The sequence below is a fragment of the Bradyrhizobium sp. CCGUVB23 genome, assembly GCF_024199885.1.
Classification (GTDB): Bacteria; Pseudomonadota; Alphaproteobacteria; order Rhizobiales; family Xanthobacteraceae; genus Bradyrhizobium.
In genome coordinates, this window is sequence record NZ_JANADQ010000001.1 from 9917172 (window position 1) to 9973664 (window position 56493).

Sequence of the window (56493 nt, forward strand, 5' to 3'; positions counted from 1 at the left end):
ATCGCCAACCCGATCCTGCGGGCGCCTTCGGCCGCGGGCGTGACCGTCCACGAACTGACCGACGGCGAATTCGTCACCGTCGTGCTCGAAGGCGTCGAGCCCGTCGAGGTGCTGGCGATCCCCCGCTCCGCCGTGCTCTCGGACCAGCAGGGTGATTATGTCCTCACCGTCGGTGGCGACAACAAGGCCGAGCAGCACCGCGTCAAGCTCGGACAATCGACGCCGACCATCGCCGCCGTGATCAGCGGGCTCACCGCCGGCGACAAGGTCATTGTCGAGGGCTTGCAGCGGGCCCGCCCCGGCCAGGTCGTCGTGCCCGGTCCGGCAAGCCCGCTGATCCTGTCGAGCATGAACGCTGCCACAAGCGACACTGGCACTTCTGGCGAAGCTGTGGGCACCAAGCGATGATGTCAGCGGTTTTCATCGATCGCCCGCGACTGGCGATGGTGATCGCATTCATCATCACCATCGCCGGTGCACTCGCGGTGATGCAGATCCCGGTGGCGCAGTTTCCGGACATCGTGCCGCCGCAGGTCTCGGTCTCCGCCACCTTCCCCGGCGCATCCGCGGAGGTGGTCGAAGGCAGCGTCGCCCAGCCACTGGAGGCGCAGGTCATCGGCGTGGACCGCGCCCTCTATATGAAATCGACCAGTGCCAATGACGGCACCTATACGCTTACCGTTTCTTTCGCTCTCGGCACCAACCCCGACATCAATACGGTCAACGTCAACAATCGCGTCCAGAGCGCACTGTCGCAACTGCCGACGGAGGTCCAGCAACAGGGCGTCACGGTGCGCAAGCGGTCCTCGGCGATCCTGCAATTCCTGGTGCTCTACAGCGCCGACGGGCAGCAGGATCCGCTTTTCATCACCAACTACGCCATCATCAACGTGCTCGATGCCCTCGCCAGCACGCCGGGGGTCGGCCAGACCAATCTGTTCGCCAAAATGAACTACTCGATGCGGATCTGGTTCGATACGCAGCGGCTGACCAGCCTCAATCTGACTCCGTCGGACGTCATTGCCGCGATCCGTGCGCAAAGCGTCCAGGCACCGGTCGGCCGCATCGGCGCGCGGCCGATCAGCGATGACCAGCAATTCCAGTTCAATGTTCAGACCCTCGGCCGGCTCGCCACCACCGATCAATTCGCCAACATCGTGCTGCGCGCCAATCCGGACGGCTCCTCGCTCCTGGTGAAAGACGTCGCCCGGGTCGAGATGGGCGCGCAAAATCTCGACAGCGAAGCGCGGATCGATGGACGCTCTGCCGTGCCGATCGCGATCTATCTCGCACCGGGCGCCAATGCCGTGACGACAGCGAAGGCGGTCGCAGCCACGATGCAACGTCTGTCCAAGCGCTTCCCGACCGGGCTCAGCTACCTCGTACAATACGACTCCACGAGCTTCGTGTGGGATACGATCACCGAAGTCCTGCGGACGCTTGCCGAGGCCTTCGTTCTGGTCGTGATCGTGGTCTACCTCTTCCTTGGCAATCTCCGCGCTACCGTGATCCCGGCCGTGGCCGTTCCCGTAAGCCTGATCGGTACTTTCGCAGTGCTGCTGGTGGCCGGCTATTCGGCCAACACCGTGTCATTGCTCGCGATGGTGCTCGCCATCGGCATCGTCGTCGACGACGCGATCGTGGTGGTCGAGAACGTGGAACGCGTGATGGAGGAAGAGCCGGCGCTGTCCGCCGTCGAGGCCAGCAAGAAAGCCATGACGCAGATCACGGCGCCGATCATCGCGATCACGCTGGTGCTGCTCTCCGTCTTCGTGCCGATTGCGTTCATTCCGGGCATTTCCGGCACGCTGTTTCGCCAGTTCGCGGTCACGATCAGCGCCGCGATGATCATTTCAGCATTGAACGCGCTGACATTGTCGCCGGCGCTCTGCGCGCTTTTCCTGCGTCACACCGGGCCCAGGCGCGGCATCATCGGGCGCGTGCTTGGCGGGATCGACTGGCTGCGTGACCGCTACAGCAGCGGCGTGCGCCGACTGTTGCGTGTGGCTGTACTCTCCCTCCTATTCGCTGCCGTCTTCGCCGCCGGGATCTTCGGCATGTCGCTGATCACGCCGACGGGATTCCTCCCCGAGGAAGACCAGGGCGCCTTCTTCACGTCGGTGCAACTCCCCGACGGCGCATCGGTCGCACGCACCAGCGAGGTCACACAAAAGATCGAGGACATCCTGAAGAACATGCCGGCGGTTGATCACGTCCTCGCCGTCATCGGCTTCTCACTGCTCGACGGCGCGTCCGAGCCGAACAGCGCGCTGGTCGTGACCCGACTCAAGCCTTTTGCCGATCGCAAGGCGGCGGCCGATTCTGCACAGGCATTGATCGCGCAAACCTTCGCAGCCGGAGCACAGATCCCGCAGGCAAACGTGCTGCCCTTCAACATGCCGCCGATCATCGGCCTCTCGACCTCCGGCGGGTTCGAATACCAGCTCCAGGCGCTGGAAGGACAGAGCCCCGCGGCGATTTCCAGCGTCACCGGCGCACTGATCAGCGCCGCCAACGCCGATCCGCGGCTGGCGCGCGTCTTCTCGACCTTCACCGCGACCAATCCTTCGATCTTTCTCGACATCGACCGTCGCAAGGCGCAGGCGCTCGGCGTCAACGTCAGCGACATATTTACCGCCTTGCAGGCGACGCTCGGCGGCATCTACGTCAACAACTTCAACCTGTACGGCCGCACCTGGCAGGTCAACGTGCAGGGCGAGGCGTTCGATCGCGCCGATATCTCCGACATCTGGCGGATCTACTTGCGCAACGACACCGGCCAGATGGTGCCGATACGGTCGCTGGCCGGCATCAAGATCGTGACCGGACCGCAGGTGATCACCCGCTACAACAACTATCGCTCGGTGACTGTGAACGGCAGCCCGGCGCCAGGCATCTCGTCCGGCACGGCGATAGCCGCCATGGCGGAGATCTCTAACACCGTGCTGCCGGCAGGCTACGGTTTCGAATGGACCGGCACGGCCTATCAGGAGCAGCAAGCCGCCGGCCAGACCGGCATCGTGCTGATGCTCGCCGTATTGTTTGCCTATCTGTTCCTGGTCGCTCTCTACGAAAGCACGGTGATCCCGATCCCGGTGCTGCTGTCGGTCGTCGTCGGCGTACTCGGCTCATATGTCGGTATCAAGATCGCCGGCCTCAATCTCGATCTCTATGGCCAGATCGGCCTCGTGGTCCTGATCGCGCTCGCCGCCAAGAACGGCATCCTGATCGTCGAATTTGCAAAGGAGCAGCGGGAGGCGGGCGTGGCGCTCGCCGATGCCGCGGTTCAGGGGGCGCACATGCGGTTTCGCGCGGTCATGATGACATCGGTTGCGTTCATCCTCGGTCTCCTGCCGCTCGTCATCGCAACCGGTGCCGCCGAGCTCAGCCGCCGCGCGGTCGGCACCGCCGTGTTCGCCGGCATGCTCGCCGCCAGTTCGATCGGGATCTTCATGGTGCCGATGCTCTACGTGACGTTCCAGCGCCTGCGCGAGCGGGCGAAGGCGAAATCTGGATCAAACACCCACCTGACGCCGCCTGTCGATGAAACGGCCTAGACTATGACGCGCAATCGAAAACGCTGGCTGATCGCCCTCCTTGTCGTGGCCCTCGGCGTGGGGGGCTACCTTGCCTGGCAGAAGCTGGGGGGCGACAGCCTTCCGCCCGGCTTTGCCAGCGGCAACGGCCGCATCGAGGCTGTCGAGATCGATATCGCAACCAAGACGCCGGGACGCATCAGGGACATCCTCGTGAGAGAGGGTGATCTGGTCTCGGCCGGACAGCCGCTGGCACAAATGGATACTGCCCAACTTGAGGCGCAGTACCGCCAGGCCCAGGCGCAACTGCGGCGCGCCACGATCGGGATCGACACGGCCAAGAGTCTCGTGACCCAGCGCGAGGCCGAGAAGAAGACGGCGACCGCCGTGATTAGCCAGCGCAGCGCGGAGTTCGATGCTGCCGATCGAAGGCTACAGCGTTCCGAAACATTGATTAGGACCAACGCAGTGTCCCAGCAGGTGCTCGACGACGACCGGGCGGCCGCCAACGGCGCGCGCGCAGCTGTGGCCGCGTCGGAGGCCCAACTCGCCGGCTCAGAAGCCGCGATCAGCGCTGCCGAAGCCCAAGTCGTCGATGCTGAGGCTGCCGTCGAGGCGGCGAAGGCAGCCATCGAGAGTATAAAGGCCGACCTCAACGACTCGACGCTGCGCGCCCCGCGCGACGGGCGCGTGCAGTTCCGCGTCGCCCAGCCCGGCGAAGTGCTTTCCGCCGGCGGACGCGTGCTCAATCTCGTCGACCTCGGCGACGTCTACATGACCTTCTTCCTGCCGACGGCGCAGGCCGGCCGCGTCGCGATCGGCTCGGAGGTCCGCCTCGTGCTCGACGCCGCGCCGCAATGGGTCATTCCGGCCAAGGCGACGTTCGTCGCCAGCGTTGCTCAGTTCACGCCGAAGACCGTCGAGACCGAGGAGGAGCGCCAGAAGCTGATGTTCCGCGTCCGTGCGCATATCTCGCCGGACCTGCTGCGAAGAAACATCGAGCAGGTCAAGACAGGCCTGCCCGGCCGCGCCTTCGTCCGGCTCGACCAGAACGCCGAGTGGCCGGCCCAACTGACGGAACATCTGGTCAAATGAACGTCGCGTCGAACGGCGATCAGTCAGCTTCTTCGGCGCCGGTCATACGCCTGGAAGCGGTCGGGCTGTCCTATGACAGGACTCGCGCACTGGACGGCATCACGCTCGACATTCCCGCAGGCCGCATGGTTGGATTGATCGGACCTGACGGTGTCGGCAAATCCAGCCTGCTTTCGCTCATCGCCGGGGCTCGCGCGATCCAGGAAGGCCGCGTCCACGTGCTCGGCGGCGACATCGCGGACGCTGCGCACCGGCGGCGGACCTGCCCGCAGATCGCCTACATGCCGCAGGGCCTGGGCAAGAACCTCTACCCGACCCTCTCCGTGTTCGAGAATGTCGATTTCTTCGGCCGTCTGTTCGGACACGACCGGCATGAGCGCGAGGAACGCATACAGCAACTCCTCAAGGACACTGGCCTCGCCCCGTTCATAGACCGGCCCGCAGGTAAGCTGTCGGGCGGCATGAAGCAGAAGCTCGGCCTCTGCTGCGCGCTGATTCACGATCCCGATCTCCTGATCCTCGACGAGCCGACCACCGGCGTCGATCCGCTCTCGCGCCGGCAGTTCTGGGAGCCGATCGAGACGATCCGAAAGGATCGTCCCGGCATGAGCGTCATCGTCGCGACCGCCTATATGGAGGAAGCCGCGCGCTTCGACTGGCTCGTTGCGATGAATGACGGGCGGGTGCTGGCGACCGGCACGCCGGCGGAGCTGCTGCGACAGACCGGCGCCGACAATCTCGATGCCGCCTTCATCGCCCTGCTGCCTCAGGAGCAGCGACGGGGTTACAAGGAGGTGGTGATCCCGCCACGCGCGAGCGGGCATGACGACGACATCGCGATCGAGGCCGAGCAACTGACAGTCCGGTTCGGCGACTTCACGGCGGTCGACCATGTGAGCTTCCGCATCGCTCGCGGCGAGATCTTTGGCTTCCTCGGCTCGAACGGCTGCAGCAAGACCACGACGATGAAGGTGCTGACCGGGCTGCTGCCCGCCAGCGAAGGCGAAGCCAGGCTGTTCGGGCACGAAGTCGATCCCAACGACATGGATGTTCGGCGGCGCGTCGGCTACATGTCGCAGGCCTTTTCGCTCTACTCCGAGCTGACGATCCGCCAGAACCTGCAGCTGCACGCGCGCCTGTTCCGCCTCGCGCCTGACACGATCGACGGACGGGTCCGCCAGATGGTCGAAGACTTCGACCTCACCGATGTCATCGACGCACTGCCCGACGCGCTGCCGCTCGGTGTGCGCCAGCGCCTGTCGCTTGCGGTCGCCATGATCCACGCGCCCGACATCCTGATCCTGGACGAGCCGACCTCCGGCGTCGATCCGGTCGCTCGCGATGGCTTCTGGCAGATCCTGTCCGACCTGTCACGGCGCGACAATGTCACGATATTCGTGTCCACCCATTTCATGAACGAGGCGGAGCGCTGCGACCGCATCTCGCTGATGCATGCCGGCAAGGTGATGATCAGCGACACGCCGGCGGGGATCGCGGAGCGTCGCGGCGGCGGCAACCTGGAGGAAGCCTTCGTCGCCTATCTGACGGACGCGATCGCCGCAACAGACGCGCGTGAGGCGCGCGCCACGCCGCATGTCACGCCCGAGCCTGCCGCCGCCAAGGCGCACGGCGCCATGCACAACGCCCTAAGCTTCTTCGATCCCCGACGCATGTTTGCCTACACGCAGCGGGAGGCGCTCGAGCTCAGGCGCGATCCGATCCGCGCCACGCTGGCGATCCTCGGCAGCCTGATCCTGATGTTCGTGATGGGCTACGGCATCAATATGGACGTCGAGAATCTCTCCTTCGCCGTCATGGACCGCGACGACACCACCATCAGCCGCGACTACGTCCTTCAGATCGCGGGGTCCCGCTAGTTCACCGAGCTCGCGCCGATCACCGACTATGACGACCTCGACCGCCGCATGCGCAGCGGCGAGTTGAGCCTGGCCATCGAAATCCCACCCGGCTTCGGTCGCGACGTTGCGCGCGGCAGCGAGGTCCAGATCGGCGCCTGGGTCGACGGCGCGATGCCATCGCGCGCAGAGACCGTACGCAGCTACGTGCAGGCAATGCACGCGACATGGCTGACGCAGCGGGCCCGGCAGCTCCTGGGCAATGCCGCGACCACCGGCGACTACCAGCTCGAGGTTCGATTCCTCTACAACCCCGATATCAGAAGCATCGTCGCGATGGCGCCCGCCGTGATCCCGATCCTGCTGCTGATCATCCCGGCGATCCTGGCGACGCTGAGCGTCGTGCGCGAGAAGGAGCTCGGCTCGATCATCAACTTCTACGTCACGCCGGTCACCCGGATCGAGTTCCTGCTCGGCAAGCAGCTGCCCTATGTCGCGCTCGCCATGCTGAACTTCTTCCTGCTGACGGCTTTCGCCGTGTTTGCATTCGGCGTTCCCTTCAGGGGCAGCTTCGTGGCCTTCATGGCGGCCGCCCTCCTCTACGTCGTCATCACGACGGCGATGGGGCTCGTGATCTCCTCCTTCATGACGAGCCAGATTGCGGCGATCTTCGCGACCGCGCTGCTCACCATGATTCCGGCCACGCAATATTCGGGCCTGGTCGATCCGGTTTCCTCGCTCCAGGGCGCGGGCGCGATCATCGGGCGGATCTATCCGACGGCCCATTTCGTCACCATCACGCGCGGCACCTTCTCGAAGGGGCTGGATTTCGGCGACCTGACCGGACCGTTCGTCGCGCTGCTGATCACCATCCCCGTGCTGCTCGGGCTCGGCGTGCTGTTCCTGAAGAAACAGGCGAACTAGTCATGCGCGCAGGCAACATCATCCAGCTTGGCGTCAAGGAATTGCGCGGCCTGTTGCGCGATCCGATGATGCTGGGGCTGATCGTTTATGCCTTCACGGTCTCGATCTATACGTCTTCCAGGGCGCAGCCCGAGACGCTGAACCAGGCGGCGCTGGCCATCGTCGACGAGGACAGGTCGCCGGCCGCCACGCGCATCATCACTGCGTTCAGCCCGCCCTATTTCACGGTCCCGCGGCTGATCCCGCAGTCGGAGATGATGTCCCGCATGGACGCCGGGCTCGACACCTTTGCGCTCAACATCCCTCCCAACTTCCAGCGTGACCTGCTGGCGCAGAGATCGCCCGCCATCCAGCTCAACGTGGATGCGACGCGCATGTCCCAGGCTTTCACGGGCAGCGGCTACATCCAGTCCATCGTCAGCGACGAGGTCAGCGAGTTCCTGTCCCGCTACCGTTCGGCCGCGCCGCTGCCGATCGATCTGGCGCTGCGCGCGCGCTTCAATCCGGAGCTCAACAAAGGCTGGTTCGGCGCCATCAACAACGTCATCTCCTCGGTCACGATGCTCTCGATCATCCTGACCGGCGCGGCGCTGATCCGTGAGCGCGAGCATGGCACCATCGAGCATCTCCTGGTCATGCCGGTGACGCCGTTCGAAGTGATGGCGAGCAAGATTTGGTCGATGGGGCTCGTCGTTCTCGTCGCCGCCAGCGTCGCGCTGATCTTCATTGTACAGGGATTGCTCGCGGTCCGGATCGGGGGCTCGGTCCCGCTGTTCCTGTTCGGGATGGCGCTCTACCTCTTCGCCACCACCAGCATGGGCATCTTCCTCGCCACATCAGCCGGCACCATGCCGCAATTCGGTCTGCTCCTGATGCTGGTGCTGATGCCGCTCCAGATGCTGTCGGGCGCGACAACGCCAAGAGAGAGCATGCCGCAAATTATCCAGGACATCATGCTCGCCGCGCCGAACACCCATTTCGTCATCCTCGCGCAAGCCGTCCTGTTCCGTGGCGCGGGGCTGACCGTCGTGTGGCCGCAATTCGCGGCCTTGCTGGCGATCGGCGGGATCCTGTTCTTCGTGTCGCTTCGCCGCTTCCGGCAATTCCTGCGCTGAATGCGCGCCTGCCTAGCCGAGGCCCCCGTCGACCAGGAAGCACTGACGCGTGACGCGTTTGCTGTCGTCGGACGCTAGAAACAGTGCCATCCGCGCGACGTCGTCCGGCGTCACGGCGTCGGGAATGGCCTGCCGCGTGCGGAGCTCGGCGATCGCCTGCTCGTTCGGATACCAGAGCCGCCGCTGACGCTCCGTGATCACCATGCCGGGCGCAATCGCATTGACGCGGATACGGTCGGGGCCGACCAGACGCGCGAGCGAGTTGGTGAAGCCGACGATCGCCGCTTTGGCCGCGGCGTAAACCGGCAGCGCCGGCCCGCCGCGCATCCAGGCCACCGACGACATGTTGATGATGGAACCGCCACCTCGTGACTGCATCTGCGGCACAACCGCTTGCGCGGCGAAGAAGACGTGCTTGAAGTTGACGCCGATCGTCCAGTCGAATTCTGCCGGCGTCACCTCTGACAGCACCTGGCGCTGGTCGTTGGCGGCGTTGTTGACCAGCACCGCGGCATCGCCAAGCGTACCATGGACCCGTGCGATCGCCTCGCGCAGGACCTCGATGTCGAGCAAGTCGCACGGCACGAACAGCGGCGCTGCGCCGCCAGCGCCCGTCACCTCCCGCACCAAGGCTTCGCCGGCATCGGTGTCGATGTCGAGAAAGGCGACGCGGGCCTTTTGGGCCGCGAACGCGCGTACGAAGGCCGCGCCGATGCCGCTGGCGCCTCCGGTGATCAACACCACCTGGCCCGCAAGGCCCAGATAACTCGTCTCGGTCATGCGATCAGTCGCTCCGTCTCGGGGTCGAACAGGCAGATGCGGCGCGTGTCGAGCGCGAACGCGGCGACCTCGCCAGGCACCGGCCGGATGTCCGGCGCGATCCGCGCCAAAGCGGACTCGCCGCCGAGCCGCAACAGCACGATGGTCTCCGCACCGGTGGGCTCGACCATCTCGACCGGCGCGTTGACGACGACGGGCGCGCCGGCGCCGTTGGAGAAACCGCGACTTCCCTCGGCGATGCATTCCGGCCTGATCCCGACCACGATGTCCCGGCCGACGAAGGAGGCAGCCGCGTCATACCCTTGCAGGCGCAGGCGGGCCTCGTCCGGCCGCCCCGCGCCGATCACGACCACCGGCCCGCCATTGTCCGCTTCGAGCCGCGCCTTCATGGTGTTCATCGGCGGCGAGCCCATGAAGCGCGCGACGAACAGGTTGGCCGGATAGCGGTACACGGTGTCGGGATCAGCGAACTGCTGCACCTCGCCCTGGTGCATGACGGCAATCCGCGTCGCCATCGTCATCGCCTCGATCTGGTCATGGGTGACGTAGACGATGGTGGCGCCGATGCGCTGATGCAGCCGCTTGATCTCCATCCGCATCTCGACACGCAGCTTGGCATCGAGATTGGACAGCGGCTCGTCGAACAGGAACAGCAGGGGATCGCGCACCAGCGCGCGGCCCATCGCCACGCGCTGCCGCTGGCCGCCGGACAGCTGCGACGGCTTGCGGCCGAGCAGCGGCTCGATCTGCAAGAGGCGAGCGACATTCGAAAGCGCCTTCTCCTGCTCCGCCTTCGGCACATGACGGCATTCCATGCCGAACGTGATGTTCTGCCGCACCGTCATCGACGGATAGAGCGCGTAGGACTGGAACACCATGGCGATGTCGCGGTCCTTGGGCGGGACGTCATTGACGACGCGTCCGCCGATCTCGATCGTTCCGTCGCTGGCGCGATCGAGCCCGGCGACGATGTTGAGCAGCGTGGACTTGCCGCAACCCGACGGCCCGACCAGCACGGTAAACTCGCCGCTCTCGATGTCGAGGTCGATGCCCTTCAGCACCTCCAGATTGGCGTAGCGCTTCGACAGGGCGCGAATGCTTAGTGCTGCCATGACAATCCCATCATTTCACGGCCCCTGCGGTAAGGCCGCGCACGAAGTACCTGCCGCCAAAGAGATAGATCAACAAGGTAGGCAGCGCCGCGATGATCACCGCAGCGCTCTGCACGCCGTGCTTCGGGATATCTGCGATCGCTGCAGATAGCGCGATGAGAGCGGCCGTGACGGGCTGCTGTTGGCCGGTCGTGAATGTTACGCCATAGAGGAACTCGTTCCAGATGTGCGTGAACTGCCAGATGACGGTAACGATCAGGATGGGAGACGAGAGCGGCAGAATGATGCGCCAGAAGATGCGAAAGAACCCGGCGCCGTCGATCCGCGCGGCCCTGATCAGTTCATGGGGAATGGCGACATAGTAGTTTCGGCAGAACAAGGTCGTAAAGGAGAGCCCCTGGATCGTGTGAATCAGCACGAGACCGGTCAGCGTGTTGATGAGACCGATGTCCCGCAGCACGATGGTCCAGGGAAGCAGGCGCATCTGCTGGGGAAGGAAGAGGCCAAGGGTCACGATACCGTAGATCCAGCTATCGCCGCGAAAGCGCCAGAGCGACACGGCGTACCCGGCAATCGCACCGAGCAAGGTCGAGAAGATTGTGGCGGGAATCGTGACGAGCGCGGAGTTCAGCATATACGGCCGGATGCCAGCGCAGGTCTCGGCGACGCAGAAGCCGCTCCAGGCAGCGGCGTAGTTGCTCCAGGCCCAGTGTTTCGGCCAGCCGATCATCGAGGCCTGGGCGATCTCCTCATTGGTCCGCAGCGAGTTCAACACGACAACAACCAATGGCGCGAGCCAGGCTGCAGCCATCAACGAAACCACGAAATAGATCAAAATCCGGCTTGGCGCGAGGGCTCGGTCACGCATGGATCGCCCGCCGCCGCTGGAGATAACGCCACGCTGCATACGGCAGCAGCACCGCAAGAAGAATAAGCAACATGAGCACCGCCGCCGCCGCACCCCGGCCGAGCTGGCTGCGCTGGAACATGAGATCATAGACGACAAGAGCGGGCAGCTGGGTCGCGATCCCGGGCCCGCCATTCGTGAGCGCGCGGACGAGGTCGAAGGCCGAAATCGCGAACTGCAGCTGGACGACGACGACGGTGATGGTGATCGGCCACAACGTCGGCAAAATGACGCGCCAGTAGGTTCGGATCGGTCCAGCGCCGTCAATCTGCGCGGCCTTGATGATGTCGGCATCGACGGACCGAAGGCCAGCAAGGAAGAGCGCCATGGCAAAGCCCGAAGATTGCCAGATCGCAGCGATGACAATCGTCCAGATTGCCATGTCGCGGTCGACCAGCCAGTCGAACCGGAAGGAGGTCCAGCCGAGGTCATGAACGAGCTTCTCGATCCCGATGCCAGGATTGAGCAGCCAGCTCCAGACCGTGCCAGTGACGACGAACGACACCGCCAAGGGATAGAGGAAGATGGATCGGAGCACGTTCTCGGCACGAATGCGCTGATCGAGCAGGATCGCAAGCATGAGGCCGGTCACCAGGCTCAGCAGCACGAAAGCGCTGCCAAACAGCAGCAGATTGTCGAAGGCGATCTGCCAGTTTCGTGACGCCAAGACCGCCGTGTAGTTGCGCAAGCCTACCCAGCCCGAGACCGGAACCAGAGTGGATGGCGTGAACGAAATCCAGATCGTCCAGATCGAAAACGAAATGAGGTGCGCTGCAGACAAGAGCAGCGGCACCCAAATCATCAGGTATTCGGGCAGCCGGCGCACCACGCCAGAGATCGCCGGCCGGCCCTGCTGCGTTGCTGTCGCGACGACGTCGGTCAACGCGCCCCCTCGACGGCATCGGCGAGGCGGGTGACCGCCTGCTCCGGCGTAATCGTCTTGTTCTTCACGTACTCTGTGATCACGTCGATCATCGCGGCGGTCAGGCCGTTTTCCTGCGCCATGTTGTGCGCGAGGCTCAGGACGGCCTGATTGTTGGCGACAGCGTCTTTCAGAGCTGCGGCGGTCCGCCGTTGACCGTCCGACCAGCCCTCACCGGACAGATCGACATCGGTGCGCACGGGGATCGATCCCGTGATCTGCGAATACATGGTCTGGATTGCCGGATCCATGACGAGCTGGGCCATCAATGTCTGACCGGCCTGCAGATCGGCCTCTTTGCGTTGCCAGAATATGAAGGCATCGGCATTCAACAGGAAAACCGGCTTGGTATTATCGCTGGGGCCCGGCGCGATGACGTAGTCATCGAACTTGAAGCCGGCATTGCGCAACACGCCCTGGGCCCACCCGCCCATGATCAACATGCCCATCTCGCCATCGACGAAACGCTTCAAGTTGGTGGCATAGGGTTGGGCGCCGACGTTGGGGTCCGACCAGTCGGCGATCTTGCGGACCTGTGCGAACGCCGCCTTGATCTCGGGGCCCTCCAGGGCCTTCTTGTCGAGATTCATGATGGCTGCGCGGTACACTGTCGGGCTGATGCCGGCCAGAGAGGCCTCGAATTTCTGCCCATCGTCCGGGCGGGTGCCGCCGTTGGCGATGGGATACGTGATTCCGCTCGCCTTCATCTTCTCTGCGAGATCGTTGAAGTCAGCCCAGGTGACGGGGATCTTGTCGGCCTTGGCTTTGTCCATTGCGCGTTTGGAGAGAAACAGCATGTTGGTGCTGTAGATCTGCAACGGCAGCGAAATCCACTTGCCACCCGGCTTATGCAATCGCGCAAGGTCTGGAGCGACAACCTTTTCGTAGCCGGCGGCAGCGACAAGGGCGTCGAGATTGACGGTCGGGGCAATCTTCGACCAGGCCGCAATCTCGGGGCCCTTGAGTTGCGAACAGGCTGGCGGATCGCCGGCTATGATCTGAGCACGCAGCTTGTTCATCATCTCGGTGGTGAATCCCGGGACGGGCGAGTGCTGCCAAATCCCACCCTTCTCCTCGAATTTCTTGCCGAGCGCCGTGATAGCCGCGCCATCGCTGCCTGCGGACCATTGCGAGATGACGGTCAGTCGCGGCTTGACCGCGCTTTGCGCGCGAGCGATCGCCGGCAGTGCCAGCGCGGCAGCGGATCCAGCGAGCAGACGACGCCTTGTTATTGTTGTGATCGGCATAGCAAGTTCCTCCCGGGTGTGAGCTTTTTGGCACGGCGAGCCACAGGCCTTAGGGCATTTCAGGCAGCCTCCGTCGTCGCGGCCGGCATGCCACCGCGACACGCCAGACAACAGGCCGCAAAGGCGAGCGCGGCATTCGGATCGTTACCGTTCGAAGGCGGCACGAAATCGAGCGACACCTCGGCGAGCCTGCGTCCGCCAAGCAGGCTGGCATCGATACCTTCAACTACGGCCTTTCGGTCATCCTCCGCGAGAAGGGACGGCCAGCCACTGATGACGACACCCGGACAGGGCTTCACGTTCAGCGTATTGCCGATCGCAAGGCCGAGCCGGAACAACCGGCGCCGCAACTCCTGGCGCAGACGGGACGGAACCGAGATTGCATTTACCCAATCGTCGCCGAGCTGGAGCAAATCCGTTTCGCCAACACCAAGAAGCTCGGCGAGCGCAGGAAGCGACGTATAGGCTTCGACGCAGCCATGATGGCCGCAGCGGCATCGCGGACCGCCCTCGCCGAACACCATGTGGCCCAGCTCAACCGGCCGTGAGGCATTGGCCTCGATCGCGTCGTCCACCCATGCGCCTGCGACACCCTGACCGACGAACACGAACAGATGGGCACCCATAAACGGATAATGTTCGGTGCGGCAGCGATGAAACATCGCATGTGCCACGACCGAGTTCGTGAACTCGACCGGCGCGTCCGCAAACATCTCGCTGAACATGTCGCGAACCATGGCGACGTCACAGGGAATGATCGGATTGTGCAGCTCACTCAACCGGCCGAGTCCGGGAACCGAAACTCCGATCTGCGCAAGATCGCCCCCTCGCCGCCGCGTCCAGTCCTGAAGCAGGTGCAGTGCGTCGCGAAAGACCCCGCCGACGGCGTCGACCGTCAGCGTCTTCGGCAATGGCAGCCGCTCGACGTAGCCAAGCTCGCCCGAAAGCGTGCCGACGCCGACGCTCAGCCGCTGAGTGGTCAGCTCGAAAGCCGCCAGCGCCACGGACCTGTCGAGCGACACCAGGCCGGTCGGACCACCGAAGTAAGGGGCAGGTCGCCTCACTTCCTCGATCAGGCCCTCCGCCTTCAGATCAATCAGGATGCGCGACAGGCTCGCCTCGGACAGGCGCACCGCCTTAGCCAGAGGAGGCCGAAACATGCCGCCCGACTTGAGCAGATGCCCAAGAATGGCCGCACGCGTCTGCCGCCGACTTCTCGGCTGCTCGGACATTTCCGTCCCTGTCGTCATTCTTACTTAGTGTAAGAATGTGCGCGCGGAGCGTTTCGACTGTCAAGGCGCCTGCTGACTAGACGTTGGACTTAGTGTTGTGCGAGGCAGCAAAATTTCATGCAACGGACTCGTCTTTCGACGGAACAGTCAGAACGCCGTCTGGTACATCTTCAGGATCGCATCGCGGCCGAGATCGCGCGGATTGTTGTCGAGAAGGCGGCGGATCGCGTGGGCCTCGTCGGCCATCGCGCCAAGATCATCTGCGGGCACGCCGAGCGCCGATAATTTCATCTCGATGCCGAGATCAGCGCAAAACTTGTAGGCCGCATCGAATGCAGCCGCGGGATTCCTGGTCGCGGGCGCGCCGAGCGCCTCCAGCACGGCCTCCGTCTTCGCTTCCACCGCCGGCATATTGAACGCCAGCGTATGCGGGAAGATCACAGCGCAGGCGAGGCCATGGGCGATATGATGGCGGGTGCCGAGTGGATAGGCCACCGCGTGACCGGCGGTGGTGTTCACCGGTCCGAGGCAGAAGCCGCCATAGAGCGATGCCAGTGACAGCGCGGCGCGCGCCTCGCGGTCCGCGCCGTCCTTGACCGCACGACCGAGATAGCGGCCGACGAGGCGGATGCCTTCGAGCGCGTAGAGATCGATGGTCGGATGCGCCTTGCGGCTGGTGAAGGCCTCCGCGCAATGCGCGAGCGCATCGACGCCGGTCGCAGCCGTCACCTGCGGCGGAACGCTCATCGTGAGATCGGGATCGACGACCGCGAGATCGGCCAGCATGAAGCGGCTCTGCACGGCGAGCTTGTTGCGGGTCGCGGGATCCGTGACCAGTGCGCGGATGCCGCCCTCGCTGCCGGTGCCCGAGGTGGTCGGCACCTGGACCAGCGCGACGCTGCGGCCCGCCACCTTGTCGGGACCGACGACATCTGCAAGCTTCTGCTCGCCGGTGCAGAGCACGGCGACGAGCTTGGCGAGATCCATCGCGCTGCCGCCCCCGAAGCCGACCACGAGATCCGGCCGCGCAGCGCGCGCCACGCCGAGCGCCTTCTCCAGATTGGGCACGTCAGGCTCCGGCTTGACCTCGCCGAACACGGTCACCTCGCCGGGCAGCGCGAGCAGGTCGACGCGCGCGGCATTAAAGGCATCGGCGACCACGAGCGGACGCCGCACGCCTTTCCCGCGTGCAAACCGCGCCACTGCGGCAATGGTGCCGGATCCGAACTCGATGACTTCGGGGCGGATGATTTCGATCGGTGCAGACAAACTGGTCATGGTTCCCTTTCCGGGCTCACCCGCGCGTCGCGCTGGCGGCAAGGCGTTCGGCATATTCGATCGCCTCGATCAGGCTGCGCTCATTGGCGATGCCCTTGCCCGCGATGTCGAAGGCGGTACCGTGGTCGACCGAGGTGCGGATGATCGGCAGTCCCAGCGTGATGTTGACGCCGGACAGCTCCTGCCAGCGGCCGGTGGCAGGATCGACCTCGAAGCCAAGCAGCTTGACCGGGATGTGTCCCTGGTCGTGATACATCGCGATCACCGCGTCGTACTGGCCGGCACGCAGTTTCACGAACACGGTATCGCCCGGCACCGGGCCGACGATATTGAGACCGTCGGCGACCGCCTTCGCGATCGTCGGCTCGGACACATCGATATCCTGGCGACCGAACAGTCCGCCCTCACCGGCGTGCGGATTGAGCGCGGCCACGGCGATCTTTGGCCTCGATAGGCCGAGGCCGCGCAGCGCCTTGTCGGTGAGATCGATAACATAGCGCAGGCGCTCCGGCGTCAGCCGCTTCGGCACGTCCTGGAGCGCGACGTGGGTGGAGACATGGCTGACGCGCATGTTGCCATGGGCGAGCATCATCACCGAGCCTTTGACGCCGGTGAGTTCGGCCAGCATCTCGGTATGGCCGGGATAGTGGTAGCCGGCCTTGTTGAGCGCTTCCTTGTTCAGCGGCGCGGTCACGATGCCGCCGATCCGGCCGGCCTGGGTCAGGCGCACACCCTGCTCCACCGCCTTGAAGGCAAAACGGCCGCCGTCGGCCGTCAGCACGCCGGGCTTCATCGGCTCGCCTTCGTCATCGGCCTGGAGAAAGCACAGGTTCGGCCAATCCTTGTCCGACGCGTGCACCTCGGGAATGTCGAGTTTCGCAGCCAGTTGCACAGCCGCATTCTTCAATGCTGCGCCGCTGCCGATGATCAGCAGCCGGAGATCACCGGTGTCGATCCGCGACCGCAGCTTCTCACAGGCCTTGATGATGATCTCCGGACCGATCCCGGCGGGATCGCCCATGGTGATGGCGAGATGCGGATGGGTCATGTGTCGTGTCTTTCGTTGATCAACTGACTGTCCTGCAACAGCGAGCGCCACAAGTTCGGCGCGCCGAAGGCGCCTGATTTCGAGATTACCTCGACCCCGTCCCAGCGGCCGCCGCGAATGATCGAGCGTGGCAGGCCCGGCATGATGCGCCCGGTCACTTCGAGCGCGTTTGCGCCCAGCGCAAGGCACAACGCCCGCAAGGTCTCCCCGCCCGCGACAATGAGCGTGCCCGGCGGCTCCAGTGCAGCGGTCAGCGACGTGAGTCCGCGCGCGATGCGGTGCGCCGCCTCACCACGGGACAGACCGGACGGGAGGTCGAACTTCACCAGCGCAACGTCTTCCGTACCGAGCTTGCGGCGAACCAATCCGGCGTTGTCTTCGCCAGTTTCCGTGAGCGCAACGACGGCCTCACCGCAAGCCGTAAGCTGTGCGGCCGTCGCAGACTGGTCTGATCCGAACAGCCCGAGGACCGGCTTGCGCAAGACCGACGGCGCGGACGCGTCGCTGCCGCGTGCGAGCGCGCCGGCAAGCCCACCGCTGCCGCACCACAGGACCGGCTGCGACGCGCGGCGTCCGATCGCGACGATACGATCGAGATCATCCTCGCTCTCCGCGTCGAAGACGCTGATGCCGGCAGGCAGATCGGTATCACACCGCCCAGTCTGCGCATCGAGGCCTTCCGCAGCGAGTTGCGCCAGCAGATTGTCGCCGACCCGCGACCAGCTTCCGTCATGGGCACGCGCGTATTGCTGGCCGCCGAAGGTGCGACGACCCTGATAGGCGAAAGCCGGAGCCACGATGCAGGACCTCCACGGCCCCGATCGCAGGCACGCCCCGAGCTCGGCTGCCCAGGCGCCGCGCAACATGCTGTCGACCTTCTTGTAGGCGATCGCTCCGTCGCGTAGCAGCGGCGCGAGGCGCTCGACGATCGCGACACTGTCGGCCTTGTCGCGCTCCCGCGTGCCGGTATCGACCGCGAGACACGCAGGAAGTTGCGAAGGCTGCGCCTCCGCCCAGGTCACTTGCGCCCATGTCACTTGAAGCGGTCCGCACACGCCGACGAACTCGGCGGCCGTGTCCAGCGCACCGGTCAGATCATCGGCGAGAAGGCGGAGCGACGGCCTCACACCTGCTCCTTGACGCGACTTGCGGCCAGGAGTGTGTCGGCATTCTCCTGCGACAACGGCAGCAGCGGCGGCCGCATCCGGCGCCAGTCGGCGTGGCCGGTCTCCTGCGCCAGCAGCGTCTTCAGCGAAGCGATCTGGGGGAACACGGAGACGCGCTCGCGCGCCTTGATGATGCGGCTCTGCGCCGCCTCCAGCGCGGCGTCATCGTCATTATAGTGACGGAATACGTAAGCGAGTTCACGCGCGACCAAGTTCGAGGTTGCGGTGATGCAGCCCGCGCCGCCCTTCTTCAGAAGCGGCAGCAGCAGCGGATCGGCGCCTGCGAGCACCGCAAAGCCCGGGAATTTCTCGATCATCGCCGTCATGTTGGCAAAGTCGCCCGAAGAATCCTTGATGCCGACGATGACGTCCGGATAGGCTGCGCGCAGCCGCGCGATCACCGCGTGCGGGATCGGCTGATGCGACATCTGGGGGATGTGATAGAGCAAGACCTTGAGTCTGGCATCAGCGACACGCTGAATGACCTCACTGTAGGATGCGAACAGTCCCTCGTCGGTGATGTCCTTGTAGTAGAACGGCGGCAGCATCACGACGGTGGTCACGCCGAGCGAGAGCGCGTGCCGTGTCAGCTCGACGGTTTCGGTCAGCGCCGGCACACCGGTCCCCGGCAGGAGCTTTGACGGCGCGATCCCTGCGCCGACGACGCTCTCGATCAGCGCCTTGCGTTCGCTCGCCGAAAACGAGTTGGCTTCTCCGGTCGTGCCCAGCAATGCGATGCCGTCACAGCCTTCGCTCAGGAGATGGCGACAATGCTTGATGAATACGCGATGATCCGGCGCAAGATCGGCATCCAGCGGCGTCAACGCCGCGCAAAATACGCCTTTGGGCTGAACGTCCACGACGAGAGCTCCTCCGTTGGCATCCGGCCGATCGATTGATCGGAGTCCGAACAATTGTTGTCAAACCTTGAGGAGGTGATTAGACTTCGCAGTCGCGGTCGTCAAGCGAGCAGCCCATGCCTTTCCATCCGGGACGGCTGTCCTCCTGCCGGACCGGCCCAAGTAGAGCGCGGATTTGCGAGGAGTTCCAACTCTTTCCGCAAGACGTCAGACGAGAGGAAACGAACATTGGCCAAAGCCGCATCGCCTGCCGACAATCCCAAGAACTTCGTGAACTCGGTGGCCAAGGCCTTCGCAGTGCTGAAGAGTTTTTCGGCCGAAGAGTTCGAATTGACGATCACGGAGATTGCCGAGCGCGCCGAGATGGACCGCGGCACGGCGTTCCGCCTGGTGCAGACACTGGTCAAGCTCGGCTACCTCCACGCCAACGAGGCGACGCGCCACTATCGTCTCAGCCTGAAGTGCCTCGATCTCGGCTACACGGCGCTCTCCGCCGGCAATCTGCGCGGCCAAGCCGAACCGCTGCTGCGCGAGCTCGTCCCGTCGCTGGGTGACGCCGCCTCGCTCGGCGTTCTCGACGGCAGCGACGTCGTCTATCTCGCGCGCGTCAGCGCCGGCCTCGACCGCCACAAGATCGACCGCAGGCCCGGTAGCCGGATCAAGGCCTACGCCGCAGCGCTCGGGCACGTCATGCTTGCGGGCCTGCCGAAGAACGAGCAGATCGCGCGGCTCGAGGCCACCGAGCGGATCAAATTGTCGGAGCGCACGCTGACGGATCTGAAGGCGCTGCTCACGCGGCTCGATCTGGTGCGCAAGCAGGGTTATGCCGTCTCGGACGGCGAAAACGCCTATGGCTTGCGCACGCTCGCCGCACCGGTGTTCGGCCCCGACAAATCCATCGTGGCGGGTATCAGCCTCACCGTCGACGCCAACCGCATCGATATCAAGACGTTCGAGAAATCGGCGCTGCCGGAAGTGCTGCGGGTCGCCAAGCTCTTGACCAACGCCGTCCAGATGAGCGGCTGATCCCTCTTTCAACCGGGAACCCACTGAACTCGCTACGGCAATGAACGCGCGGCGGGCGCGCCCCACCGCCGCGTCAACGCGTGCGCTTGACGGAAGGCGCCCGGGCAGGTCTAATAGGACTTAACAACATTTGTTCGCATTCCGATCAACGAGCAATCGGACAAAACCGGACGTAGCGGGCTTCACAACACCGCGTCCGTGTCACCAGAGGAAACACCATCGATGCAAGCCATCCTCAATGGAGAGAGCACGCTCATCGTCACGATGATCGCCGCCTACATCGCCTTCACGTCGTGGCTCACGATCAAGCTGCGCAGCAGGACGAGCGATCAGTTCATGACCGGTGCGCGCGCCATGCCCGCCGTCGTCGTCGGCGTGCTCATGATGTCCGAGTTCGTCGGCGCCAAGTCGACCGTCGGCACGGCCCAGGAAGCGTTTCAGTCCGGCATGGCCGCTGGATGGGCCGTGCTTGGCGCGTCGATCGGCTTCCTTCTGTTCGGGTTCTTGATGGTGAAGAACCTCTACAATTCCGGCGAATACACGATCTCGGCCGCGATCGCGCAGAAATACGGCAAGTCGACCATGCTCACCGTGTCGGTGATCATGATCTACGCGCTGCTGCTCGTGAACGTCGGCAACTATGTCAGTGGCGCGGCGGCCATCGCCACCTCGCTGCATATCAGCCTACCCGTTGCGATGTGCATCATCGCCGTGGTCTCTACTTTCTATTACGTGTTCGGCGGCCTGAAGGGCGTGGCCTGGGTCACGATCCTGCACAGCGCCATCAAGGTCGTCGGCATCCTCATCATCTTCGCGGTCGCCATGTCGTTAACCGGCGGGATCGCGCCGATCCAGGCGAAACTGCCGGCCTATTACTTCAGCTGGGACGGCAAGATCGGCTTCACGACCATCTTCGCCTGGACCTTCGGCACGGTTGGCGCGATCTTCTCGACGCAGTTCATCGTGCAGGCGATCTCCTCGACGCCGAGCGCCGACGACGCCCGCAAGGCGACCTTCTACGCGGCGGCGTTCTGTCTCCCGCTCGGCTTCCTGCTCGCCCTGATCGGCGTTGGGCGAAATTCCTCTATCCGGACATGAACAGCCTTTACGCGCTGCCGGTATTCCTGGAGAAGATGCCACCGCTGGCCTCCGCTTTCGTGACGACCTCGCTGGTCGCCTCGATCTTCGTCAGCGTCTGCACCGTCGCGCTCGCGATCGCCTCGCTCGTGGTACGTGACTTCTACGTCCCCTACTGGAAGCCGACGCCGGAGCGCGAACTGAAGATGACCCGCGTATTCTCGGTCGTGATCGGTATCGTGCCGCTGGTGTTCGTGTTCTTCGTTCCCGAGATCCTCAAGCTGTCGTTCTTCACGCGTGCGCTGCGGCTGTCGATCACCATCGTCGCCATGATGGGCTTCTATCTGCCGCTGTTTGCCAGCAACCGCGGCGCGACCGCCGGCCTGATCGGCGCCGCGGTCTCGACGACGGTCTGGTATCTGCTCGGTAATCCCTTCGGCATCGACAACATGTATATCGCAGCGGCGACGCCGCTGGTCGTGATGGCGATCGAGCGTCTCGTGCTCGGCCGCACGCCCATTGAACGCGACGCCCCGACAGCCGCGCAAGCCAATACTCTCGTGGAAAGGACTTCAGCATGATCGCGGACACCGAGATCGCGGCCGACGGTGTCGTGCGCCGGGCGGCCGGCGATCCCGACCGGTTCGATGCCTTCATTCCGTCGCCCTGCGTGCAGAACCACGCGGCCAATCTGATGCCCCTTGCGGGCGGCGACCTCGGCTGCGTCTGGTTCGGCGGCACGCAGGAAGGCATGTCGGACATCTCAGTCTACTTCTCCCGCCTTTCCCGCAGCGCGACGCAATGGTCGCCGGCCGAAAAGCTGTCTGACGATTCCAAGCGTTCCGAGCAGAACCCGGTGCTGTTCCCTGCCCCGGACGGCACGCTGTGGCTGATGTGGACAGCGCAGCTTGCGGGAAACCAGGACACGGCCTTCGTCCGCAGGCGCCTGTCACGCGACAACGGTCGCAGCTGGGGCCCGATCGAGACGCTGTTTCCGGAGCAGCGCGGCCGCGGCACTTTCATCCGCCAGCCGATCGTGGTGCTCGACAATGGCGACTGGCTGCTTCCCGTCTTTTATTGTCACAGCACGCCGGGACGGAAATGGAACGGCGACGAGGACACCAGCGCGGTGAAGATCTCCTCCGACGCAGGAAAGACCTGGCGTGACGTGGACGTCCCGGAAAGCCGTGGCTGCGTGCATATGTGCATCGAACGCCTTGACGACGGCTCGCTGCTCGCGCTGTTCCGCAGCCGCTGGGCCGACAACATCTATCAGAGCCGGTCCACCGATCACGGCCGCACATGGTCGACGCCGGTCGCAACCGTTCTTCCGAACAACAACTCCTCGATCCAGTTCACGCACCTTGCCGACGGACATCTCGCGCTCGTTTTCAATGACAGCAGCGCGAATGCTTCGACCGACCGCCGTCTGTCGCTCTACGACGAGATCGAGGACGAGCTGCCGCCCGTGATCGCCGGCGACGGCAAAACGGACGGACGTTCCGCGTTCTGGGGAGCGCCGAGAGCCCCGATGACGCTCGCCGTGTCGAGCGACGGCGGACGGAGCTGGACCAAGCGCGACGTCGAGACCGGTGATGGCTATTGCATGACCAACAATTCGCGCGACCAGACCAACCGCGAACTGTCATATCCCTCGGTCAAGCAGACCGCCGACGGCGCGCTTCACATGGCCTTCACCTTTCATCGGCGGGCGATCAAGCATGTTCGCGTGAGCGAGCCATGGGTCACGCGCGCGGCCAGGGACTAGGATGATGGGCGGGAGGCCTCACGCACCGTGACGGGCGCCAGCTCTGGCATTGGAGCTGCGATCGTCGAACGCCTGCTGCGCGACGGCTGGCGCGTCACCGGGATCAGCCGCCGCCCCGCCCCCTTCGACCATCCGGCGTTCGATCACCTGTCGCTTGATCTCGGCGACGTCGATGCCATTGCGCCTGCCGTCGCAGGCATCGCACCGACGGCGCTCGTTCATGCCGCGGGCGCTCTCAGGGTCGGCCAGCTCGGCGCGCTCAACCATGACGACGGCGCCGCGATGTGGCGGCTGCATGTCGATGTCGCAGAGCGTCTCGCCAATGCGCTGGCGTCGCGCGTGCCCGAGGGCGGGCGTATCGTCTTCATCGGCAGCCGGACCGCATCGGGCGCATCCGGCCGGGGACAATATGCTGCGACGAAAGCGGCGCTGGTGGCGCTCGCACGTTCATGGGCAGCGGAGCTCGCGCCACGCGGCATCACGGTGAACGTCGTCGCGCCCGCCGCAACCGAAACGCCGATGCTCCAAGATCCGACGCGCGTCAATGTGACGCCCAAGTTGCCGCCGATCGGCCGCTTCATCCGTCCCGAGGAAGTCGCGGCCAGCGTGGCGTTCCTGCTCTCGGCGGAAGCCGGGGCAATCACCGGGCAGCAACTCGTCATCTGCGGCGGCAGCTCGCTCTGAACGCGACGCTCGTGCGCAACTTGCCAGATCACGCCCGCGGCGCTCTACTCATCATGTCCTGACTCTGGGAGGAGACACGACATGGTACGTTATCCTGCTCTGTTGAGCGGGCTGATTGCCCTTGCCCTCACCACCTCCGCCAATGCTGAGGTCACGCGCTTCAACATCCTCGAACGCGCCGCCTCCGTCCTGCAAGGCCGCAGCTTCGGCGCCGCCGGTCAGGTCGAGAAGATCGCCGCGCGTGCCACCATCGCACTCGATCCGGCCAATCCCCACAACTCCGTCATCACCGACCTCGACCGCGCGCCGCGCAATGCCGACGGCAAGGTCGAAGCCATCAGCGACGTCGTCATCCTGCGTCCCGCGCATCCGAACGGCATCCTGCTGTTCGAAATACCAAACCGTGGGCGCAGGCTGATATCGGCGTGGTTCGACAACAGCTCGATCCAGGGGAGCATCCGTCTCGAGCAAGCGGATGACATGGGCCGCGGCTTCCTGCTGTCGCAGGGCTACACGCTGGTCTGGGCCGGCTGGCAGGCGGATTCGCCCACAGGCGCTGGCTTGCTGGGGATCCAGGTGCCGGTCGTTACCGGTATCACCGGACCCGTTCGCGAAGAGTGGAGTTTCGGCGACACGACGAACCCGCATCGCGCAACGCTGAGCTATCCGGTCGCGGACCGGGCCAGCGCGCAATTGTCGGTGCATGCCCGCGCCGACGATCCGCGACAAACTCCACCGGAGCTCAAGTTCAGCTTCGTCGACGACACGACGATCGAGATCACGCGCCCGCCCGGCTTGATCCCGGATGCGCTGTACGAGCTGACTTATACGGCGCTCGACTCGAAGGTGACTGGCATGGGCCTCGCCGCGATCCGCGACGTCACCGCCTTCCTGCGGCGCGAGCGCGGTCCGACCAATCCGCTCGCGGCCGACGGCCAGAGCGGCATCTCGCGGGCGATCGGGCTCGGCATCTCGCAGTCCGGCCGCGTGCTTCGCGACGTGCTTTATTTTGGGATGAACGAGGACGAAGCCGGACGACTGGTATTTGATGCGATGATGCCGATCATCCCCGGCGCCCGGCGCAGCTTCACCAATGACCGTTTTGCCGAGCCAGGCCGAAATCCCGGACCCGAGTTCGACCGGCTCTATCCCGTGCTGCGTTTCCCCTTCACCTATGCCGTCACGGAGGATGCATTCACTGGCCGGCGTGACGGGCTGTTGCTCCGCTGCGGCCTGACCAACACCTGTCCGCGCATCATGCAGGTCGACTCCGAGTTCGAGTTCTGGGGATCCGAAGCGAGCTTGCTCGTCACCGACACGCGCGGGCGCAATCTGGAGCCGCCGCCGGAGGTGCGGCTCTACATGGTCGCAGGCAGCCCGCACGGCAATGTCGCGAGCGCCGTCGTGACCCATAGACCGACCTGCACCCTGCCGCTAAATCCCGTCTATGGCGGTCCCGCCTTCCGCGCGCTGCTGACCGACTTGCGCGCTTGGATCATCGAGGACTTGCCGCCGCCCGCAAACCGCTACCCGACACTCGCGCAGAATACGCTTGTAGCGGCCGGCGATGTTTTTCCGGTGCCGATCCCCGGCCTCGGCTATCGCGCCCAATATGCGCGCGCGGAGGCGATCGAACAGGCAACTCCGTTGCCGAAGGTGCGCGGGGAATACCCGCTCTATCTGCCGCGCGCCGGCGCTGATGGCAACGCGCTGGCGGGCATCCGGTTGCCGTTGCTTGCTGCGGCTCGCGCGACCTACACGGGATGGAATGCGATCGCCGGGGCAGACGGCGCGCAGACTCTGTGTTCCCAGATGGGCGGTACGCTGGCGTTCGCCGGCACGCGCGCAGAGCGTCTTGCCGCCGGCGATCCCCGCCCCTCGATCGAGGAGCTCTATCCCACGCCGGATGCCTATGTAGCCGCAGTCAAGGCGGCAAGCATGCGAATGGTCGATGACCGCCTGCTCCTCCCAGAGGATGCGGCCGATGCCATCGCGGCGGCGCAAGCCGGCACGCTGGCCCGGCTCGCGCCTTAAAGCACGATGAGAATGGGATGAATCAACATCGCGCTTTAGGTTATTGTTTGAGCATGATCTCCCGCGCAAACGCGTTCCGCGTTTGTCGCGAGGGAAAACCGCTTCGCGCTTTGGGCTAACGTGGCCCTTCGGGTCGGGATCATGCTCTAGCGATTCCGAGCGAAGTGCCGGCACGGCGACGGCAACCAGGTATACATCTGTATAGTCGCCGCGACTGACGGTTGGACCTAAGCTCTCGTCAACGGTCGGGATCATCGTTGTCGTCCCGCCGATGCCCGCTTTCGGGATGACGGATCGTGCAAGTACCCCATGCAGGACGGCTCGTTGCGATCGTAGACGACGACAACTCGGTTCGTACCGCAGTTGGCGGGCTGCTGCGCTCCATTGGCGTTTCTGCGGAGGTGTTTGCATCTGCGGAGGAGTTCCTGCGCTTCGCGAAGATGGATCAGGTTGGTTGCTTGGTCGTCGACGCCAATATGCCGAACATGAGCGGACTTGATCTGCACCAGACACTGATCGGCCGGGGAAATTCGATCCCCACGATCATCATAACCGCCTATCCGAGCGACCATGTCCGGGCGCGCGCCCAGCAGAATGGCGTGCATTGCCTGCTCACCAAGCCGTTCAACGAGGACGATCTGCTCAGCGCCATTGGCAACGCCCTGGCTCGAGCAGGCCGGTGACCGTCAAGCCACCTTGCCGCTGTCGTTCGATTTTCCCAGCGCAAGAAGAACCCGGTCGGCCATGCGCGATAATTCGGGCAGCGACTTCGCATGCATCTTTCGCATCACCTGGCCGCGATGAACCTTGACGGTGATCTCGCTGAGGCCAAGCTCCGCCGCGATCTGCTTGTTCAGCCGGCCGCTCACGACCAGCGCCATGACTTCGCGCTCCCGCGGCGTCAAGGTTTCGAAGCGCGCCTTCAGCTCGGCGGCGATCTTCTCCTGCTCGAGCCATGTCCGGTCGCGGGCGTGGCCAAGCTGGATCGCGTCGAGCAGGTCCTGTTCGCGAAATGGCTTTGTCAGGAATTCGATTGCGCCGCCCTTCATCGCCTGAACGGACATCGGGATATCGGCATGGCCGGTGATGAAGATGATCGGCAACTGCCGCTTGCCGGTGCCGAGTTCGCGCTGCAACTCGAGTCCGCTCTGCCCCGGGAGACGGACATCGAGCACCAGGCAGGTCGGCCCTTCCGGCCGCCCCGCATCCAGAAACTCGCTGACCGAGCCCATCAGGCTGACCCGAAATCCTGCCGACCGCAGCAAATTCCCAAGCGATTGCCTTATGCTCGGATCGTCGTCGATCACGACCACTGTCGCGGGTTGGTCCTTGTCCTTGGGCTCCGCCACAAGCGCACCTTGACACGTGCTTCGACCGAGGAGTGTAGCGGGCACCCCAAGACGAGGGAAGCGCTCGATCAGCCCGCGTGGCTATCCATGCCCCGACCTTCCGGTGAACAGACTGAAACCACTCAGCACGCTCGGCTATGCCATCGTATAGCTAGCGAAGTGAAACGAATTCAGTAAGTTAGTGGCATGAGGAACGAAACCATATCACTCGTTTTCCCGGCGCTCGGCGTTACGATGCTGATAGTCGCGATCGTCCTGCTCGCCGGCGTTTAGCCCGCCTCAACGGGCGCGCGTTCTGACGGACGCCAAGCGCGGGCAACGTCAGCACTCACTGAGCAAACGTTAGCGCACGGCCGCGGCTCTGCACGAGCCTTCACCTGGTGCGTTGCACCGAAACCCGTCCGGCGTATCAGCCCTCAAACCGTTCCACCAGAAAATCGATGAACAGACGCACCTTGAGTGCGAGATGGCGTGTCGGCGGATAGAGCGCGTAGAGCGCCAGTGGCGGCGCATGATAGTCATCGAGACAGGTCCGCAGACGCCCCGTCTGCAATGCGTCCTCGCCGATGAAGACCGGAAGCAAGGCGATCCCCCGCCCGGCCACGGCCGCATCGCGCAACACTTCGGCATTGTTGACGCATAGCGTCCAGGACGGCTGGATCCAGTGATCGCCATCCTTGCCTGACAGCTTCCACTGGTTGCCGGTGGAGAGGAATCCGTAAGTGAGGCAGTTGTGATCACGCAAATCGTTGGGATGCGCTGGCACGCCGTGCCTCTGGAAGTAATCGGGTGAGGCACAGATCACACGGGCGATCGGCACGATCTTGCGCGCGATCAGGCTCGACGACTCCAGGTCGGCAATGCGCAGGGTGACATCGAGGCCGTCCTGGAGCGGATCGACATTCTCATCGCTCAGCACGAGCTGGATGCGAAGCTCCGGATAGCGCTGCATGAACTCGGCGATGGCCGGCCCGAGCCGAAGCGTACCGAACGACATCGGCGCATTGACCCGCAATAGTCCACGCGGTGCCGCCTGCGACTGGGTGACGGCCTGGTCCGCTGCCTCGAGCTCGCCGATGATACCGAGTACGCGCTCGAAATAGGCCTGGCCGTTTTCGGTTGGACTGACGCGGCGCGTGGTGCGGTTCAACAGCTGCACGCCGAGCTCGTCCTCGAGCTCGCCGACATATTTGCTCACCGCGGACCGCGACAGGCGCAGCGCCCGGCCCGCTTCGGAAAAGCTGCCGAGTTCGACCACCTTCGCGAATGCCCGCAGGCTCGCCAGCTTGTCCATTCAGGCCACCGTCCAATTGTCTCCGATTCATAGACAGTGATGCCATGAAAGGCCAGATTGTCTTTGAAACAGGGCAGAACAATATTTCCGGCATGACGAGCCAACAGGGCTCACACGCAATGGAGACAAGCTATGGCCGGCCTTCACCACGTCACCGCGATTTCCGGTAACCCGCTGCGGAACCTGAAGTTCTATCGAGATCTTCTGGGCCTGCGGCTGGTCAAGAAGACCGTGAATTTCGACGATCCCGGCACCTATCACTTCTATTATGGCGACGAGAGCGGCACGCCCGGCACCATCCTCACCTTCTTCCCATGGGAGCATGCGGCACCGGGCCGGGGCGGCGTCGGCCAAGCCCAGCAGACCGCCTTCCGCGTGCCGGCGCGCTCGATCGGCTACTGGACCCATCGCTTCATCGAGAAGGGTGTCGCGCACGAGGCACTGGAGAAGCGCTTTGGCGAGAGCGTGCTGTCCTTCACCGACCCTGACGGCATGAGCCTCGCTTTGGTCGGCGTGCCCGGCGCCGAGAACGAGCGCGCGTGGAGCAATAGCGACATTCCGGCCGAGCACGCGATCCGTGGCTTTCACGGCGTGACGCTGCTGCTCGATGATGCCGCCAAGACCGGCGCCATCCTGACCAATGTGCTCGGCTTCGAGGCCGCCGGCCGCGAAGGTTCGATCAGCCGCTATCGTTCGCCGAACGCAGTCGGCGGCGTCGTCGACATCTACGAGGCCAAGGGCTTTCTGCCCGGCCGCATGGGTCGCGGCTCCGTGCACCACATCGCGTTCCGCGCCGCCGACGATGCGGCGCAATCGGAGATGGCGCGCAAGCTCGTGACGGAGCACGGCATGCACCCGACCGAGCAGAAGGATCGCAACTACTTCCGCTCGATCTACTTCCGCGAGCCCGGCGGCATCCTGTTCGAGATCGCGACCGACATTCCCGGCTTTGCCGTGGACGAGCCGCTCGCAACACTGGGCGAGGCCCTGAAGCTGCCGCCCTTCCTGGAGGCGCATCGCAAGGACATCGAAGGCGTGCTGCCTTCGCTCGACGAGACGCAGGTGGCGTGATGAGCAAGCCCTCTTTCATCCACCGCTTCGAGAAGGGCACGCGGCGCGATCTCGCGCCGCTGCTGCTCCTGCACGGCACCGGCGGCGACGAGAACGATTTGATCCCGCTTGGCCGCATGGTCGCCCCCGACCGCGCGCTGCTGTCGGTGCGTGGCCAGGTGCTGGAAGGCGGCGCACCGCGCTTCTTCAGGCGCCTCGCCGAGGGCGTGTTCGACGAGGCCGACGTGGTGCGCCGTGCGCATGAGCTCGCCGACTTCGTCGACGCCGCGCGCAATGAATACGGCATCGCGGCGCCGGTGGCTCTCGGCTATTCCAACGGCGCCAATATCGCGGCCGCCATGCTGCTGCTTCGGCCGCAAGCCTTGGGTGGCGCCGTGCTGCTGCGCGCGATGGCGCCCCTGGCAAAGCCGCCGCAGGTCGATCTTGCGGGAAAATCGATCCTGCTGCTCTCCGGCCGGCAGGATCCGATCGTTCCGCCAGGCAACGTCGAGGGCCTTGCCGAGACTCTCGCCGCATCGGGCGCGCGAGTGGAGGGCCGCGTCTTGCCAGTCGGCCATCAACTCTCCCAGCTCGACGTCAATCTGGCACGCGAGTGGCTGGCGGAGGAAGGATTGTCCGACGGCTCACGCCGCAACGAAGCCGCGAACGCGTGATGTCTGTCACGGCCGCAACATCCCGGTGCCGATTGTGTAACGCAATCGGCGCCAGCCGATGACAATGCCGGTGAGCGAGAACAACAAACCCAGCGCACACAGGCCGACGATCAAGGCGCTGCGCATGTAGGGATGCTCCGTCAGGATCGGAACATCCAGCGTATGGAGCGCGCTGTACAGCCAGCGATAGGCCCGTCGCGACCAATCCAGTCGCTGCAGCATCATCCCGTTCGAACCGTCGATGTCGAACCAGACGTCGCCGCATCGCGTGCGATAGACGGGACCACCCGGCACCGCAGATGATGCCGGGTAGTCATCGTTCCCATGGACGAGCAATGGAAGGCCGCACCCGGTTGCAAGACGCTCCGTCAGTCCGGTGATCTCGCGTGGGGTCAGAAATGCCGGCGAGTCATCCGATGCTGCGCCACCTGCACTGAACAGGATCTGCCTGTCGAGACCGACGCGATCGCGCCGATAAAACCTCCCGTTGAAGGCGAACCATTCGACCTCGCCCGCGGACGGCGAGATCAACGGCCAGTTCGCCACTGCCAACGTGCGCCAGTCGGGCACGGCAGCGGCGACGTCCGCCTCGGCCTGCGTCAACTGCCCGCGCGAGAACAGGCGCCCATGGTCCATGGACAGCCAGCCGCTGAAGATCCAGGTCAGAACGAAGACCGTCACCAACAATCCGATGACGTGATGCAACGCATGCCAGCCGCGAAAGGGTGAGCGCATTCGCCCCTTCCAAACCCTGATCCGCGCGATGCCCAGCGCAGCGCCAAGCACGGTCGCGATCAATGCGATCAGCGAGAGGCTCCAGACCGCCCCGTCCCAGAGCGACCAGTTGCGTCTCAGCACGGTCGGATAGATCCAGTGCACGACGCTGCCGACGAGATTCCACCCGCGCTCGCGCCGCGTCGTATCCAGGACGATCTCGCCCGTGACCGACGACACGTAGAGCTCGCTCCCATCAGCATCGCCGAGCGCCACGCGGAACAGCGGCCGATGCCGATCGAAGCCGTTTGGCACGCTCCATTGATCGTGCTCGGCAAGCGCGACGACTGACGCGCGGGCAACATCAAGCCCGCGCCGTCGCGCATGATCCGACGCGATGGCAAGTGCAACGTCCGGCGACATCACGGTGGCGTCGGTGCCGTCCGTTGTGCGGACGGCCCGCGACCGCGAAGGTCCCACGACGACGTAGACAGGACCGTCGCCCCGCCCGATCAGCCGCACGTGCGCGGCGTCGGACAGTCCGCTCGCCGCGACGGCGTCCGACGGCCCGATCGACGTAGCCACGTTTTGCAACGGTGCGAGACCCTCGAAGCGTTCCGCTTCACTCAGCGCGGGAAACGGAACGAAATGCATCACGATCCCGCTTGCGAACCACATCGCAAACAGGAGGCAGAACGCAATCCCGAGCCAGCGGTGCAGCAGGATCATCGCGCCCAGCATGCTATCAGCGCCTCACCATTTGAACGCGGCGGAGATCTCGTAGGTGCGCGGTGCGCCCAACAGGACCTGGTCGGGGTAGAACGGATCGCCCCAGATCGCATAGCGCCTGTCGGTGATGTTGCGCACGCGGAACGTCAGGCGCGTCTGCTCGACGGCCGAGAAAACCGCCTTCGGGACGTCGACGAAGGCGTAGACGTCTGCGATCGTGTAGGCGTTCAGTGTCACGGTGTTCGCATCGGTGTTGTAGCGATCGCCGACGTGGCGTCCGACGATTCCGAGCTCCACCGGCCAAGGTGTGAAGAAGCGATAGGATGCGCCGGCATTGGCGACGATGCGCGGCACGTTCGGCGGCGTGTTTCCCGAGAACGAGCCGCCGGCGAAGTTATAGTCGGCATAGCGCGCGTCGACATAGGCGATATTGCCCCACAGCCGCATGGCGTCCGTCACGCGCACGGCACCGGCGAGCTCCACACCCTTGGACTCCTGCCGCCCGGCGATGTTGAGCTGCATGCCGCCGGCGGCTGCGTAGACGTTCTTGCGCAGGATGTCGTAGGCCGAGAACGACCACTCCGCCCTGTTGTCCCAGAACAGATGCTTGATGCCGGTCTCGTAGGTGCGCGAGGTCGTCAGGTCGAGCGGCTGGGTCGGCGCGAGCAGGAAGATGTTGTTGGCCGAGACATCGGCACCGGTCGCGTACTGGCTGAAAAAGGTCAGGCCGGGCACGGCTTCCCAGGTGTAGCCGATACGGCCCGTCACCGGCGCCCAGTCCTTCGAGAACGGGAAGCCCGCGTTCTCTAAGCCGAACTTGTCGGTCGAGTTGCGGTCGAGCCCGATATGCTCGACACGCAGGCCGCCGATCAATGCGAAAGTCCGCGTCAGCTTCAGCCGGTCTTCGAACGACAGCGCCTCGTTATCGATACGCGCGATCTGCTGCTTGGTCGTGAGATCACCGTAATAGCCGCGGTTGGGATCGACCAGTGAGACATAATCGTTCGGGAAATTCGCGGCACCGGGCCTGACGAAGTCGAGGTAGCTCGACGACGACGTGGTGACTAGGCGATTGTCGAAACCTGCGATGTTCGCATCCCAGATCAGGTCGGTGATATTGCCGACGAGGCGCTGGCTGTGCGCGACGTAGAAGCGCTCGCGATAGACTTGGTTGTTCGTGGAATCGAACGCCTCAATCTCGTTGTTGAACCAGGTGCGCTCTGCGCCGTAACCATAGGCTTGGCTCTTCAACGTCAAGTCAGGCGCGAGCTTCAGCTCGAAGCCGCCGCGCAGCCACACCTCCTGCGCAACGTTGCGGTTGTCGAGGACGTTGTAATTGGTGTTGAAGCTGCGATCGTCGATCGTGACAGACCCAAGGTCAGTCCTGTTGAAGTAATTGCCCGAGACAATTCCGGTCGTCGCATGTGAGCCACTGAATGCGACCGGCACCAGCGGTGCGCCCCAATAGGCCTTGCCGCGGTCCTCCCGATACTCGATCGCGCCCCAGATCTTGAGGCTGTCGGAGACGCGGTAGTTGAGCTGGCTCGACACGTCGAGCGTCTTGGTGCCGGTGTCGTCGGCAAAGCCGTTGAGCGAGGAGCGGCTGACGTCGAACCGGTAGTCGAGGCCCTGCACGTTGGTGCTGCCGCCGGAGCCGTAATAGCTGCGGAACGAGTTCAGGGAGTCGTACGAAAAGAATGCCTCGTTCTGGACCGGCCCGGTGTGCGGCTGCTTGGTCACGAGATTGACCGCGCCGCCGGCAGCACCCTCGCCCGACATCACCGAGGCTGGGCCTTTCACGAATTCCACGGCCTCGAGATTGGCCGTGTCCATGATGCGCGAAGTCATGTTCTGCGGGCCAATCTTGATGCCATTGTAGAGGATGTTGATCTGGCTGTTGGTGAAGCCGCGCATCGAGAAGGCCGAGGGCTCCGCCGGATTGTCGCCGGCGGTCACGCCGACCGCGCCCTGGGCGACGTCGGAAACGGTCCGGTAGCCCTGCTCGCGGATCGTCTCGGCCGAGATCACCTCGACGGTCGCGGGCACCTCGCGCACGGTCAGCCCCAGGCGCGAGGCGCTTTCGGCCACCACGTTGCTGTTGAGCGGCGTCTGGCTTGCGTTTAGTGCGGCGGGCTTCTGCGCCGGCGCGCTCGATGCGGCTCTCTTCGGTGCCGCACGGCGGGTGCCCTGCCCGTCACGGCTGGTTACCGGCTTGCGGTTGTGATCACCCTGCGGGGCGACCTCGATCGGCGGCAATTGTTCGCGGGTCGCTTGCGCCAAGGCTCCGGGGACATCGACGAAGAGAAATGACGCAAGAATGCTGGACGCGAGCAAAAATGCGCGCGGGTAGCCGGTACGGGAAGACACGGTTCGGACCTCGGTATGACGTCAGTGGCACGTCACAGCGAACCAAGTCTCAACCTTCGGCGCATTTCTCGCCTCCGGCTAAGCCAAATGTCTGTACTCCCCGACCGACATCTTCGCGTGTGACCACGGCTGACGGCAGGTCTCCTGGCTCGCGGGTCGTGACCTCTTCGCCGCCTTCCCGGGACCGAGAGCCCAGTGGCTAGTGACGAAGGATTCTCCGCTTACAGTTGCGGGGGCAGCCGCGGCATAGGGGAAAAATCCCCGCACCGCGTTCCCTTTTCATCCCCGATGGGGAAACCGTCACGAGCATCTAGGATTAAGTCCGGGACGGAGTCAATGTGAAGAGGTATGGCGTTCTTGTCGCAGCAGTGGAAACATCTTGGAGACGTTGAATGGAAGGAGACACCTTCCTCTGGCTGGTACGGCATGCGGTCGTCGATGGCGTTGCGGGGACGATCCACGCCATGGATGCGCCGGCCGATTTCAGCGACCGGACGCGCCTCGACGCGCTGCGGCGGTGTTTGCCGGAGAGGGCCGCGAGCTATGCGAGCCCGGCACGACGAACCGTCGACACGGCACGCGCACTCGGGCTTGATCCGATCCTCGTGCCCGCCTTCAGCGAGCAGGATTTTGGCGAATGGACCGGACGACGTCACGATGAACTCGCCGCTGCGGGCGGCGACGCCTATGCAAGATTCTGGGCCGACCCGGCGGGCTCAAAGCCCCCTGGCGGCGAAAGCTTTGAAGATCAAATCGCCAGAACCCGCGAAGGCCTCCACCGCATCGAAAGAGGATCAGCAATCCTCATCGTCCATTCCGGCACGATCCGCGCCGCGCTGTGCATCGCGCTCGACCTCGCCCCACAAGCGGCCTTGCGCTTTGCGATTGATCCGCTCTCGCTCACCCGCATCGACCGGCTGGCGAACGGCTGGCGCGTCGTCTCGGTCAACCAGTCGATCGCTTGAGCCCTATTAGGCCGGACGATCCGGAACATTGGCCTGCGCGAACGTTGCCATGCCATTGTGCAGGGCGCAGGCGAGCCGCACCAGCGGCAGCGCGATCGCCGCGCCCGATCCCTCCCCGAGCCTGAGATCAAGGCTAACCAGCGGCTGAACGTTCAGCGCACGAAGCACGAGGCGATGCCCCTGCTCTGCCGACTGATGCGACGGCAGCAGGAACGGCTGACATGACGGATTAAGCCGCGCGGCCGCCAGCGCAGCGACTGAGACGATGAAGCCGTCGATCAAGGTTGGAACGCGCCGCTGCGCGGCCGCGATGATGGCGCCGCAGATCGCCGCAATTTCGAGGCCGCCGACCGTGCGGAGCACTTGCTCCGGCGATGCACTCGAATTCGTCAGGCCATGCCGCGCAAGCGCAGCGTCGATCACGCGCGCCTTGCGTGCACGCCCTGCCGCATCGACACCGGTGCCGCTGCCCGCGATTTCGTCGGCGCTCACGCCAAGCAGGCTCGCTGCGATCGCCGCCGATGTCGTGGTGTTGCCGATACCCATCTCGCCGAGGATCAGAAGGTCTGGCTGCTTCGCCGCCGCACGCGCCACCGCGCGCTGTCCGCATTCAAACGCAAACGCGAGCTCCGCCGGCTCCAGCGCAGCTTCCACGCTGAAATCGCGGGTGCCGCAGCGCGGCTTGTCCGCGACGATCCCCGCGACTTCCGACTGCGCCAGCGAGCCGGCATCGACGACCTCGAGACTTGAGCCCAGTTCGCGCGCCAGCACCGAGATCGCAGCGCCGCCCGCGGCGAAGTTCGACATCATCGCGATCGTGACTTCCTGCGGATAGGCGGAGACACCCTGGTCGACGATGCCGTGATCGCCGGCAAACACGATGATCGGCACGCGAGCGGCCCTCGGCTGCTCCGTTTCCTGCAGGCCCGCGAGGTCGATCGCGACCTGCTCGAGCCGTCCGAGCGCGCCGGTCGGCTTGGTCAGTTGCGCCTGCCGCGCCATCGCCGCCTCGCGATGCGCGGTCGAGATATCAGGGCATTTCTCGTAGACCCAATTGGGGAGCATGTCGTCCTGCCTCCGTTCACGCGACCGCGGTCGCGTCACGCTCTGCGTTTGAGAATGTAGCTGTCCATGATCCAGCCGTGCCGTTCGCGCGCCTCCTGCCGTGCCGCGACGATGCGGGGACCGATCTCGGCCAATGCACCCGACATGACGATCTGATCGGGCATGCCGAGATAGGCGCCCCACCAGATCAGCAGGCCTTGCGGATCGAGCGACTGAAATGCCGTGGCGCCGTCTAGCATCACCACCACGGTGCCGGTGCCGTCAGGCCAGCCGCCTTCGCGCAGTCGCCGCCCTGTCGTGACCAGAAAAGGCTCGCCGATATCGTTCAGCGGCAGCGCATGCGCCGCGCACAGCGCCTGGATCGAGGTGATGCCGGGGATGACTTCGATCGCGGGCAAAGGATCAAGCCGTCGCGCGATCCGCAAAGAGGAGTCATAGAGCGAGGGATCGCCCCAGATCAGCAGCGCGACTCGGCCCTCGCGTCCGAGATGCTGCGCAATCTCCCGCGACCAGGCTGCCGCGACCGCATCGTGCCAGTCGTCGACGCCCCTGCAGTAATCAGCCTCGCCCGCGTTACGCACCGGCAAGTCGAACTCCGCGATCCGCGTCTCTTTGTTGGTGAGTACATCGGCACAAATCGTCCGCCGCAGGTCGGCGAGATCGGACTTCTGCGCTCCCTTGCGCGGGATCAGAACGAGATTGGCCGCGTTGATGGCACGGATCGCGGCGAGCGTGAGCTGCTCGGGATCGCCGCAACCGATACCTATCAGGGAAAGTGTGAGCATCACGAGTGTGAAGGGCGGCTATGACGGCCGCCCTTCAAATCATCTCTACGCCGCGTTGTGCAGGCGCGGGGTGACGAGACCGGGCGCGGTGACGCCGCGCAGCGACTTTGCCAGCGCCAGCACCGCGAGATCGGCGAGCGGCTCGATCACGATGACCAGCGCATAGGACGCGGCAAAGGTCGCGATGTTGGCGAGGTTGGTCGCGCCGAAGCCCGAACCGTAGATGGCCCAGAACGCAACCCAGGCGATGATGCCCGACTGATACGCCGTCGAGAGCGCCAGCGCCTGACGATACTGCAGGTCGACATAGGCCGTGTTGCGGGGAATGATGCGGGTCGCGAGCGCCTGGATGGCGAACAGAGGCACCAAGAGCGTGGTGACGTTCATGCCATATTGCGGCAGGTCAGTAGGCACGAAGAACAGGCCTTGCAGCAGGAGGCCAAGCGAGAGACCAAGGGCTGCCGGTGCCGCACCGAACAGCAGGAACAGGGTCGAGCCGAGGATGAAGTGCACCTCGGAGACCCCGACCGGGAAGTGCGGCAGGATCTCGAAGAAGGTGAAGACCAGCGCGGTCGTCGCAGCCGTCCGCACCGCGAACGAGCTGATGCCCTGCTCGCGCACGGTCTCGGCCGCGAGCTTCAGCGCAACGCCGCCCGCGGCGATGCCGGTTGCGTAACTCAACACGAGCTTGGCGCCCGTCACGATTCCGGGTTCGATATGCATGGTTCAAGTCCTTCCTGCCGTCACACCCGACGGCCTTGGCGTCCAAACGTGCAGGGCCGGTCTCCTGGCTCGCGGATCGAAGGGGATCTCCGGCCTTCCCGGGCCTTGCGGCCCAGTGGCGGATCGGAGCCCCTCACCGCTTACAGTCGCGGGGGCGGCTGGGGTTTGGGGCGCCGCAACTGGGTCCGCCCACCCCCATTCCCGATTATGCTCCGGCGCTTTGCGCCGCATCGAGCACCATGCCCCTCTTGTGTGCCCCTTTCGCAAGCCGGGCGTCAAGGGTCGAACGGCGGCCACGGGCATCATCACGAAGATTCTCCCGCCAATGCGCCAAACAGGATGACGGCGGCCGTGGTCGCGGGCGCGGCCTGCGTGAGCTCTTCGGCGAGCCTTGCGATCGTGGTCCGGACGAGCCGCTCATCGACGCGGCCCAGGGATTCCGCAAACAGCGCTGGCGTTTCCGGCGAAAGACCATGCGCGATCAGCTTTGCGGCCAGATCCGGAAACGTGCGCCGGCCCATATAGACCACCGTCGTCGCGTCCGGGTCGGCCAGCGCCGCCCAGTTCAGATTTTGCGGCAACTGTCCGGTCACGTCGGCCCCGGTCACGAACTGCACCCGGCGCGCGGTGTTTCGCCGGGTCAGGGGGATGCCGGCTTGAGCCGCCGCGACGCAGGCCGAGGTGACGCCGGGCACGATCTCGTAGCCGATCCCCGACGCCCGAAGCGTCTCGATCTCCTCCTCGAGCCGGCCGAAGATGCCGGCATCGCCGGATTTCAGCCGCACCACGCGCGCACCGGTCGCCGCATAATCGACCAGCAGGCGGTTGACGTGCTGCTGCTTGGTCGAGGGCCGGCCAGCGCGTTTTCCGACCGCCACCAGATTGGCCCCGGGCCGGGCAAGCTCGAGGATCGCGCCGGACGCGAGATCGTCATAGAGGATGACGTCGGCCCCGCGCAGCCGCGCGGCGCCCTTGAGCGTCAAAAGCTCGGGATCGCCGGGACCGGCGGAGATGAAGGAGACGAAGCCGCTCACCGGTCCTCCGCAATCAGGTGAAAGAAAGTACCCGTCGCATGCCCGCGCCGCGATCCTGTCTCCGCGACAACAGCGCCTGTCGCGTCACGCACGATCGCAAGCGGTACATCAGGCTGCGCGAGAATCGTCGAATAATGGAATTCATGACCGCGCAGGCGCGCGCCCGGCTGACGTCCCGGCATTGGTGCCGCGAGCTCGGCAAGACGATAGCCGAGATGCATGCGACGCTTGGCAAAGCTCGTCTCCAGGCCCAGGAGGCCAAGCATCTCGTGCCGCGCGCCGTCGGCATCGGTCAGGGCCGCGCCCATCACCATGTAGCCGCCGCATTCGCCATGGACCGGCCGCGTCTCGGCGAAGTCGCGCATGCGCTCGCGAAAGCGCGCATTCACTGCGAGCTGGCCGGCATGCAGTTCGGGATAACCGCCGGGCAGCCAGCACACATCGGCGCTTGCATCGGGTCCCTCATCGGCGAGCGGCGAGAACGGGAGGATCTCCGCACCGGCGGCGCGCCAGGCCTCGAGCATATGCGGATAGACGAATGAAAACGCGGCGTCGCGCGCCAGCGCGATGAGCTGGCCCGGCGGCGTGACGTTGAGCCCAATCGTGGCTGGTTGCGCCGACCATGCCGACGCCGCCCGCCGCACAGCGTCCAGATCGACGTGCTCACTGACAAAGCGCGCCGCTTCATCGATCAGGGTTCCGATCTCCGCCTGCTCTTCGGCTTGCACCAGGCCGAGATGCCGCTTCGGCAGGCTGATCTCGGCATGGCGCGGCAACGCGCCGAACACCGCAATGCCGGCATCGTTCAACGCACGCCGCACGAGATCCTCATGCCTAGGGCTCGCGACGCGGTTGAGCACGACGCCGGCAAGGCGTACACCGCTGCGGAAATCCCGCAAGCCGGTCGCAATTGCAGCTGCCGTCTGCGCCTGGCCTGACGGATCAATCACCAGCAGCACGGGCCAGCCCATCATCTCCGCGATGTCGGCGGTGGCGCCCGTACCCGAGACGCCCCGCGCGGCAACGCCGTCGAACAGGCCCATTGAGCCCTCGGCCAGTATGAGATCGGCGTTCGCGCCGCGGCTGACGAGATGTTCGATGCTCGCACGATCCATCGCCCAGCTGTCGATGTTGACGGAGGCGCGTCCCGTGGCCGCCGCGTGAAAGGCGGGATCGATGTAGTCAGGGCCGCTCTTGAAGCACTGCACCTTGAGGCCGCGATCGCGATAGGCGCGTGCGAGCGCCAGCGTCAGCGTCGTCTTGCCGACGCCGGAAGCCGGCGCGGAAATGACGAGACCTGCCGCCATCACGATGCCTCCGGAAAGCGCGGCGCCGGTCCGACCGGCCGGTAGCGGCGATCGTAGTCGGCGGCGTAAAGACGGCTCTCGGAGAACTCCTCCGAGCCGAGTGTTTTGCCGACCAGGATGAGCGCGGTACGTTCGAGCTCGGCGCCGACGGCCGCATCGAGCGTGGCGAGCGTAGCGCGGACGATGCGCTGGTCCGGCCAGCTCGCGCGCCAGACGATCGCCACCGGACAGTCCGCGCCATAGTGCGGCGTCAACTCGGCGATCACCTTGTCGAGCAGATGAATCGAGAGATGGATCGCGAGCACCGCGCCGGTCGCGGCGAACGCAGCAAGCTTCTCGCCATCTGGCATCGCGCTCGCGCGTCCCGGTGTCCGCGTCAGCACCACCGATTGCGCAAGCCCCGGCAGCGTCAGCTCGGCCTCCAGCGCAGCGGCGGCCGCCGCGAAGGACGGCACACCCGGTGTGACGGTGAAGGGAATGCCGAGCGCGCGCAGGCGGCGCAATTGCTCGCCCATCGCCGACCAGACCGAGAGGTCGCCCGAATGTAGCCGCGCGACATCCTTGCCTTCTCCATGCGCGTTGGCGATCTCGGCGATGATCTCGTCGAGCGACAGCGGCGCCGTGTTGACGATCCGCGCGCCCTTCGGGCAGTGCGCCAGAACGCCTTCTGGCACGAGCGAGCCCGCATAGAGGCACACCGGCGAGGCCGCGATCAGATCACGCCCACGCAAGGTGAGGAGATCGGCGGCGCCCGGCCCCGCCCCAATGAAATGCACGGTCATTCGCCGTCTCCCTCCGCAATCGCCGCGGTCGCGGTCCGGTCCTGCGAAACCACGCGCGTCGCAATCAGTCGCGCGCCACGGCCGGCGGCCGCAAGCGCGACGGCTTCCGCCACCGATCCAGTGCCGAACTTTTCCTGGATGAGTTTTGACTGCGTCGGCGTCGCGATGCCGGCGAGCATGTCGGCGGAAATGGCCTTGATCGGCACGTCGAATTCGCCCGCCAGCAACTTCAGCGCCGGGCTGTCCGCCTTGTCGCTGACTGTTGCAACAGCCGCGAGACCTTCCACGCCGCCCGCGGCGAGAAGTGCCTCGCGCAGCGCAGCAAGGGTAACGTCGTGCTTGAAGCCGAGCCCAGCGACCTTCATCGCGCCACGCTCCATTGCACGACCGGCCGCGCCGCGTCCCAGGATCGATAGCGTCCCAACGGGCCCGCATGCGCAATCTCGACCCGCATCAATTCGCCGCCATGGCGCTGGTTCAGCTCCACCAGCAACGTTTCCGTCTCCAGCGTCACGGCATGAGCAACCAGCCGCGTGCCCTGCGCAATCTGCGACCAGATAGCATCGAACATCGCGGCATCGAGGCCGCCGCCGATGAACACGGCGTCGGGCGTCTCAAGGCCCGCCGTTGCGCCGGGCGCAGCTCCTACGATCACGGCGATCCGATGCGCCAGTCCGAAAGCCGCGGCATTGCTGCGGAGGTTCGCGGCACGATCCTCGCGCGCCTCGATCGCAATCGCCGCGCCGCCGCACAAGGCCCATTCCACCGAGATCGAACCCGAGCCCGCCCCGATGTCCCAGAGGCGTTCGCCCGGACGCGGCGCCAGCGCGGACAAAGCCAGCGCACGTATCGGCCGCTTGGTGATCTGACCGTCATGCAGGAAGAGATCGTCCGCAAGGCCGGAGCTGCGGGGAATCCCATTCGGTCCCCTCGCCTCCAGCGCGACCGCGACCAGGTCGCCAGGCTCGGCTGCATAGGCGTCCGCTTGGTGCGACCTGATACGCTCGCGCTGCCCGCCGAGCGCTGAGAGGGTCCGGAACGCCGACGCGCCCCAGCCTCGCTCCGTCAACCAGCTCGCGAGATCGCTGGCCGCCTTGCCGTCGCGCACGAGGCAGATGATCCGCGCACCATCTGCCAGATGTGGCACCAGACGCTCGAACGGCGCGGCATGGAGCGCAACGCATATGCAAGATTCGACTCGCCAGCCCAATCTCGCCGCAGCCAGCGAGAACGTCGAAGGCGCGGAATGCGCGATCCACTCGCCCGCTTCCAGCCTCTCGGCGAGGCTGGCGCCGGCGCCGTGCCAGAACGGATCGCCGGACGCAAGCACCGCGGTGGGCCGGCCGCGGCAATCCAGCACGACATCTGCATCGAACGGCACTGGCCACGGGCGGCCGCGATCGGTTATGCCTGCCAGCGCAAGATGGCGCTCGCCGCCGAACACGGTCTCGGCCCTGGCAAGCGCCTTTCGGCTTGCCTCGGAGAGGCCGGCAAGGCCATCTTCGCCGATACCGATGATGGTCAGCCAGGGATCAGCCATGACGCGCGCCCTCATTCTGGGCGGAACGAGTGATGCGAACGCGCTTGCCGCGGAAATCGCGCGCGCCGGCCTCGATGCGATCTATTCCTACGGCGGTCGCACCAGCGCGCCTGCCGGTCAGCCGCTGCCGACCCGCACCGGCGGCTTCGGCGGCGTGAGCGGACTTGCGGACTACATCCGGCAGAAGGGCATCACGCATGTCGTCGACGCCACCCATCCCTTTGCGGCCGAGATGAGCCGCAATGCGGTCGCGGCCTGCACAGAAACGGAGACGCCGCTGGTCGCGCTCGAACGCGCACCCTGGGTTAAAGCGGCCGGAGATCACTGGATCGAGGTCGCGGATATCGCCGCCGCAGTCGCAGCCCTGCCCGAGACGCCGGCGTGCATCTTCCTCGCGATCGGCCGGCAGCATATCGCGCCGTTTAGCGAGAGGCCGCAGCACGCCTATACGCTCAGGTTCGTCGACCCGCCTGAGGGCGCGCTGCCGTTCGAAGCCGATGTCATCGTATCGCGCGGGCCGTTCACGCTTAAAAGCGAGCTGGAGATGCTGCAATCGCGCCGCATCGCATGGATCGTCGCCCGCAATTCCGGCGGCGATGGCGCGCGCGCCAAGATCGACGCAGGCCGCGCGCTCGACTTGCCCGTCATCATGATCTCGCGACCGCAACTGCCCGAGCGGCCGCGGGTGGAAAGCGTGGTCGAGGTCATGGCCTGGCTCGGTCATCGGGCCTGCCTCGGCGCATAGACCCACCGGCCGACACGGCGTGTCTGCGAATTGCCGACGATCACGAGCGTGCGCATGTCGGCCATCTCGGGCGTCGCCTCGTTCAGCGCGACTGTCTCGATTCGCTCGTCCGGCGCACTGATCGCGCGGGCGAAGATCACCAGCCTTTCGCCGCAGCCCGCCTCCTTCAGCACCGCGAGCGCGCGGCCAAAACCTTCCGGCCGGCTCGCCGAGCGCGGATTGTAGAGCGCGATCGCGAAATCGGCCTCCGCCGCAAGGCGCAGGCGCTTCTCGATCGCCGCCCAGGGCTTGAGATTGTCGGAGAGATTGATCGCGCAGAAATCATGGCCGAGCGGCGCGCCAGCGCGCGCAGCCGCGGCCAGCATCGCGGTCACACCGGGCAGCACGCGGATCGGAAGCTCTCGCCATTGTGGCGCCTGTTCAAGCGCCTCGAACACGGCCGACGCCATCGCGAACACGCCGGGATCTCCCGAGGACACCACGACGACGCTTCGTCCCTCGGCTGCGAGACGCAGCGCCTCGCTCGCACGCTGAAGCTCCACGCGGTTGTCCGACGGATGCAGCGTGAGACCATCGCGGGCTGCGACGCGCGCGACATAAGGCGCGTAGCCCACCACATCAGTCGCAGCCGCGAGCGCTGCGGAGACTTCCGGCGTCACCAGCGCCTCGTCGCCGGGCCCAAGTCCCGCAATGGTCAGCGTTCCCGTCATTCGCCGGCGTCCATGCGCCGCCCCCGCCCGTGCACCAGCACGATCGCGAAATAAGGACAGTCGGATTCGTCGATCTCGGCGAGCCGCGCAACGCGCTCGCCCGGCATGGTGCCGCGCTCGACCAGCCAGGCATCGTCGAGCCTGCCGGCCGACGCAAGGGCACGCCGCACCTTCTGCAAATTGCGTCCAGTTTTCATGATGACGAGCGCATCGGAATTGCACATCCGCTGCTCAAGCTCGTCCTCGGCCAGCGTCCCCATCAGGACCGTCGTCACGTCGTCGCCGAGCGCGATCGGCTGGCCGACCGCGTTCCAGCAGCCGGCCATGCCGGGAATGCCGGCGATCACCTCGATCTCGACGCGCCCCTGCAGGCGTGCGTGCAGGTGCATGAAGGAGCCGTAGAAGTAAGGATCACCCTCGCAGAGCACGACGACGTCAACCGCGCGTGCCAGCCGCGCCAGCCGCTCAGCCCATTCGTCGTAGAATCCGGCGAGCAGGCGCACATATTCAGGACTATCGAACGCGATCTCGGTCGTAACCGGATATTCCATCGGATATTCGGTGACGTCACCTGCGAGCATGGCCTCGACGATGCGCCGCGCCTGGCCCGGGCGGCCTTTCTTGCGGAAATAGGCGACGTGCCGTGCTGCCCGCACCTCGCGGTCGGCGCGCACGCTCATCAGGTCGGGATCACCAGGCCCAAGGCCGCAACAGATGATACGTCCCATCTCTATTCGCTCCGGCTCGCCAGCGCGTTCACGGCGGCAACGGTGATCGCCGAGCCGCCGAGGCGTCCCTCGACAGTCAATGCCGGCGCCGGCGGATTCGCCATCAAGGCCGCCTTGGATTCGGCCGCACCGACGAAGCCGACCGGACAGCCGATGATCGCCGCCGGCCGTGGACAGTCTTCGTCCTCCAGCATGTTGAGCAGGTGAAACAGCGCGGTCGGCGCGTTGCCGATCGCGACGATCGCGCCTTCCAGATGCGGCCGCCAGAGTTCGAGGGCCGCCGCCGAGCGCGTATTGCGCATGGCCTGTGCAAGCGTCGGGACGGCAGGATCGCCGAGGGTGCAAATGACGGCGTTGCCGGCCGGTAACCGCGCGCGCGTGATTCCTTCCGACACCATGCGCGCGTCGCACAGGATCGGCGCGCCGCCCTCGAGCGCCGCGCGCGCGACGCGCGCCATGCCCGGCGTGAAGCGGATATGGGCCTCGAGCCCCACCATCCCGGCGGCATGAATCATGCGAACGGCGACCTGCTCCTCGTCCGCGGTGAAGCGCGCGAGGTCCGCTTCCGCACGGATGGTGGCAAAGGACTGCCGATAGATCGCTGCGCCGTCGGTCTCGTACACGTGCGCCATCATCGCCCTCCCATCAGCACGGAGGGATTTTTGACGATCTCAGCGCTGCTCAGACCACGCAGCACCGGCATATCGCGGGTCGAGCCGCACCGCACGAGGTCAAATCCGTCGCGAGTTGCAACAAGTGTCACTGCTGCCGGACCGGAATGCGCGCAACCCTTAGCACATCCGGAGACATGAAGCCGTGCATCGGGCGCGATGTGCGGCGCGAGCGTGGCCGCGAGCGCGCGGGTGTCGGCATGTGCCTCGCGGCAGCGCGGCGCGCCGCTACAGGCGATCACACGCAACGCGGGATCGTCGGCCTCGGTGATGAGGCCTTCACCGCCCGGCATCTCGCGCATACCCTCCGCCACAATCATCCGCCATGGCGTCATCCGCAGCGCCGGCGCACATGACGCGAGGTAATCGAGCGCCGCATGCGGCAACTGGCCGAACGCGACACCCAAGATCGCGCCGTGCGGATAAAGACCAGGACGTGGCCCAACTGCCGCTGCCGCGGGCTCGGCGTCGCCGCGCAAGCCCTCAGGCAGTCTCGCGCCGGCAGCGATATGCGCCGCCATCCGCCCTCGCCCACCCTTGGCTCCGCCGGATGCCATGAACCACTCTGCCAGTGCTAGCGCCGCGGCCACAGCTTCTCCGCGCGCAGCGGGGCGACCGAGCTCCGCACCATCAGCGCGCACGACAAGTTCACCAGCGCGATCGCGCTCGATCCGGACGTCCGCGGATGCGCCGGCCAGCAAGCGCTCGCGCCCATCATCAATAGCAAAACCGAACTTGGTCGGAAGATCGAGCGCGCTGTCGGCAAGGGCCTGTTCGAGTTCATCGGCGAGCAAGCAGGTGTCGTCGCCGACGTTCCAGAATGGCGTCACCAGAATATTGCGCCGCGATTCGGTCCCCGGATCGGCATCGAGCAGGCCCAACTGCGCGAGCCCGTCGAGCAGAGGCAGATGCGCCGTCTCGGTCACGCCCCTCACTTGAAGATTGGCCCGGCTGGTGACGTCGATCAGGCCATTGCCATGGCGCGCGGCAAGCTCGGCAATGCCGGCCGCCTGCGTCGCCGCCAGCCGTCCGCCATGCGGGCGCACACGAACCACGAGGCCATCGCCCGACAACATCGGCCGTAGCGCGCCCGGACACCAGCCCTTGATCGCGACCGCGCTCATGAGGCCTCCTTCAGCGCCGCCGCAATCGAGTTGCGGCGCGTCTTCCAGAGGGCGGCTTCGTGCAGTCGAGTGAAGCAGGTTTCGATCGCAGCCAATGCGGCCGGATTTTCCCGTGCCATGAACGCACGAACCTCGTCATTGCCGAGTGTCGCATCATAGTAGAGATCGAACAGATGCGGCGGCACGGCACCGGCAAGATGGGCGAATGCAGCCATGTGCTCGAGCGTCGCTGTGATCTCCGCCGCGCCACGAAAACCGTGGCGCATCATGCCGGCGATCCAGTCGGGATTGGCGGCGCGGGCGCGGACGACCCGCGAGATCTCTTCCGTCAGCGCGCGCGCCTGCGGCTGGTCGGGCCGCGTCGCATCGAGGTGATAGAGCGATGGCGCGGCAGCACCTAACTTGGCCGCCGCAGCCGCAACGCCTGCCTCATGCGCGGCATAGTCGGCGGCGAGCAGCAGGTCTGTCTCGGGCAGATCCTGCACATGGACGAAGGCGTCGGCAGCGGCGAGCCTCGTCTCGATGCCGGCGCGATTCTGCCGCATCTCGCCCTCTGATGACAACGACCAGGATGACGCCGATAGCCAGGCCTCGCCAGCCGCCGCACGTGAGTCCTCGGTGAAGACATCCGGTATCGAGGACAGGCCGACGCCATACTGTCCGGGACGCGGTCCGAACACGCGTGCGGCGCGTGTGCGATAGGGATTTTCGTCACCCTCGTCGTCGCGCGTCGAGAGCGCCTCGCTGGCCGCCTCGAACAATTGCGCGAGGCCCGCGAAGACGTCGCGGAACAAGCCGGACACGCGCAGCGTGACGTCGATGCGGGGACGGCCGAGCTCGGCCGGCGCGATAATGTCATAGCCGGTCACGCGCCCCGAGGCATGATCCCAGCGCGGCGCGAGGCCGGCGAGATGCAGCGCCATGGCGAACTCTTCACCGGCGGTACGCATGGTCGCGGAGCCCCAGAGATCGACCACGAGTCCCTTCGGCCACTCGCCATGATCCTGCAAGTGACGACGCAACAGTTCTTCCGCAAGCTTGATGCCTTGCGCATGAGCCGACGGAGTCGGCACGGCGCGGGGATCGACGGCGAACAGATTGCGCCCGGTCGGCAGCACGTCGTGGCGCCCGCGATAGGGCGAGCCCGCAGGCCCCGGCGCGACGCGCCGGCCGGACAAGGCCGCGATGAGCGCGTCCCTCTCTGCTTCGCCACAAGTTCCACGACCGAACACATGCAGGCCGTCGCCGAACTGGCTTTCCTTGAGATCGCAGACGAAGCGATCGATGCGCGGAATTGCTTCGGCCGGCGCAGCCGACGCGGCAAGACCGAGATCGGCGTCGAGGCCGGCGGCGCGTGCCTCGTCGCGGATCTCGGCGATCAGGCGTTGCCGGCGGGCGGGATCAAGACCGTCAGCGGTCGAATATTCGTCCAGCAGTTGCTCGAGCCGGCGCAAGGCCTCCGGCACCGCGGACTTCGCCAGTGGCGGCGGCAGATGGCCGATCGTGACCGCGCCCGTGCGCCGCTTGGCCTGCGCCGCCTCGCCGGGATCGTTGACGATGAAGGGATAGATGACAGGCAGATCGCCGACCAGCGCCTGGGGCCAGCAGGATGACGACAGCGCCACGGATTTCCCCGGCAGCCATTCCAGCGTGCCATGCGCGCCCATGTGCACGACGGCGGCGAAGCCCTGCTGCCGCAGCCAGAGATAAAATGCGACATAGGCATGGCGCGGCGTGCGCGAAAGATCGTGATAGTCGGCATCACGGTGACTGACCTCACCGCGCTCCGGCTGCACCGCGATGATCGTCTTGCCGCTTTTGATCGCCGCGAAATGAAATTTGCCGCCACGACAGTTCGGATCGTCCTCTGGCGCTCCCCAGGCGCGCTCGAGGTCATCCTGCAATGCCCCCGGAAGGCGGGAGAGCGTGGCTCGATAGTCGGCGACACTCCACGTCAAGTCTTGCTTCAGCAAGACATCGCCGAGCGCACTCAGCGGTTCGACGTCAAAGCCGACCTTGCCGAGATCGGCGAGCAGCACTTCAACGGAGGCGAGCGCATCGAGCCCGACCGCGTGGGCAATCTGGTGCGGTCGACCGGGATAGTTGGAAAGCACGATCGCCAGCCGCTTCTCGCCCGCCGGCTCCTGCGCGAGCTTCTGCCAGGCCACCACGCGCGCAACGACGGCGGCGACACGCTCGTCATCCGGCCGATGCGCCAGGTGCGCAAACTGCAAGTCAGGATCGCGCTCGCCAGCCGACTTGAAGCTCACCACGCCCGCGAACACGCGGCCGTCGACCTCCGGGAGCACGACATGCATCGCCAGATCGCCCGGCGAGAGCCCGCGCAGAGAGTCAGCCCAGTCCTCGCGCCTTGCCGTGGAGAGCGCGACCTGGAACACAGGACACGATGCGGCATCGAACGGCGTCGTGCCGTCGTCGCCAACGGCGGAGAACGCGGTCGCATTGACGATAGCGGCGGGCGGATGCTGCGCAAAGTGCGCGCGCAGCCAATCGGCCACGCCCGGCGCCTTTAGTGAGGTCACGAACAACCCCCAGGCATCAAAGCCCCTCTCGCGGAGCATTGCGATTAGCGCATCGACCGGGGCAGTATCGGCGGCCGTGAGATAAGAGCGGTAAAAGGTAACGAGCGCACGAGGTTCTTCATCGGGATCAGGCAGCGACGCGACAACACCGCGCCTCGGCTCGTAGAAACCAATCTCGGGAACCTCGATCTCTCCAACCACTGGCCCGGCATAGAGACCCGAGGCCAGCGCAAGCTGGGCGATCGCGGCTTGTGCAGCGACCGGTCCGCCCTTGTCGCAGAGCACTTTCAGCCGCCTGAGCGTCGAGACCGGCAAGGTCGAGAACGCATCCAGCCGTTCATCATCGCGGCCATCCGCCGGCAACACGGCAAGCGCGATGCCGCGCTCCTTCGCCAGTTGCTGGAGCGCCGCGAGCCCGTAGGCCCAATAGGACTCGCCGCCGATCAGGCGCACCAGAATGCCGCGCGCTTGCGACAGCGTCCGCTCGATATAGGTGTCGACCGACAGCGGATGACGCAGCTCGGCCAGATTGGCGAGCCGCAGCGACGGCAGGTTTTCGCGGCCGCGCCGCCAGCCAGCCGCGAACGCGGCGAGATCCGAGTCCGAGAACGAGAGCACCACGAGATCGGCCGGATCCTGGCCGATGTCCCTTGGCGTCGCGGTCTCCTCCAGACCACGGCTCTCGCGGAAGACGACGTGCATCAGATGCCAAGCCCTGACATTCCAAGCCCTGCCTTGATCGCGGCCTCGTCGATATCGCCGTGCTCGCCGATCACGACCAGCCTGGATTGCCGGGGACGCAGGCCCCAGGGCTGATCGAACTGGTGCCGCACCCGCTCGCCAACCGATTGCAGCAACAACCGCATCGGCTTGCCCTTGACCGCGATATAGCCTTTTGCGCGCAGCACGTTCTGCTCACGCGCCAGCCGCTGCACCGAGGCGATCAGCGCCTCGACGTCGACGACCTCAGGCAGATCGATCACGACGGAGTTGAAATCGTTGTGTTCGTGCTCGTCCTCGCCATCGTGATGGGATGGGCGCGCGGCGAGGTCATCTTCGGCCGCGGCTTCCAGGCCGAGGATCACGCGCAGATCGACCGCGCCGTCGACCACGGGGAGCATCGGCACCGGACGCGGCATCTCGGCGGATATCACCGCCTTCGCCGCTTCGAGCCCTTCCGCGCCCGCAAGGTCAGCCTTGGTGAGCAGCACGATATCGGCGCAGGCGATCTGGTCCTCGAACACCTCCGACAGCGGCGTCTCGTGATCGAGATTCGCGTCGGCCGCACGCTGTGCCTCAACAGCATCCGGGTCCGGCGCGAAGCGGCCGGCCGCGACCGCCTCGGCATCCGCCAGCGCGATCACGCCATCGACCGTGATCCGCGAGCGGATCTCCGGCCAGTCGAACGCTTTCAGCAGCGGCTTCGGCAGGGCCAGCCCCGACGTTTCGATCAGGATGTGGTCCGGCCTCACCCGGCGCGCGAGCAGTTGCTCCATCGCCGGAATGAAATCGTCGGCCACGGTGCAGCAGATGCAGCCATTGGCGAGCTCGACGATGTTCTCCTCCGGACAATTGGCATCCGCGCAGGATTTCAGGATCTCGCCGTCGACGCCTTCACTGCCGAACTCGTTGACGAGCACCGCGAGCTTTTTGCCGTTGGCATTGGTGATCAGATGCTGGATCAGCGTCGTCTTGCCTGATCCCAGAAAGCCCGTGACGACCGTGACCGGAACTTTTGCGAGCGTGTTCATTCGGCGGCCTCCGGCACGACGGCGATGGGGGGAATGCGGGCAAGCGATTGCTTGCGAAAGATTTCGGGACGGCTGCGCCATGGCACGATGCCGTCGGGTGCAGCGGCGTAAGCCGAAGCGCCTGCGATCACGTCGCTCGCATTGGCATCCGACAGGCGGCCATAGACATAGGACCATCGACCGGGCGCGCTGAGCGCCACCGAACAGCCCTGGCTACAGGCCGACAGGCATTCGACGGGAACCAGGTTGACGCCCGCGGGTACGCCGGCGTCGAGGATCGCGGCATGAAGCCGCGCGCCGGGCGTGGTTTCGCCTTCGCCCAGCGTCTGGCCGGCGCGGCAGGTGATGCAAACGTGAAGTGTGACGGCCATCGCCCCTTCCAGGATATCTGCGGGAGGCGATGAGGCGCACGAACCGCTCGATGAGAGGGTCCGCTTCCCCGTCGCGGAACACCCCGTCCGCCGGTCCAAAACATTCGCGCTGGCAGGTCTCCCGGCTTGCGGAGCAGGGTTTTATCCCTTCGATCCCCGCCTTCCCGATCCCATGGGATCAGTGGCTTCGGGCATCTCTCCGGTCACGGTCGCGGGGGCGGCTGCTTTTCGAACACGAATCTTGCCGATTCGAGCCCTATCGCATTCCCTCTTCGCCTGTCGTAGGACAGGAACCAACGCCGGCCCACCATTTGCCCATGGCCGCCACTTGTCAAGCCGAAGGACCATTTCAGATGACGCCTGAACCGGATACCCCAGCGGTGGAGCAAACCGATGCCCGGCACGCCGCGAAAATGGCGAAGAAGAAGGTCGCCCGCGACAAGATCATGGCGACCAAGAGCGGCGAAAAGGGGCTGATCATCGTCCATACCGGCGCGGGCAAGGGCAAATCGTCCTCCGCCTTCGGCATGATCGTTCGCTGTGTCGCGCACGGCATGCCTTGCGCGGTGGTCCAGTTCATCAAGGGCGCCTGGGATACCGGCGAGCGGCGCCTGCTCACCGGGCATTTCGGCAATCTCTGCCAGTTCCATGCGATGGGCGAAGGCTTTACCTGGGAGACGCAGGATCGCGCCCGCGACATCGCAGCCGCGCGCGCCGGCTGGGAGAAGGCCAAGGAGCTGATCTCCGATGAACGCCTGCGCATGGTGGTGCTCGACGAGATCAACATCGCGCTGCGCTACGACTATCTCGACATCGGCGAGGTCGTCGACTTCCTGAAAACGCAGAAGCCGCCGCTGACGCATGTCGTCCTCACCGGGCGCAACGCCAAGGACGAGCTGATCGAGATCGCCGACCTCGTCACCGAGATGACGCTGGTGAAACATCCGTTCCGCTCCGGCATCAAGGCGCAAGCCGGCGTCGAGTTCTGAGACGTCGATGGCGCGCGCATTGATGATCCAGGGAGCGGGCTCGGACGTCGGCAAGTCGCTCGTCGTTGCGGGCCTTGCGCGTGCCGCAAAGCGCCGGGGCCTGCGCGTGCTCCCCTTCAAGCCGCAGAACATGTCGAACAATGCGGCCGTCACCGTCGACGGCGGCGAAATCGGCCGCGCGCAGGCGCTCCAGGCACTCGCCGCCGGCGTCGAGCCGCACACCGACATGAATCCCGTGCTGCTCAAGCCCGAGACCGATGTCGGCGCGCAAATCATCGTGCAGGGCAAGCGCATCGCGACGGCACGCGCCCGCGACTACGCGGCGATGAAACCTTCGCTGATGGGTGCCGTGCTCGAGAGTTTCGAACGGCTGAAGGCGCGGGCCGATCTCGTTCTGGTCGAAGGCGCCGGCAGCCCGGCCGAGGTCAATTTGCGCAAGGCCGACATCGCCAATATGGGCTTCGCCCGCAAGGCCGATGTCCCGGTCGTGCTGATTGGCGACATCGATCGCGGCGGCGTCATCGCGCAGCTCGTCGGCATCAAGACCGTGATCGATCCTCACGATGCCGCGATGATCTGCGGGTTTGTCATCAACAAGTTCCGCGGCGATCCCACGCTGTTCGACGATGGCTATCGGCTGATCGAAACCAAGACATCCTGGCGCGGTTTTGGTGTGCTGCCCTGGTTCGCGCGCGCCGGCGAATTGCCGGCCGAGGATGCACTGGGATTGGGCGACGCGCGAAAGCCCGGTCAGTGCAAGATCGCGTTCCTGGCGCTGTCGCGGATCGCCAATTTCGACGATCTCGACCCGCTCAAGCTCGAGCCCAACGTCGACCTCGTGATGGTCCGCCCGGGCGAAGCGATCCCCGGCGACGCGCAGCTCGTCATCATTCCCGGCTCGAAATCGACGCGGGGCGACCTCGCGTTCTTGCGTGCGCAAGGCTGGGACATCGATCTCCTCGCACATCACCGCCGCGGCGGTCACGTGCTCGGTGTGTGCGGCGGCTACCAGATGCTCGGGCGCAGCGTGGATGACCCTGATGGCATCGAGGGCGCGGCCGGAGAGACGGCCGGCCTCGGCCTTCTCGATGTGACCACCGTGATGTCGCCGCAGAAGACGCTCACCCGCGTGGTTGCACGACATGCGGCGACGAGCGCGCCGATCGACGCGTATGAAATCCACATCGGCCGCACCGATGGGCCGGATCGCGCGCGCCCCTTCGCCATGCTTGATGGCGCACCGGAAGGAGCGATTTCCGGCGATGGGCGTGTGCACGGCAGCTATCTGCATGGCCTGTTCACGTCGGATCATTTTCGCAAAGCGTTCCTTGCGCAGCTCGACATTCCCTCAGCCGATCAACCCTATCAGGCACGGGTCGAGAGCGCGCTCGACGCGCTCGCCGATCACATCGAGACGCATCTTGATGTCGAAGGCCTGCTCGCGCTGGCGCGCTGAGCGTCAGCCCGCAAGCGCGGCGACGAGGCGCGACCATTCCGCCTCATCACCCGGCAGCCCCAGACGCAACCATCCCGGCTGCTGGCTGAAGACGCGTGACCAGATCCGGCCGCGCGCGAGCTTGTCCTGGGCAGCAAGCGCATCACCGACATCGTAGAGCCGGAACAGCGGCGTGCCCCCGACCAGCCGCCATCCTTGCGCCGTCGCCTCGGCGTCGAGCCGCAGGCAGTCGTGGCCGAGCCGTGCCGTCGTTGCGCTGGCCCATTCGCGATCAAGCAGCGCGCGCCGACCGACGGCGATCGCAGCGCCCGAGACCGGCCACGGTCCCGCCATCGCCGAGAGCGCGGCAATGTCCGCGTCCGCGCCGAGCACAAAGCCAAGGCGCAAGCCGGCCAGCCCGTAGAACTTGCCGAATGAGCGCAGGATCAGAAGACCGTCCTGCCCCGCCTCTGGCGCGAGCGACAGCTCAGGCAGCGCATCGGCAAAACTCTCATCAATCACGAGGCGGCCGACGCGCGGCAAGAGGGCAAGCAGATCGGCCTTGCCGTGGCGCCGGCCGTCGGGATTGTTGGGATTGACGACGACGGCAAGATCGGCGCCCGCGAGCGCGTCGAGACCTGAGACCTCGGCAACGTCCCAGCCCGCGGCGGACAACACCCCGCCGTATTCGTTGTAGGTCGGCGCGAGAATGCGCGCGCGGCCCTTGCGCGAAAGATTCGGCAGACACTGGATCGCCGCCTGCGCGCCGGCCATGGCGAGCAGCGGCGCCTCTGTTGCATAGGCCTGCCGCGCGGCATCGTGAAGCGCTTCAATCTCGGACCGCGACGGCAGCGCGCGCCAGGCATGCGGTTCGATCTCACCCACCGGATAAGGCTGCCGGTTGATGCCGGTCGACAGATCGATCCAGCCCTCGATGCGCCCGCCGAACCGCTGCACCGCTGCATCGAGATTGCCACCATGTTCGCGCATCACCGCCTCGCTAGATCAAAGCCAGTGCCGCGAGCGAGCCGCCGAGCAGCAGCATCGCGCGAACATAGAGCCGCAATCCCCGGCCGATATCGGCGCCGAGCGGATCGCGCGCGCCTTCGTTCAGCCAGGGTTCGTCGGTCACGGCGCCATGATAGCTGCGTGGCCCGCTCAGGCGCACGCCGAGCGCACCGGCCATTGCCGCCTCCGGCCAGCCGGCATTGGGCGAGCGATGGCGGTTTGCATCGCGCGACATGCAGGACAAGACCACTGTGGGGTGCGCTGTCACCAACGCGAACAACAGGCCCGTCAGCCGCGCCGGGATGAAATTGGCGACGTCGTCGATGCGCGCGGCCGCCCAGCCGAACCAGAGATGACGCTCGGAGCGATGACCGATCATGGAATCCAGCGTGTTGATTGCCTTGTAGCCAAAGATGCCGGGCAGGCCCAGCAGCGCGCCCCAAAATACCGGCGCCACGATGCCGTCGGATGCGTTCTCCGCGAGGCTCTCGAGCGCCGCGCGCGAAATCCCGGCCTCATCGAGGGACGCGGGATCGCGGCCGACGATCTGCGCGACCGCAAGCCGCGCCGCCTCTAAGTCGCCCGACTGCAACGGCTGCGCGACGGCAGCAACGTGATCATGGAGCGAGCGCAGCGCGACCAGCGGCCAGGCCAGAATGCCGAGCAGGACGGCGCGGCTCCATCCGGGAATGAGCCAGCTTTGCACCAACCAGCCGATGGCAGCGCACAGCGCAATCACCAGCAGCGCGGCGGCAATGCCGGCCATGCGCCGCGTTTCGGGTGCATCCGCCGGTCTGTTCCAATTGCGATCGAGCAGAGCGATCAGCCTGCCGATCCAGGTCACGGGATGGCCGATGCGCGCGAACAATGCGGCGGGCCATCCCCAGATGGCGTCCACCGTCATCGCTACCGCCATCGCGCCGGCAAAGCCCACGTCACATCTCCTTCTCGCCTGCCCTGATGCGCAAGAATTGCGTCGCAGCGCAAGCCCCTGCCCGCCGATTTCGGCTTTGTCTTTGCGCCCGATTGGTGGTTAGTGCGGTCAGAATGGAGGTTTCATGGCGGTTGTCCTGATCACGGGAGGGGCGAGGTCCGGGAAAAGCCGGCGCGCCGAGGCGCGCGTCCGCGGCTTTCCCGGCCGGCCCGTCTACATCGCGACCGCGGAGGCGCTCGATGCGGAGATGGTGGAGCGGATCGCGCACCACCGCGCCCGCCGCGGCGGTGACTGGATCGAGCGCGAGACCCCGCTCGATCTCGTGGCGGTGCTCGATGCGACCGACGGCGGCGGCGCGCGGCTGGTCGACTGCCTCACGCTATGGCTCTCGAACCTTCTTCATGCCGGACGCGAGTGGTCGAACGAAGCTGCGCTGCTCGCTGCGGCACTTCGCAGGCAACAGAGCCCGGTGATCCTCGTGACCAACGAGGTCGGCCTCGGTATTGTGCCGGACAATGCGCTGGCGCGCAGTTTTCGCGATGCGGCCGGCCTGCTCAACCAGGCCATCGCCGAAGTCGCCGATGAGGTCGAGTTCGTGGTCTCGGGGCTACCGATGAAGGTCAAGTGAAGCCATGACCGACCGCAAGCAACTCGCCACCATCGTCAAGGATTTGCGCATCGGCCTGTCACTCGCCACGATCCTGCCGCTAGGCCCGTCGACGCCGGTCGGCGACGGCAACATTGCGCGGGCGGGCTGGACACTGCCGGTCGCGGGACTCTTGGTCGGTCTCCTCAGTGCCGCCGTTTATGCGATCGCTTCTGCAGTCGGCGTGACACCGGCACCGGCCGCGATGCTGGCGCTTGCGAGCACGATCATCATCACCGGCGCGCTGCACGAGGATGGCCTTGCCGATACCGCCGACGGCCTCGGCGGCGGTACGCGCGCGCGAAGACTCGAGATCATGCGCGACAGCCGGATCGGTAGTTTTGGCGTCTGCGCACTCATCGTGTCGCTGGGCCTGCGCTGGAGCGCGCTCGCGGCCATTGCCGCGCCGCGCGCGGTCCTGATCGCGCTTCTGCTTGCGCATGTGGCCGCGCGCGCGGGCCTGCCGCTGTTCATGGCGCTGGTGCCACCGGCGCGGACGGATGGATTGTCCGCCGGCGCCGGCCGGCCGGCAGGCCCGAACGCCGCCATTGCGCTCGGCCTTGGTGCCATCGTGCTCGCGATCGGCTTTGGCCCGGGCAAGGCGATCCTTGCCGTGATCCTGCTCGCCTTTCTCGGACTGCTGATCGCGTGGCTCGCGATCAGGCAGGTCGGCGGGCAGACCGGTGATATACTCGGTGCTTACGAGCAAGTCGCCGAGACCGCCATCCTGCTGATGGCCGCCTCGCTGTTTCACGCGGCCTCCTGATGGTCTCCTTCGACGACGATTTTCGTC

Annotated in this window: 53 protein-coding genes and 3 riboswitches (2 of these 56 running past the window's edge); of the genes, 22 read left to right on the top strand and 31 right to left on the bottom strand. The window is 65.6% G+C overall.

What is annotated here, in order from left to right; all coding sequences use genetic code 11:
- The 6 genes in view from NLN62_RS46705 to NLN62_RS46725 are tightly spaced (at most 18 nt apart) and all read left to right on the top strand, a layout consistent with a single transcriptional unit that may run on beyond the window.
- Positions 1-408: the final stretch of an efflux RND transporter periplasmic adaptor subunit gene (locus tag NLN62_RS46705; RefSeq protein WP_035661079.1), read on the top strand. The gene continues 813 nt to the left of window position 1, outside the view; 408 of the gene's 1221 nt are visible here — the last part of the coding sequence; the start codon falls outside the window, past its left edge; its stop codon occupies positions 406-408.
- A complete protein-coding gene (locus NLN62_RS46710; RefSeq protein WP_254113165.1) occupies positions 405-3557 on the top strand; it encodes an efflux RND transporter permease subunit in 3153 nt (1050 codons plus the stop codon). Before NLN62_RS46705 ends, NLN62_RS46710 begins: the two co-directional genes overlap by 4 nt.
- Before the next feature lie 3 nt (positions 3558-3560).
- A complete protein-coding gene (locus tag NLN62_RS46715) occupies positions 3561-4631 on the top strand; it encodes an HlyD family secretion protein (protein ID WP_027521066.1) in 1071 nt (356 codons plus the stop codon).
- Positions 4628-6508, top strand: a complete 1881-nt coding sequence (rbbA, locus tag NLN62_RS46720) for a ribosome-associated ATPase/putative transporter RbbA (RefSeq protein WP_371933090.1) — start codon at positions 4628-4630, stop codon at positions 6506-6508. The genes NLN62_RS46715 and rbbA overlap by 4 nt, the downstream gene beginning before the upstream one ends.
- Positions 6509-6526: 18 nt before the next feature.
- A complete protein-coding gene (locus NLN62_RS53775; protein ID WP_371933150.1) occupies positions 6527-7411 on the top strand; it encodes an ABC transporter permease in 885 nt (294 codons plus the stop codon).
- A gap of 2 nt (positions 7412-7413) precedes the next feature.
- Positions 7414-8526 (top strand): ABC transporter permease, encoded by a 1113-nt coding sequence (locus NLN62_RS46725; protein WP_027521068.1) that lies wholly within the window; start codon positions 7414-7416, stop codon positions 8524-8526.
- Between the two features lie 12 nt (positions 8527-8538).
- On the opposite strand, the gene NLN62_RS46730 is transcribed toward NLN62_RS46725, so the two are convergent.
- The 10 genes from NLN62_RS46730 to NLN62_RS46775 form a co-directional block, all read right to left on the bottom strand.
- Complete coding sequence (locus tag NLN62_RS46730) at positions 8539-9306, bottom strand: SDR family NAD(P)-dependent oxidoreductase (RefSeq protein WP_254113166.1); 768 nt, start codon at positions 9304-9306, stop codon at positions 8539-8541.
- Positions 9303-10418, bottom strand: coding sequence for an ABC transporter ATP-binding protein (locus NLN62_RS46735; RefSeq protein ID WP_027521070.1), 1116 nt, complete (start codon positions 10416-10418; stop codon positions 9303-9305). Before NLN62_RS46735 ends, NLN62_RS46730 begins: the two co-directional genes overlap by 4 nt.
- A gap of 10 nt (positions 10419-10428) precedes the next feature.
- Entirely contained in the window at positions 10429-11286 is an 858-nt protein-coding gene (locus tag NLN62_RS46740) for a carbohydrate ABC transporter permease (protein ID WP_027521071.1), read from the bottom strand.
- A complete protein-coding gene (locus tag NLN62_RS46745) occupies positions 11279-12127 on the bottom strand; it encodes a carbohydrate ABC transporter permease (RefSeq protein WP_371260473.1) in 849 nt (282 codons plus the stop codon). Before NLN62_RS46745 ends, NLN62_RS46740 begins: the two co-directional genes overlap by 8 nt.
- 77 nt (positions 12128-12204) lie before the next feature.
- A complete protein-coding gene (locus NLN62_RS46750; RefSeq protein ID WP_027521073.1) occupies positions 12205-13494 on the bottom strand; it encodes an ABC transporter substrate-binding protein in 1290 nt (429 codons plus the stop codon).
- A gap of 59 nt (positions 13495-13553) precedes the next feature.
- Positions 13554-14726, bottom strand: coding sequence for an ROK family transcriptional regulator (locus NLN62_RS46755; RefSeq protein WP_027521074.1), 1173 nt, complete (start codon positions 14724-14726; stop codon positions 13554-13556).
- A 147-nt stretch (positions 14727-14873) separates the two neighbouring features.
- Complete coding sequence (locus tag NLN62_RS46760; protein ID WP_027521075.1) at positions 14874-16004, bottom strand: iron-containing alcohol dehydrogenase; 1131 nt, start codon at positions 16002-16004, stop codon at positions 14874-14876.
- A gap of 16 nt (positions 16005-16020) precedes the next feature.
- The gene (gene pdxA, locus NLN62_RS46765) at positions 16021-17052 is read right to left on the bottom strand and encodes a 4-hydroxythreonine-4-phosphate dehydrogenase PdxA (RefSeq protein ID WP_027521076.1); all 1032 of its coding nucleotides are present in this window, start codon (positions 17050-17052) and stop codon (positions 16021-16023) included.
- Positions 17049-18179 carry a four-carbon acid sugar kinase family protein gene (locus NLN62_RS46770; RefSeq protein WP_027521077.1) on the bottom strand — a complete coding sequence of 377 codons (1131 nt, stop codon included), beginning with the start codon at positions 18177-18179 and terminating at the stop codon, positions 17049-17051. The genes pdxA and NLN62_RS46770 overlap by 4 nt, the downstream gene beginning before the upstream one ends.
- Complete coding sequence (locus tag NLN62_RS46775) at positions 18176-19078, bottom strand: dihydrodipicolinate synthase family protein (RefSeq protein WP_027521078.1); 903 nt, start codon at positions 19076-19078, stop codon at positions 18176-18178. Before NLN62_RS46775 ends, NLN62_RS46770 begins: the two co-directional genes overlap by 4 nt.
- A 228-nt stretch (positions 19079-19306) precedes the next feature.
- On the opposite strand from NLN62_RS46775, the gene NLN62_RS46780 reads away from it, so the two are divergent.
- The 7 genes from NLN62_RS46780 to NLN62_RS46810 all read left to right on the top strand — a co-directional run bounded on the left by NLN62_RS46780 (position 19307) and on the right by NLN62_RS46810 (position 26350).
- The gene (locus NLN62_RS46780) at positions 19307-20104 is read left to right on the top strand and encodes an IclR family transcriptional regulator (protein ID WP_035661089.1); all 798 of its coding nucleotides are present in this window, start codon (positions 19307-19309) and stop codon (positions 20102-20104) included.
- Positions 20105-20326: 222 nt separating this feature from the next.
- Positions 20327-21202, top strand: a complete 876-nt coding sequence (locus NLN62_RS46785; protein ID WP_254113167.1) for a hypothetical protein — start codon at positions 20327-20329, stop codon at positions 21200-21202.
- Positions 21199-21762 carry a hypothetical protein gene (locus tag NLN62_RS46790; RefSeq protein WP_254113168.1) on the top strand — a complete coding sequence of 188 codons (564 nt, stop codon included), beginning with the start codon at positions 21199-21201 and terminating at the stop codon, positions 21760-21762. Before NLN62_RS46785 ends, NLN62_RS46790 begins: the two co-directional genes overlap by 4 nt.
- Positions 21759-22949 carry an exo-alpha-sialidase gene (locus tag NLN62_RS46795; RefSeq protein WP_027521080.1) on the top strand — a complete coding sequence of 397 codons (1191 nt, stop codon included), beginning with the start codon at positions 21759-21761 and terminating at the stop codon, positions 22947-22949. The genes NLN62_RS46790 and NLN62_RS46795 overlap by 4 nt, the downstream gene beginning before the upstream one ends.
- Positions 22950-22976: 27 nt before the next feature.
- Positions 22977-23633 (top strand): SDR family NAD(P)-dependent oxidoreductase, encoded by a 657-nt coding sequence (locus NLN62_RS46800; RefSeq protein WP_254113169.1) that lies wholly within the window; start codon positions 22977-22979, stop codon positions 23631-23633.
- 81 nt (positions 23634-23714) lie between these two features.
- Positions 23715-25667 carry an alpha/beta hydrolase domain-containing protein gene (locus tag NLN62_RS46805; protein WP_254113170.1) on the top strand — a complete coding sequence of 651 codons (1953 nt, stop codon included), beginning with the start codon at positions 23715-23717 and terminating at the stop codon, positions 25665-25667.
- Between the two features lie 296 nt (positions 25668-25963).
- Positions 25964-26350 carry a response regulator transcription factor gene (locus tag NLN62_RS46810; protein WP_035661096.1) on the top strand — a complete coding sequence of 129 codons (387 nt, stop codon included), beginning with the start codon at positions 25964-25966 and terminating at the stop codon, positions 26348-26350.
- A 3-nt stretch (positions 26351-26353) separates the two neighbouring features.
- Here NLN62_RS46810 and NLN62_RS46815 read toward each other — a convergent pair whose 3' ends face one another.
- Both NLN62_RS46815 and NLN62_RS46820 read right to left on the bottom strand, forming a co-directional pair.
- On the bottom strand, positions 26354-27016 hold the full coding sequence (locus tag NLN62_RS46815; RefSeq protein WP_035661099.1) for a response regulator transcription factor: 663 nt from the start codon (positions 27014-27016) through the stop codon (positions 26354-26356).
- Between the two features lie 409 nt (positions 27017-27425).
- Positions 27426-28310: a LysR family transcriptional regulator gene (locus NLN62_RS46820; protein WP_254113171.1), complete on the bottom strand. Its 885-nt coding sequence runs from the start codon at positions 28308-28310 to the stop codon at positions 27426-27428.
- A 132-nt stretch (positions 28311-28442) separates the two neighbouring features.
- Here NLN62_RS46820 and NLN62_RS46825 point away from each other — a divergent pair, with 132 nt between their 5' ends.
- Together NLN62_RS46825 and NLN62_RS46830 are read left to right on the top strand one after the other, a co-directional pair.
- Positions 28443-29381: a ring-cleaving dioxygenase gene (locus tag NLN62_RS46825; RefSeq protein ID WP_254113172.1), complete on the top strand. Its 939-nt coding sequence runs from the start codon at positions 28443-28445 to the stop codon at positions 29379-29381.
- Entirely contained in the window at positions 29381-30034 is a 654-nt protein-coding gene (locus tag NLN62_RS46830; RefSeq protein ID WP_156944071.1) for an alpha/beta hydrolase, read from the top strand. The genes NLN62_RS46825 and NLN62_RS46830 overlap by 1 nt, the downstream gene beginning before the upstream one ends.
- Before the next feature lie 6 nt (positions 30035-30040).
- Here NLN62_RS46830 and NLN62_RS46835 read toward each other — a convergent pair whose 3' ends face one another.
- Both NLN62_RS46835 and NLN62_RS46840 read right to left on the bottom strand, forming a co-directional pair.
- A complete protein-coding gene (locus tag NLN62_RS46835) occupies positions 30041-31489 on the bottom strand; it encodes a PepSY domain-containing protein (protein WP_254113173.1) in 1449 nt (482 codons plus the stop codon).
- A 12-nt stretch (positions 31490-31501) separates the two neighbouring features.
- On the bottom strand, positions 31502-33844 hold the full coding sequence (locus NLN62_RS46840) for a TonB-dependent siderophore receptor (RefSeq protein WP_254113174.1): 2343 nt from the start codon (positions 33842-33844) through the stop codon (positions 31502-31504).
- Positions 33845-33960: 116 nt separating this feature from the next.
- A riboswitch (cobalamin riboswitch) is annotated at positions 33961-34161 on the bottom strand.
- Between the two features lie 75 nt (positions 34162-34236).
- Between NLN62_RS46840 and NLN62_RS46845 the strand changes: the two genes are divergently transcribed.
- Entirely contained in the window at positions 34237-34809 is a 573-nt protein-coding gene (locus NLN62_RS46845) for a histidine phosphatase family protein (RefSeq protein WP_254113175.1), read from the top strand.
- Between the two features lie 6 nt (positions 34810-34815).
- On the opposite strand, the gene cobT is transcribed toward NLN62_RS46845, so the two are convergent.
- The 8 genes from cobT to cbiE form a co-directional block, all read right to left on the bottom strand.
- On the bottom strand, positions 34816-35874 hold the full coding sequence (cobT, locus tag NLN62_RS46850; RefSeq protein WP_027521090.1) for a nicotinate-nucleotide--dimethylbenzimidazole phosphoribosyltransferase: 1059 nt from the start codon (positions 35872-35874) through the stop codon (positions 34816-34818).
- A 35-nt stretch (positions 35875-35909) separates the two neighbouring features.
- Complete coding sequence (gene cobF / locus NLN62_RS46855) at positions 35910-36659, bottom strand: precorrin-6A synthase (deacetylating) (RefSeq protein WP_254113176.1); 750 nt, start codon at positions 36657-36659, stop codon at positions 35910-35912.
- A gap of 45 nt (positions 36660-36704) precedes the next feature.
- The gene (locus NLN62_RS46860) at positions 36705-37382 is read right to left on the bottom strand and encodes an energy-coupling factor ABC transporter permease (RefSeq protein ID WP_254113177.1); all 678 of its coding nucleotides are present in this window, start codon (positions 37380-37382) and stop codon (positions 36705-36707) included.
- A 36-nt stretch (positions 37383-37418) separates the two neighbouring features.
- Positions 37419-37639, bottom strand: a riboswitch (cobalamin riboswitch).
- A 48-nt stretch (positions 37640-37687) separates the two neighbouring features.
- On the bottom strand, positions 37688-38416 hold the full coding sequence (gene cobA / locus NLN62_RS46865; RefSeq protein WP_254113178.1) for a uroporphyrinogen-III C-methyltransferase: 729 nt from the start codon (positions 38414-38416) through the stop codon (positions 37688-37690).
- Entirely contained in the window at positions 38413-39723 is a 1311-nt protein-coding gene (locus NLN62_RS46870; RefSeq protein WP_254113179.1) for a cobyrinate a,c-diamide synthase, read from the bottom strand. Before NLN62_RS46870 ends, cobA begins: the two co-directional genes overlap by 4 nt.
- Complete coding sequence (gene cobM / locus NLN62_RS46875; RefSeq protein ID WP_027521095.1) at positions 39723-40505, bottom strand: precorrin-4 C(11)-methyltransferase; 783 nt, start codon at positions 40503-40505, stop codon at positions 39723-39725. The genes NLN62_RS46870 and cobM overlap by 1 nt, the downstream gene beginning before the upstream one ends.
- Positions 40502-40870, bottom strand: a complete 369-nt coding sequence (locus tag NLN62_RS46880) for a cobalamin biosynthesis protein (protein ID WP_254113180.1) — start codon at positions 40868-40870, stop codon at positions 40502-40504. The genes cobM and NLN62_RS46880 overlap by 4 nt, the downstream gene beginning before the upstream one ends.
- The gene (gene cbiE, locus NLN62_RS46885; RefSeq protein WP_254113181.1) at positions 40867-42045 is read right to left on the bottom strand and encodes a precorrin-6y C5,15-methyltransferase (decarboxylating) subunit CbiE; all 1179 of its coding nucleotides are present in this window, start codon (positions 42043-42045) and stop codon (positions 40867-40869) included. Before cbiE ends, NLN62_RS46880 begins: the two co-directional genes overlap by 4 nt.
- On the opposite strand from cbiE, the gene NLN62_RS46890 reads away from it, so the two are divergent.
- Positions 42044-42790, top strand: coding sequence for a cobalt-precorrin-6A reductase (locus NLN62_RS46890; protein ID WP_254113182.1), 747 nt, complete (start codon positions 42044-42046; stop codon positions 42788-42790). The genes cbiE and NLN62_RS46890 overlap by 2 nt on opposite strands.
- Here the strand turns inward: NLN62_RS46890 and cobJ are convergent.
- The 7 genes from cobJ to NLN62_RS46925 are packed head-to-tail and all read right to left on the bottom strand — an operon-like array spanning position 42766 to position 50688.
- Positions 42766-43500, bottom strand: coding sequence for a precorrin-3B C(17)-methyltransferase (gene cobJ / locus NLN62_RS46895; protein WP_254113183.1), 735 nt, complete (start codon positions 43498-43500; stop codon positions 42766-42768). The genes NLN62_RS46890 and cobJ overlap by 25 nt on opposite strands.
- Positions 43497-44228: a precorrin-2 C(20)-methyltransferase gene (locus NLN62_RS46900; RefSeq protein ID WP_254113184.1), complete on the bottom strand. Its 732-nt coding sequence runs from the start codon at positions 44226-44228 to the stop codon at positions 43497-43499. The genes cobJ and NLN62_RS46900 overlap by 4 nt, the downstream gene beginning before the upstream one ends.
- Positions 44229-44230: 2 nt before the next feature.
- Positions 44231-44860 (bottom strand): precorrin-8X methylmutase, encoded by a 630-nt coding sequence (locus NLN62_RS46905; protein ID WP_254113185.1) that lies wholly within the window; start codon positions 44858-44860, stop codon positions 44231-44233.
- Positions 44860-46023: a precorrin-3B synthase gene (gene cobG, locus NLN62_RS46910; RefSeq protein ID WP_254113186.1), complete on the bottom strand. Its 1164-nt coding sequence runs from the start codon at positions 46021-46023 to the stop codon at positions 44860-44862. The genes NLN62_RS46905 and cobG overlap by 1 nt, the downstream gene beginning before the upstream one ends.
- Complete coding sequence (cobN, locus tag NLN62_RS46915; RefSeq protein ID WP_254113187.1) at positions 46020-49268, bottom strand: cobaltochelatase subunit CobN; 3249 nt, start codon at positions 49266-49268, stop codon at positions 46020-46022. The genes cobG and cobN overlap by 4 nt, the downstream gene beginning before the upstream one ends.
- Positions 49268-50317 (bottom strand): cobalamin biosynthesis protein CobW, encoded by a 1050-nt coding sequence (gene cobW, locus NLN62_RS46920; protein ID WP_027521104.1) that lies wholly within the window; start codon positions 50315-50317, stop codon positions 49268-49270. The genes cobN and cobW overlap by 1 nt, the downstream gene beginning before the upstream one ends.
- Entirely contained in the window at positions 50314-50688 is a 375-nt protein-coding gene (locus NLN62_RS46925; RefSeq protein ID WP_027521105.1) for a DUF1636 domain-containing protein, read from the bottom strand. Before NLN62_RS46925 ends, cobW begins: the two co-directional genes overlap by 4 nt.
- Before the next feature lie 93 nt (positions 50689-50781).
- A riboswitch (cobalamin riboswitch) is annotated at positions 50782-51001 on the bottom strand.
- A 40-nt stretch (positions 51002-51041) separates the two neighbouring features.
- Between NLN62_RS46925 and cobO the strand changes: the two genes are divergently transcribed.
- Together cobO and NLN62_RS46935 are read left to right on the top strand one after the other, a co-directional pair.
- On the top strand, positions 51042-51677 hold the full coding sequence (gene cobO / locus NLN62_RS46930) for a cob(I)yrinic acid a,c-diamide adenosyltransferase (RefSeq protein ID WP_035661105.1): 636 nt from the start codon (positions 51042-51044) through the stop codon (positions 51675-51677).
- A 7-nt stretch (positions 51678-51684) separates the two neighbouring features.
- Entirely contained in the window at positions 51685-53133 is a 1449-nt protein-coding gene (locus NLN62_RS46935) for a cobyric acid synthase (RefSeq protein WP_254113188.1), read from the top strand.
- A gap of 3 nt (positions 53134-53136) precedes the next feature.
- Here NLN62_RS46935 and cobD read toward each other — a convergent pair whose 3' ends face one another.
- Positions 53137-54102 (bottom strand): threonine-phosphate decarboxylase CobD, encoded by a 966-nt coding sequence (cobD, locus tag NLN62_RS46940; protein WP_254113189.1) that lies wholly within the window; start codon positions 54100-54102, stop codon positions 53137-53139.
- Between the two features lie 10 nt (positions 54103-54112).
- Complete coding sequence (gene cbiB, locus NLN62_RS46945) at positions 54113-55054, bottom strand: adenosylcobinamide-phosphate synthase CbiB (protein WP_254113190.1); 942 nt, start codon at positions 55052-55054, stop codon at positions 54113-54115.
- A gap of 124 nt (positions 55055-55178) precedes the next feature.
- Here cbiB and cobU point away from each other — a divergent pair, with 124 nt between their 5' ends.
- The 3 genes in view from cobU to bluB are tightly spaced (at most 4 nt apart) and all read left to right on the top strand, a layout consistent with a single transcriptional unit that may run on beyond the window.
- Positions 55179-55682 (top strand): bifunctional adenosylcobinamide kinase/adenosylcobinamide-phosphate guanylyltransferase, encoded by a 504-nt coding sequence (gene cobU, locus NLN62_RS46950; protein WP_254113191.1) that lies wholly within the window; start codon positions 55179-55181, stop codon positions 55680-55682.
- A gap of 4 nt (positions 55683-55686) precedes the next feature.
- Positions 55687-56466, top strand: coding sequence for an adenosylcobinamide-GDP ribazoletransferase (cobS, locus tag NLN62_RS46955; protein ID WP_254113192.1), 780 nt, complete (start codon positions 55687-55689; stop codon positions 56464-56466).
- Positions 56466-56493: the beginning of a 5,6-dimethylbenzimidazole synthase gene (gene bluB / locus NLN62_RS46960; RefSeq protein WP_027521112.1), read on the top strand. 605 nt of this gene lie beyond the right edge of the window; the window shows 28 of its 633 coding nt (coding positions 1-28); the start codon lies at positions 56466-56468; the stop codon falls past the right edge of the window. The genes cobS and bluB overlap by 1 nt, the downstream gene beginning before the upstream one ends.

Bases quoted from the DNA above. Each gene is read 5' to 3' on its own strand.
- NLN62_RS46905 (WP_254113185.1), bottom strand. From the start codon at position 44,860: ATGGCGCACGTGTACGAGACCGACGGCGCAGCGATCTATCGGCAGTCC.
- pdxA (WP_027521076.1), bottom strand. From the start codon at position 17,052: ATGACCCATCCGCATCTCGCCATCACCATGGGCGATCCCGCCGGGATC.
- cobF (WP_254113176.1), bottom strand. From the start codon at position 36,659: ATGCTCACACTTTCCCTGATAGGTATCGGTTGCGGCGATCCCGAGCAG.
- NLN62_RS46750 (WP_027521073.1), bottom strand. From the start codon at position 13,494: ATGCCGATCACAACAATAACAAGGCGTCGTCTGCTCGCTGGATCCGCT.
- NLN62_RS46730 (WP_254113166.1), bottom strand. From the start codon at position 9,306: ATGACCGAGACGAGTTATCTGGGCCTTGCGGGCCAGGTGGTGTTGATC.
- NLN62_RS46825 (WP_254113172.1), top strand. From the start codon at position 28,443: ATGGCCGGCCTTCACCACGTCACCGCGATTTCCGGTAACCCGCTGCGG.
- cobW (WP_027521104.1), bottom strand. From the start codon at position 50,317: ATGAACACGCTCGCAAAAGTTCCGGTCACGGTCGTCACGGGCTTTCTG.
- NLN62_RS46890 (WP_254113182.1), top strand. From the start codon at position 42,044: ATGACGCGCGCCCTCATTCTGGGCGGAACGAGTGATGCGAACGCGCTT.
- NLN62_RS46835 (WP_254113173.1), bottom strand. From the start codon at position 31,489: ATGCTGGGCGCGATGATCCTGCTGCACCGCTGGCTCGGGATTGCGTTC.
- rbbA (WP_371933090.1), top strand. From the start codon at position 4,628: ATGAACGTCGCGTCGAACGGCGATCAGTCAGCTTCTTCGGCGCCGGTC.
- NLN62_RS46935 (WP_254113188.1), top strand. From the start codon at position 51,685: ATGGCGCGCGCATTGATGATCCAGGGAGCGGGCTCGGACGTCGGCAAG.
- NLN62_RS46925 (WP_027521105.1), bottom strand. From the start codon at position 50,688: ATGGCCGTCACACTTCACGTTTGCATCACCTGCCGCGCCGGCCAGACG.
- cobS (WP_254113192.1), top strand. From the start codon at position 55,687: ATGACCGACCGCAAGCAACTCGCCACCATCGTCAAGGATTTGCGCATC.
- cobJ (WP_254113183.1), bottom strand. From the start codon at position 43,500: ATGACGGGAACGCTGACCATTGCGGGACTTGGGCCCGGCGACGAGGCG.
- NLN62_RS46785 (WP_254113167.1), top strand. From the start codon at position 20,327: ATGCAAGCCATCCTCAATGGAGAGAGCACGCTCATCGTCACGATGATC.
- NLN62_RS46755 (WP_027521074.1), bottom strand. From the start codon at position 14,726: ATGTCCGAGCAGCCGAGAAGTCGGCGGCAGACGCGTGCGGCCATTCTT.
- cobU (WP_254113191.1), top strand. From the start codon at position 55,179: ATGGCGGTTGTCCTGATCACGGGAGGGGCGAGGTCCGGGAAAAGCCGG.
- cbiE (WP_254113181.1), bottom strand. From the start codon at position 42,045: ATGGCTGATCCCTGGCTGACCATCATCGGTATCGGCGAAGATGGCCTT.
- cobG (WP_254113186.1), bottom strand. From the start codon at position 46,023: ATGAGCGCGGTCGCGATCAAGGGCTGGTGTCCGGGCGCGCTACGGCCG.
- NLN62_RS46805 (WP_254113170.1), top strand. From the start codon at position 23,715: ATGGTACGTTATCCTGCTCTGTTGAGCGGGCTGATTGCCCTTGCCCTC.
- NLN62_RS46870 (WP_254113179.1), bottom strand. From the start codon at position 39,723: ATGGCGGCAGGTCTCGTCATTTCCGCGCCGGCTTCCGGCGTCGGCAAG.
- NLN62_RS46790 (WP_254113168.1), top strand. From the start codon at position 21,199: ATGAACAGCCTTTACGCGCTGCCGGTATTCCTGGAGAAGATGCCACCG.
- cobD (WP_254113189.1), bottom strand. From the start codon at position 54,102: ATGCGCGAACATGGTGGCAATCTCGATGCAGCGGTGCAGCGGTTCGGC.
- NLN62_RS46715 (WP_027521066.1), top strand. From the start codon at position 3,561: ATGACGCGCAATCGAAAACGCTGGCTGATCGCCCTCCTTGTCGTGGCC.
- NLN62_RS46880 (WP_254113180.1), bottom strand. From the start codon at position 40,870: ATGAAGGTCGCTGGGCTCGGCTTCAAGCACGACGTTACCCTTGCTGCG.
- NLN62_RS46740 (WP_027521071.1), bottom strand. From the start codon at position 11,286: ATGCGTGACCGAGCCCTCGCGCCAAGCCGGATTTTGATCTATTTCGTG.
- NLN62_RS46795 (WP_027521080.1), top strand. From the start codon at position 21,759: ATGATCGCGGACACCGAGATCGCGGCCGACGGTGTCGTGCGCCGGGCG.
- NLN62_RS46860 (WP_254113177.1), bottom strand. From the start codon at position 37,382: ATGCATATCGAACCCGGAATCGTGACGGGCGCCAAGCTCGTGTTGAGT.
- cobO (WP_035661105.1), top strand. From the start codon at position 51,042: ATGACGCCTGAACCGGATACCCCAGCGGTGGAGCAAACCGATGCCCGG.
- NLN62_RS46760 (WP_027521075.1), bottom strand. From the start codon at position 16,004: ATGACCAGTTTGTCTGCACCGATCGAAATCATCCGCCCCGAAGTCATC.
- NLN62_RS46820 (WP_254113171.1), bottom strand. From the start codon at position 28,310: ATGGACAAGCTGGCGAGCCTGCGGGCATTCGCGAAGGTGGTCGAACTC.
- cobM (WP_027521095.1), bottom strand. From the start codon at position 40,505: ATGACCGTGCATTTCATTGGGGCGGGGCCGGGCGCCGCCGATCTCCTC.
- NLN62_RS46735 (WP_027521070.1), bottom strand. From the start codon at position 10,418: ATGGCAGCACTAAGCATTCGCGCCCTGTCGAAGCGCTACGCCAATCTG.
- NLN62_RS46725 (WP_027521068.1), top strand. From the start codon at position 7,414: ATGCGCGCAGGCAACATCATCCAGCTTGGCGTCAAGGAATTGCGCGGC.
- cobT (WP_027521090.1), bottom strand. From the start codon at position 35,874: ATGCTCCCCAATTGGGTCTACGAGAAATGCCCTGATATCTCGACCGCG.
- cobN (WP_254113187.1), bottom strand. From the start codon at position 49,268: ATGCACGTCGTCTTCCGCGAGAGCCGTGGTCTGGAGGAGACCGCGACG.
- NLN62_RS46845 (WP_254113175.1), top strand. From the start codon at position 34,237: ATGGAAGGAGACACCTTCCTCTGGCTGGTACGGCATGCGGTCGTCGAT.
- NLN62_RS46900 (WP_254113184.1), bottom strand. From the start codon at position 44,228: ATGGGACGTATCATCTGTTGCGGCCTTGGGCCTGGTGATCCCGACCTG.
- NLN62_RS46745 (WP_371260473.1), bottom strand. From the start codon at position 12,127: ATGATTTGGGTGCCGCTGCTCTTGTCTGCAGCGCACCTCATTTCGTTT.
- NLN62_RS46830 (WP_156944071.1), top strand. From the start codon at position 29,381: ATGAGCAAGCCCTCTTTCATCCACCGCTTCGAGAAGGGCACGCGGCGC.
- NLN62_RS46710 (WP_254113165.1), top strand. From the start codon at position 405: ATGATGTCAGCGGTTTTCATCGATCGCCCGCGACTGGCGATGGTGATC.